Source organism: Paenibacillus sp. SEL3 (assembly GCF_054602585.1).
Genome location: NZ_CM137725.1, coordinates 5,720,172 through 5,777,842 on the forward strand (window position 1 = coordinate 5,720,172; position 57,671 = coordinate 5,777,842).

The following is a 57,671-nucleotide window of genomic DNA, read 5'->3' on the forward strand; positions in this document are numbered from 1 at the left end:
TGTTACAACGACGTGAGCAGATGCCTTTTGAACCAGGCATTCCGGTCATCGATTTGAGTGATGAACAACGATGGAGTACCAAATCTGAATTTGACGCTCATACGGATGGAACACTTCCGATTACAACAGGGGGATCTTCCTCGGATCTTGCGTATGTGATCTACACCTCTGGTACGACAGGCAAGCCGAAGGGCGTGATGATTGAGCACCGTAATGTCGTGCGCCTAGTGAAAAACAAAAGCTATGCCACGCTTGATGAAAATACACGTATGCTGCAATTGGGCGCAGTTGTGTTCGATGCCTCCACATTTGAAATCTGGGGAACGCTGCTGAACGGGGGACAACTGTATGTGGTAAGTCATGACACTATTCTGGATGCCTCCAAGCTCAAACAGGCAATTGACAAGTATCGTGTTAACACGATGTTCATGACCACGGCTTTATTCAATCAATATTCGCAGCAAGAAATCGGAGTGTTTGCGTCCTTGAAGGAGTTGCTCGTGGGTGGTGATGTGTTGTCTGTACCGCACGTCAATCGTGTGTTGAAGGAGTACTCGCAGCTTCGCCTAGCCAATATTTATGGGCCGACTGAGAACACCACCTTTTCCACCATCTATGACATTACAGAACCGCAAACCCAGGCTATTCCCATTGGACGTCCAATTGATCACTCGACCGCTTATGTGGTCAATCGTTCGTTGAAGCTGCAACCTATCGGGGCCTGGGGGGAACTGATCGTCGGTGGTGATGGTGTTGGGCGTGGATATCTGAATCGGCCCGAGCTTACGGCGGAAAAATTTATTGAAAGTCCATTCCGGTCTGGAGAATATTGCTATCGTACAGGGGACTTAGTGCGTTGGCGTGCTGATGGTGTACTGGAGTACAAGGGAAGAATGGATGAACAGGTCAAAATTCGCGGCTACCGCATTGAACTGGGTGAAATTGAAACCCGTTTGTCCACGATTCCAGGTGTGAAGGAATCAGTTGTTACCGTGCGGCAGGACGATCACGGACAAAAACAGCTATGTGCCTATTTTGTAACAGATAGCGAACTGAGCGCCAGCGACTTACGTAACATTTTGTCGCAGGATCTGCCTGGCTATATGGTGCCGTCCTACTTTGTGCAGCTCTCCAGACTGCCTTTGACGCTGAATGGCAAAGTAGACCGCAGGGCACTGCCCGCACCTGAGCACAATCTCGATACAGGTATGGACTATGTGGCACCCGAGACGGATGTCCAACAGGCACTGGCTACAGCTTGGGGAGCCATTCTTGGTATCCCGAAAGTCGGAATACAGGATAACTTTTTCCATTTGGGTGGTGACTCCATCAAGGCCATTCAAGTATCGTCCCGCTTATTTCAGGCTGGATACAAGCTGGAAATGAAGGACTTGTTCAAATACCCGACAATTGCAGGACTAAGCACATATATTCAGCCTGTTAACCGAATAGCCGAGCAGGGCGAGGTTACAGGAAATGTAGTGCTTACACCGATTCAGCGCTGGTTTTTTGAACAGCCAACGGGAGAACCACACTATTTTAACCAATCTGTCATGCTCTATCGTCAGGAAGGCTATGACGAACAGGCACTACGGCGGGCGCTCCATCAGATTACATCGCACCATGATGCACTGCGTATGGTTTTTAGTTTGTCGGAGAACGGATGTACAGCATGGAACCGCAGTGTAGAGGAAGGCGAACCGTACCATCTAGAGTGCTTTGATTATAATGACAGCGATGTAAACCAGCAAGATTTGGCGAAGATAATTGAAGCGAAGTGCAATGAAATTCAATCTGGTATTTCTCTAAGTGAAGGTCCGCTGATGAGACTGGGGCTGTTCCGTTGCCCGGATGGAGATCATCTGCTGGTCGTGATTCATCATTTGGCGGTGGACGGGGTATCTTGGCGCATTTTATTCGAGGATTTGGCGACTGCCTATGATCAAGCTTCCAAGGGTGAACAGGTGATTCAGCTGCCTCATAAAACAGATTCGTTCCAAACATGGGCCGAGCAGCTGCACGCTTATGCCAACAGCCCAGCTATGGAACGTGAGCAAGCGTATTGGGGGAAACTTGCACAAGCGGAACGGACTCCTTTGCCGCAGGATTACGGGTATAATGAGCACGAAAAGCCATTGATTGGCGATAGTGAATCGGTTACTGCTTTGTGGACACACGCAGAGACAGAGCAGCTGCTCAAACAGGCCAATCGTGCCTACCGTACAGAAATTAATGACCTGTTGCTAACGGCGGTAGGAATGGCATTGCAAGCATGGAGTGGAAATGATCGGTTCCTGATTAATCTGGAGGGACATGGACGTGAAGCCATTTTACCAGAGGTGGACATTACCCGGACGATAGGGTGGTTTACAAGCCAATATCCTGTTTTGCTCGATATGCCTGAAGAACTGGCACTTTCGCAACGGATTAAGCGGGTGAAGGAAGGACTGCGCGGCATCCCGCAAAAAGGGATTGGCTACGGTGTACTGAAATACTTAGCCGATCATCAGACACAGGCACCGGAGGCATCTCCAGCCCTATTTACGACAGACCCCGAAATCAGCTTTAACTATTTGGGACAGTTCGATCAGGATATGAAAGGGAACGACTTGCAATCATCCTCATATGAGGGTGGGATGCCGCTGAGCCCGACCATGGCTCGAACGTATACGCTGGATTTTGGTGGCATCATTTCGGGAGGTCAACTGGGTCTGACGATTAGCTATAGCCGTACCAGCTATAGACCGGAGACGATCGAGCGATTGGCGAAATTACTGGAATCGAGCCTGCGCGAAATTTTGGTGCATTGCATCCATAAAGAACACCCGGAGCTTACCCCAAGTGATATTTCCTATAAAGGAATGAGTGTGGAGGGCTTGGACAGCCTCTTATCTGAAATGGGTGCTGCAGGTGAGATCGACAATGTATATGCACTGACCCCGATGCAGAAAGGGATGCTGTTTCACAGCCAGCTAGATAGTCAAGCAGCCGCGAATGACGCGTATTTTGAGCAGGTTTCTTATGATATGCGAGGTCAGATGGACATTCGGGCTTTTGCAGAAAGCCTGAATATTCTGGTTCGGCGACATGAGGCGCTGCGTACACATTTTTATTTTGGCAGAGATACGGAACCGTTGCAGGTGGTGTATCGAAATCAGGATTGCGGCTTTCAATATGAAGATTTACACCATCTGGAGAAGGATGAAATAGATACCCGGGTGAAAAATTTCAAGCTACAAGATAAAGCACGAGGCTTTGATCTGCGTAGGGATGTTCTGCTGCGTGTAGCGATTTTACGTACCGGAGAAGACAGCTATCATTTTGTATGGAGCTTCCATCATATCGTCATGGACGGCTGGTGTCTGTCCCTTATAAATAAAGAAGTGTTTGAAAGCTATGCAGCACTTCAGGAGGGCAGAGTACCAGAGCTAGCACCCGCAGTGCCGTACAGCCGCTTTATTGGATGGCTCGAAGCACAGGATCGCAAGGCGGCAACCGACTACTGGAGCAGCTATTTATCCGGATATGAGCAGCAAACAGCATTACCAGCTGTAAAATCCGGTCGCAAGAGTGGAGGCAACACGGCTAGTGATTGGGTGACGGTTTTGGAACGTGAGTTGACCCTCCGGGTGGAGGAGACGGCTAAGCGATATCAAGTGACCATGAATACGTTATTACAAACCGTCTGGGGGATTGTGCTGCAAAAATATAACAACCACAGTGACGTCGTATTTGGCAGTGTCGTCTCAGGCCGTCCATCGGATATTATCGGGGTAGAGGATATTATCGGCTTGTTCATTAATACCATTCCTGTTCGCATCCTTAGTGAGGCAGGGGAATCTTTTGCAGAAGTTATGAAGAAAACGCAGGAGCAGGCTCTGGCTTCTCATGCGTATGATACGTATCCACTGTTTGAGATTCAGGCATTGACCGATCAGAAACAGGATTTAATTAACCATATTATGGTATTTGAAAATTATCCGGTAGATGAGCAGGTCGAAGAACTGGGAAGTGACGGGCAGGAACTATTCCCGATTTCCAACGTGGTGGCTGCAGAGCAGACTAACTATGATCTGAGCTTAGTCGTTATGCCAGGAGAATGCATCAAGATTCGTTTTATGTATAATGCGTTAAGTTATGATCAAACAGGCATTAAGCGTCTGCATGGACATTTTGTGAATCTGTTGGAGCAAGTTTTGCTTAACCCGAATGTTTGCATAGAAGAGCTGGAACTGGTTACAGCGGCGGAAAAACAACAAATTACAGGAGAGTTTAATAACACTGCCTCTGCATATCCAAGCAATCACACGATCCAAAAATTGTTTGAGGAGCAGGCAGAGCGTACGCCGGATCATATTGCCGTCGCTTTGGGTCATCAATCATTGACCTACCGGGAGCTCAATGAGACAGCCAACCGATTAGCGCATACGCTGTGTGATGCAGGGGTGAAACCCGATGAACCTGTTGGCATTTTGACGGAGCGCTCGCTGGATATGATTACGGGAACACTCGCTATTTTGAAGGCTGGTGGCGCGTATGTGCCGGTAGATCCACAATATCCGGAGGACCGTATCCGTTATATGCTGGAGGACTCGGGAGCCAAACTGCTGCTGGCTCAACAAGATTTGCTGGATCGTTGCTATTTTGACGGACAGATTGTTAATCTGAATGAGGATACGTCCTACAGTGCAGATGCTTCCAATCTGGGTATAGATGGAGCGGGTAATCATGCTGCTTATGTTATTTATACCTCAGGCTCAACAGGTAAGCCTAAGGGTGTCGTTGTTGAGCATCAAAGTGTCGTGCGCCTTGTCCGCAATACCGATTATGTGCCATTTGATGAATCGACTCGAATGCTGCAGACTTGCGCGTTTGTATTTGATGTATCTACGTTTGAAATTTGGGGCGCGCTGCTGAACGGCGGTCAGCTTGTTCTTGTGCATAAGGATGATCTATTGGACGCGGCCAAGCTTAAAGAGACGATACGGGATCATAGCATCACCATGATGTGGCTGACCACACCGTTATTTAATCAGCTTTCACAGCAGGATAGTAAACTTTTCGGCGATGTGAAGTATTTGCTGGTTGGTGGTGATGTTTTGTCTGCACCCCATATTAACCGGGTTCTGCGTGATAATCCGGACATGAACATCATTAACGGCTATGGACCAACGGAAAATACAACCTTTTCGACGACGTATCACATTACGGAAGAACAGCTGGATTCTGTGCCGATCGGACGTCCCATCTGCAATTCGACGGCGTATGTTGTGGATTCGTCATTTAACCTGCAACCGGTCGGAGCCTGGGGTGAGCTGGTTGTCGGCGGAGACGGAGTTGCACGTGGTTATTTAAATCGTTCTGAGCTGACGGCTGAGAGATTTCTTGCTAACCCGTGGGTGGACGGAGATCGCCTGTACTGTACAGGAGATCTTGTTCGCTGGCGTGAAGACGGCATATTGGAATACGCCGGACGGATTGATCAACAGGTTAAAATTCGCGGTTACCGGATTGAGCTGGGCGAAGTGGAGGCGCGGCTGGCAAGTGTACCGTCCGTGCGGGATAGCGTCGTTATCGCTTTGCGGGATGGAACGGGTCAACAGCAATTATGTGCTTACTTCACTGCCGATGAACAGCTGACCGTCCGTGAGATTCGAGCTGCGATGTCGGCCAGTCTGCCGAGCTATATGATTCCATCCGCATTTGTACAACTGGATCGGCTTCCGCTGACGACAAACGGCAAAATCGATCGCAAAGCTTTACCTGTGCCGGACAAAGGGCTGCACACGGGTATAGAATATGTCGCCCCGCGAACCGATGTGGAGCAGTTGCTGGCATCCATTTGGCAGGAAGTGCTTGAAATTCCACAAGTGGGTATCCATGATGACTTTTTCACGTTGGGTGGACATTCCTTGAAAGTACTGGAGCTTATACGCAAAGTTCACCTTGCCACAGACATTGAGCTCCCCATCCGAAGTGTTATGGACTTCCCGACTATAGAAGAGCAGGCGCTCACATTATTGAAAGCGGATCTGGAATACAAGGCCGATAGTCCAATCATACGGTTGAATGAACACGGTCCGATCTCCATCTTCTGCTTTCCTCCTATGCTTGGATACGGGCTGTCGTTCGCGGAGCTGGCCAAACAATTGGATCAGGACGCAGTCGTGTATGGATTGGAGTTCGTGGATGATGCTGCGGATGAGCAGGCCATGCTGGCACGTTACGTTGATTTGATCGTCAGCACGCAAGCGCAAGGTCCGTATGTGCTGCTTGGTTATTCCATAGGTGGTAATCTGGCGCATAAGGTTGCTGACACACTGGAACGTCAAGGTCATACCGTATCCGATATTTTTATGCTCGATTCGGTCAAAAGGGCGGAAGCCCTGCCCTTCACAGCTGAAGAAACAGAGCATGAAATTCATGACATGCTGGAACAGGTTCCCGACTCCTACCGTGAGCTGTTGAATGAAACGTACCAACGTAAAATGATCGCTTACGCGGTGTATGGCAATCAGCTTGTGAATACAGAGAGCGTTCAGGCGAATATTCACGGCTTTGTCGCCGTTGGATCGGAAACGGTGAGGGGTACAGGAGATAATCGACTTTTATGGAAAGACGCTACACAAGGTAGCTATGAAGAGCATAGCTTGATTGGTAATCATTATGAACTACTGGAACCCGGATTTATCGAGAAAAATGTAAAAAGTATCCGTGCCGCAATACAAAAGATAACTCGGAACACGGACAAAGACATGACACAAGATTTAGCACATCATAAATCTTGAAAATCTACGGTTGATGATTTTAAGAACTGAATCACTAATTTTTTAATCTGTAACACATGAATCCTGATCGACAGGTAAGATGCCTTCTGCTTACACGACTCGATCAGGATTCGCTTTATTATGTGCACTCCCGCGATGGGAAGTGCGATGATTCCATAGCGCCATGCTGATGGCTTCCATACGGAGTATAAATATCTGCTCGCTATGCAATCACCGCACGGTTCAAATCATTAAATCAACTTCATACGTAAGGATGGTACTTCAATATGAAGAATAAAGGCATTTGCTACCTATCCGCATTTTTAGCAGCGTTGTTTCTCTGGAACCTGCTCATTGCTCCGGCATGGGCAATAGACAGCATAACACCTAATTCATTGGAAAAAAAAGTGGACGATATCATGGTTACAAAATTGGAAAAATTGCATATTCCGGGGGCTGCGGTCGTCGTGACTCAGGGAAACCAAATTCTTTTTAGTAAAGGCTACGGATATGCAGATCTGGAGCGGAAAATGGCATTCGATCCAGCAAAGACCATTGTTCGTGTCGGCTCTCTAACCAAATCATTTAGTGCAAGCGCCACGATGCAGCTGGTTGAGCAAAACAAGCTTGATTTGAATGAAGACGTGAATAACTATCTCCACAGCTATAAAGCTACGCAATACCAGAATCAGCCTTTCAATTTGCATCAGCTTTTGACACATACCTCAGGATTGGATGAAGCGCTGTACGACATTAACAGCTCGACTCGGGCAGGCGTTTTACCCACAGAACAGTATCTCAGCACGTATTTTCAAAATCAGCCACCTATCCGCAAACCTGGAATTCAGTATGAATACAGTAATGTCGCCTTCGGTCTGATCGGTAATATCGTGGAGCAAGTAAGCGGTCAGGGACTGAATGATTACCTTCGTACACATCTGTTCCAGCCGATGAATATGCCCAGCGCGACACTGGAATTGCCGTTAAATCATCCTGCACAGGCCCAGTCGTATCAGTGGAAGGATGGAGCGTATTTGAAACAGCCTTTGTCGTATATCAATCTACCCGGAGCAGGAGCGTTGAACGTCACACCCAACGAGTTTTCCCATTACCTGATCACTCATTTAAACCAAGGCAAGTATGAGGGCAAAGTGGTGCTCCAGCCACATACGGTAAAAGTGATGCATGCGCAGCAATTTGCAGTCGATGCACGCCTGGATGGCGTGGGCTACGGATTTTTTCGTGGTCATTTGGAGACAGGAGTACCTATGCTGTGGGCTACCGGGGAAATTGATGATTTTATTTCCGAAATGGTACTGATTCCGTCACAAAAGATCGGTATTTTTGTGATCATTAATTCAGCTGACACGGACACTCTGCTTCATGGAAAAGTCATCGATGCGATAGCCCAAATGCTGCCCGCAAATCCGCAGGCTGCTTCTCAGTCACTGGCTCGTTCTACCACGCAAGTGAAGCTTTCGCCAGAGATTGAGGGCGTATATCAGGTGGATTCTAATCCTGTTCATGGGTGGGGAAAATGGATTCGGATACTGGGAAACATTACATACACCGTGCGAATTCAAGATGATCATACGTTAATTGTTAAAGGAAAATACCCAAATGAGAATGAAGCAACAGACAAAGTTTTTCAAGCAGCAGGCGATGGATTGTTTGTGGAAAAGGGGGGCCAGCTTAAAATTTTGCTGTATCAGGAAAACGGTACGTGGATGATGGTTGCCCCGGATAGTAAAACCATGAAGCAAACGACACTTTGGCACCGCACCTGGACTCTACTTGTCAGCTATGCAGCCGCCTCCTTATTTTTCATCACAACCTTGCTGATTTGGATCGTAAGATATGTGATCAAAGCTATCCGTAAAACGAATAATCACATTTCGTCCAACCTTGCATTCATTGCGTCACTAAACACGATTTTTCTCGGAGTGCAGGTCGTCTATGGTAACAATCAGATCGTGTATGGCTATTCCGCGTGGTATATCTGGGGAATTTGCACACTGCCACTCATTTCAGCACTCATTGCCGTGTGGGTATTGATCGTGAATGGCGCAAAGCTGATTACAGGGGAAAGAAGAACCCGGGCTGCCGGGAAAATCCTATTTGCGGTGCTCACATTGCTGCATACAGTGTATCTCTTTTATTGGAATTTCCTTCCTATCCATTATTCCTAAAGATTTACAAAACAATGCATATTCGAACATAAATGAATGCTAAAATTTGTATCTGATGCCCCCCAGAAGGGCTTTAAACCAACAAACAGGAGGGAAAGAATGGGAATCTTTCGTCGTTTTACATCCCGTAGCTTCAAATATGCAACTGCTATGGTTTTCACTTTATCGTTGTATGCTGGTGTTGCGGGCAGCATGCAACCGGTACGGGCAGAAGGTCCGGCGGACCCAGCCCCCTTCATTGCAGCGAAAGTGGTCAATGAGAACGCTGGTAAAAAAGTGCTGTTTGATAATACTCATGGACAGACAGCTGGCGCAGCAGATTGGGTGATTGATGGTGGATTTTCAGACTTCGGCCAAGCCCTCGCGAGCAATGGCTATGATGTACACGAGCTTCGCCAATCTACGCCCATTACTTACAATGATCTAAAGAATTATGATGTATTTGTTACAGCAGAGCCGAATATTCCTTTTAAACAGAGCGAACAGGCTGCAATGGAGCAGTATGTAAAAGCAGGCAATAGTATTTTTTTCATTGGAGATCATTATAACGCGGACCGCAACAAGAATCGCTGGGACGGATCGGAGAGCATTAATGGCTATCGTCGTGGTGCATGGGAAGACCCTGCGAAGGGAATGAGTGCGGAAGAAAAAAGCTCGGCAGCAATGCAGGGCGTAGTCAGCTCAGATTGGCTGGGCAGCCAGTTTGGTGTGCGCTTTCGCTACAATGCATTAGGCGATATCACGGCCAATCAGATTGTCGAGCCAGCGCAGGCGTTCGGCATTACAGCTGGAGTGAGCAATGTGGCAATGCATGCAGGATCAACACTCGCGATTATCGACCCAGCGAAAGCCAAGGGGATCATATATCTTCCTAAAACCAATCAGGCTTGGGGCAACGCGGTAGATCAGGGCGTGTATAACGGAGGCGGCATTCCGGAAGGACCTTATGCAGCTGTATCGAAAGTAGGACTAGGCAAAGCTGCTTTCATTGGGGACTCGTCTCCTGTCGAAGATGCAACTCCAAAATATTTGCGCGAAGAGACAGGAACCAAGAAGACAACGTATGACGGCTTTAAGGAGCAGGATGACGCCGAGTTACTGGTCAATATCGTAGACTGGTTGTCCAAGAAGGAGGAGTATACCAGCCTGACGGAAGTGAAAAGCTTACAGCTGGACCAGCCGACGGCATTACTGCCTTTTGAAGAGCCACAGGCTTCCACGGAACCACAAGCCGAGCCTTGGTCCGCTCCCGCAGCTGGCTACAAATGGTGGGATCAGCGAACGTTCAAAGCGGGGTCCTATGGCGGATCTACAGCCAGTGCGCAACCAGTGTACAGCATCGTTCGTCAAGAGCAGCTGCCCAATGCACAGCCATTTCAAATTCGGGTTACTGCCGACCAACTGGCTCCCAATAGTACGATTAGCGGATTCAGCACAGGTATTTATGTAGCGGGCGGCAATCAAGTAGCCCAGATTCAAAATCCGGATGGAAGCTGGCCAACCTCTTACGGCTATAGCGGAACATTTAGCCTGGAGTCCAACGGCAAAGGGCATGCCTATAAGGACTTGACGGTGCGGATCAAGCCGGGAACCAGTGGTTCAGCTAATCTTAGACTGAGGCAAAACGGCAGCAATCTGCTGACTCAATCCGTTGTGTTGGCTGATGTCCCGGCCCAGCCGTTGCCTGAGGAAGGCAATACGGTTCCAGCTCGTATCAGTGTCGCAGAAGCACGGAGTCTCCCGGCTGGCAAAGTCGTGACCTTAGAAGGTGTTGTGACGACGGAACCAGGTGCATTCGGTGGTCAAGCCTTTTACATGCAGGATGAAAGTGGCGGTATTTATGTATATCAGAACCAAAGCGGCTTTCACCAAGGGGATCGAGTAAAGCTTACAGCAAGCTTGGCACTGTTTAATAGTGAGCTAGAGTTAACCGATCCAGTGGCAATTGAAAAAACGGGAGAAGGACAACTTCCGGAAGCTGTACAAGTCACCCAACTCAGTGATGCGAACCAAGGACAGTTGGTTGAGCTTCCTACGGCAATGATTCGTAATGTGATAGACGCGACTCCCGTAGGTTCGTTTGAATTTGATGCAGTATCAGGTGAAGTAAGTCACCATGTGCGTGTCGATGCACGTACAGGCTTAACACGGACAACTTTTCCATATCAAGAAGGACAGCACGTGAAGCTAAAAGGAATTTCGGCGATTTTCAAAGGGAATTATCAGTTGAAACCGCGTGGACTGGATGATTTTTCAGCTCAGGCAGGTGCAGAGTTGCAAGAAGTAGAGCTTTCACTGGATCAAACGACCCTCAACGTTGGGGATACGGCAGTGACACATCTCAAGGGTACGCTGACTGATGGCAGCGAAGCAGATTTAAACCGCGCTTCTGTTCAGTATGTCAGCAGTCATGAATCCGTTTCGCTGGATACGTATGGAGAACTTAAGGCCCTAAAAGAGGGGAGCGCGGAGATTACAGCCAGTGTTACCTTGGATGGTAAAACGGTCGTATCCAATCCTGTAACTGTTAGAGTCGAAAAGACTGCTGTAGGTGAAGTGCCGGGTAAACCTGTGCTGTCGCATGATAACGGACAGGACACCGGGCTGAAGGATGGCAATTACAATATTACCATGAATCTGTGGTGGGCTACGAATGGTGATGAACTCAAGTTGTATGAAAATGACAAGCTGATTGGCACCCAATCGTTGCAAGCCGCTTCCCCTGGAGCACAGCATGCAGTCATTCCTGTTACAGGTAAGACCAACGGTACCTACACGTATACTGTAGAATTGATTAACGCTTCTGGTAAAACGACCAGCGACCCATTAACTGTCGAAGTGACCGATGCTTCCCCTGGCATTCCAGTGCTGTCTCATGACAATTGGGACGGTGACGGCACCTATACCCTTACAATGAACATGTGGTGGGGTACGAATGCGACAAAATACAACTTATATGAAAATGGAGAACTGATCGACGCCCAGGATATTCCAAGCCAAAGCCCGCAGGCCCAAAGTGCAGTCACCAGCATCCAAAATCAAAAGCCGGGTACATATGAGTACCGGGCCGAGTTAGTCAATGCTTCAGGAGAAGTTTCTAGTCAAACGATAAGTGTAGAAGTAAAGGGCCATTAAGTAGAAATGATGGGCCGTTAAAAAGTAAGAGCATCTATTGACCTCGTGAGAGTCTATAGATGCTTTTTTATTTTTTACGAAGCGGGAATTATCATTTTAGGATTGGGTTGGCGAAGCGGAAAGTCCCTCTATATCTGAGGAGCCATAGAAGAACATGGCAACTAGAATCACAATAATGACAACCTCTGCAAAATATTCTCCATCAAACTCACTCACCACATAAGTCTCCTTTCGCCACTTGTTAATTATTTATTTTCTGTGAAAAGGCTTGTATTACCTGGTCCAGTGTCATATTGCCGTTATCATTTAAAAATTTCACCATATTATCGACATTGGATGGAGTGGATGCTAGTGTCTTGTATTTTCCTGTGAGTCCTAAAAACAATGTTGCTTGTCTGTATAAAGTCACGGAATCGACGTTTAGTTTTCCTGTTAGTAGGAGGGCTGCCACGAGGACCTCCACATTTTTCCCTTGAAGCGCGGAAAAGATAGCCGAATTACTGTTTAATCCATTTTTCTTTTGACCGTTGGGGGGAGATTTGGATTTGTGATTCCCGTTCCCATTGCCATTACCATTCTTTCCTAAGGAAGCCATTGAATCTTCCTCCCGCCATATACTGCTCCTGTCTGGTTTCCTGAAATTTGGGACAAGGGCAGCGGCACTGCATGTGCTCATCAATATACGTTATGATCATACGATATGCGAATAAGAGAGCATTGGTTACTATAAGAATCACGTTGGCTGAGGTTAGTTGGCTACTATTATCCAGTAATTTATTTCGCATGTTGGTCCGATTTAGAGTAAACTACAATAAAGCAAGCCAAATGAGCATTTGCATACATCCCAAGAGCGTTTCCAATCAGCAATGATTAGACCGAAACGGTTTAGTTCGTTTATTGTATTTTTGAGCGTTGAATTGGAATTAAGCAAAATGCTGAAATAGGAGTTGTAGATAAAATATGTCGAATGAAGAAGTATTGTTAACTAAAGAGGGATTGGCCAAGCTGGAGGATGAACTTAAGGAACTGAAGACCGTAAAACGCAAGGAGCTAGCCGAACGCCTTAAGTTGGCTATCAGCTACGGTGATTTGAAAGAAAATAGTGAGTATCACTCAGCCAAGGACGATCAAGCGTTTATGGAAACCCGCATTCTCATATTGGAGAAGATGCTGACCAAAGCCCGGGTCGTGGACGAGAGTAATTTAGACCTTAGAACCGTTAGTATCGGATCGACTGTCATTCTGAATGACATCGAATTTTCGGAGAAGATGGAATACAAAATTGTAAGTCCTGCTGAGGCGGATGTTCTTGATAACAAAATTTCCTATGAGAGTCCTTTAGGCAAGGCACTTTTGGGAAAAGAAGTGGGCAGTATCATTCATGTGGATGCACCCATGGCTGTAATTAAATATGAGCTGCTTGAAATTAAGCTCACATAGTTCATTCCCGATTCCCTTATATGAGGGGGCCGGGATTTTTTTATTTCTCGCTGCTTACATACCGTCCATGTGGAGCACAGTTGCACTCCACATACACTGGACAGGATTTTCTTTACTCCGCTAAGCGTACTAAGTTAGTCCGTCATTAGGAAGCCTGCTTGCTCCAATGCAGCGCAGGCATCATTAATTTTATCTTCATCCGAGGCATTCAAGGTGTGCAGGTGGATGCCTCCCGTCAGCTGGGACAAATAAGTGGCCTGGGTGGAGCTGATTTTACGGATAAAATCGTCCACTTCCTTGCGAGTTCCAACCCGTATCGGAGCAGTCAGATCCCCGTATACCGGATGCTCAACAATAACATCCTGCACACTTACACCGTAGTCCACAATCAGCTTTAGTTCCTCTTCTGTCTGTTCAGGTCGATGTTTACACACAATAATACGTGAGGCTAAGGGAGTTGCCTGACTCGCAGGCTCCATATAAATGTATCCTTGACTCGTTGCAAGGATAGGCTCTTGGCTTGCCTTTAACAGGGAAATATCCTGTACAATTACTTGTCGGGAGACGGAGGATCTGCGCGCCAGTTCGCTCCCGGTCAGTGGTGATTCGCTCTTGAGCCACAACAGTAGCTGTTCGCGGCGATCCGTACCTGACCGTTTTAAAGATTCAGTCAACGGGATAAGCTCCTTTCTTTTCGATGCGTCAGGTCTGTCAAAATATCTACCAATACATTCAATTCCTCGATGGTGGTCGTTCTTCCGAAAGAAACACGGATAAATTGTAACGCTTCACGACCGGATGCTCCAAGCGCCTGTAAGGCAGGCGAAGGATCGTGGTGTCCGGCAGCACATGCGCTTCCAGTTGATATACAGACACCGCTGCGATTACATTCCAGCATAACATATTGTCCCTCGTAACCGTGAAAAAAACATCCTACTATATGATGAAGCACAGCTTTATTCTCGCTTTCCTGTACGACCCAACGTAACGGAATGGATCTTTCCTGAATTTTCGTAATAAAGTGTCTTCTCAGGGTAACATATTGCTCCTGATGCGACTCCATCTGTTCGGTCATCATTTCTGCCGCCGCGACAAAGGCTGCAATCCCGGGAACATTAACCGTTCCAGGACGAAATCCGTTTTCATGTAGTGTATCAGGGTACACGGGACGCCACGGGGTTCCGGGTTTGAGATATGCAGCACCGACACCTTTGGGGCCATACACTTTATGGCTCGATACAGAGAGTGCATCTACTCCCATGGCTTCTACATCTACGAGAATATTCCCAAATGTCTGTACCGCATCACTGTGCAGCAAAATACCCCGTTCGCGTAGCAGGGGAGATAAGGCAGCAAGGTCCTGAACTAGTCCCGTTTCCGAATTGGCGTGTTGTACGGAGACAAGTCCGGTGTTTTCTCTCAGGTGAGGTAAAAGAGCTTCGCGAGACATTCGTCCTTCCCGATCCGGTTGCACAATGGTCAGTTCATAGCCCTGACGTTCCAGCAAAGTAGCAAGATTGTACATCGAGTGATGCTCCAAAGCGCTCATGATCCAATGCTTTTTATGCTGCGGCAACCCGTTCAGGATCGATTGCACAATCAACATATTGGATTCTGTTCCCCCTGTTGTAAAATAGATGCCTTCCTTTTGCCCGCCAATCATATTTGCTATTCGTTGCCTGCTGTAATCTAGCGTGTAGGCTGCTTGACCGCCCGCATCATGGAGGCTGCTGGCATTTCCGAACATTTCCTTATTTAATACGTTATACATATTTAAAGCTTCGCCACACATAGGTGTGGAAGCGGCATAGTCCAGATAAATCACTCCAAATCCTCCCTGCTTAAAAATAATTCCATTCAAAAACTCTTGAGATTATTGTAGGCATGTGTAAATATAAGTGTCAAGACACTTGTAAACATGTATGTACACAAAGCGGTTATGTGTCCGTGAGAGCGGGAACGATCAGCCGCATCGATATGGAGGGATTCTAATGTCTATGCTTGACGTTTTACAAGGAAATCGAGGGCTTATGCCAGAGCATTATAAGACACTGACGGTTGCTGAAATGGAGCAGCGAGTGGCCGAACTGAAACAAAAATGGGGATCCAAGCTGCTCATACCGGGCCACCACTATCAGAAGGACGAGGTTATTCAGTTTGCTGATATAACAGGAGATTCTCTACAGCTTGCTCAAATGGCTGCACAAAATCAGGAAGCGGAGTTCATTGTATTTTGTGGGGTCCATTTTATGGCGGAGACAGCGGATATGCTGACTACCGATCGACAGACTGTTGTCCTGCCGGATATGCGTGCAGGTTGCTCGATGGCAGATATGGCGAATGTGGAACAGACAGAACGAGCATGGAAGCATTTACAGGAGTTGGTAGGAGATACGATCATTCCGTTAACATATGTAAATTCCACAGCAGAGATCAAAGCCTTTGTAGGACGGCATGGTGGGGCTACCGTGACTTCTTCGAATGCTAAGCAAGTGCTGGAGTGGGCGCTGAAGCAAAAGGAACGTATTTTGTTTTTGCCGGATCAGCATTTAGGTCGCAATACAGCTTACGATCTTGGAATTCCGCTAAATGAAATGGCCGTGTGGAATCCGCTGGCAGATCAGCTTGAGACTGAACAGGACCCAGCAACCGTAAAAATTATTTTATGGAAAGGGCATTGCTCTGTTCATGAAAAGTTTACAGTAGATCATATTCGCAACGTTCGCGAGCGTGATAAGAACGTCCGGGTCATCGTTCACCCCGAATGCTCTTATGAAGTCGTACAGCTCGCAGATTGCGCGGGCTCCACAAAATTCATCATCGATACCATCCGTGCGGCAGAGCCAGGGACCCAATGGGCTGTTGGCACAGAAATGAATCTCGTGCAACGAATCAAGCAGCAGTACCCTGAACAGCAGATTGAATCGCTCAATCCCGATATGTGTCCCTGCCTAACCATGAACCGGATCGATCTTCCCCATTTGCTGTGGGCAATGGAACAGTTTGACCGGGGTGAGCCTGTGGGTGTGATTCGTGTGGATGCTCAGATCAGACAGGATGCTGTACTAGCATTGAATCGTATGCTTGCTATCCGTTAAGTTTTACCGTAATATAGAGCGTTCTTCCACCGGATTTGAGCATTAGACCGAAGGAGCAGAAATAATTATTTCAGTTGCTTGTGATCCAACCCGTATCTCTAATTAAAGATTAGTCGCTTGTCCGGTTTCATGCTATAATTGTAGCAACAAACCGAAGGAGGTGAATCCCTTGTTTGAGCTTCAAGACCTACTCCCTTATTTATTTACAATTGGCTTGCTGTGCACAGTGACTTATACGTATCTCGCTCATTTGCACGGCAATGTACCCGAATGCTGGGTCGAAGGTGGGCCCGTGAGGTCTCATGCCTCTCCGCAGATGCCGATGTCTGCCCGTGGACAGGACATGCCTGTCCGGCTGGCCCGACATATCCGGCGTAAAGAAGCGCCGGATGAAGATGCATCCGATTGTTCTCCCTCGTTGAACGATGGCACAGCCAATCAACGAGGAGGAACATATGAAACGATTCAAGGGATTCACCTTTTGGGGTAAAAAAGAACGGATATTTGGATTAATGGTAGCGTTGGCGGTGGTCATGCTACTGTCTGGTTGTGGTGCGAATGCTGCGGAGATAAATGCACAGACACCCGGATTTTTTAATCATTACGTGGTGTTCCCGCTTTCTTGGCTTATTCAGCAATTGGCGCAATGGTTTGGTGGAAGCTTTGGGCTGGCGATTATGACATTGACATTCATTGTCCGTCTGGCCTTACTGCCTCTTATGATGCGTCAAACGCGTGCCCAGCAGGGTATGAAGCGCAAGATGAGCGCTATGCAGCCCGACTTGGACCGAATTAAGAAGAAGTATGAAAACAAGAAAGATACCACCAGCCAGCAGAGTATGCAGCAGGAAATGATGTCGCTTTACAAAGAACATCAATTCAATCCGCTTAATATCGGTTGTCTGCCTATTCTCATTCAGCTCCCGATCTTGAGCGGTATGTATACAGCAATCCGCTTAACCCCGGAGCTCGCATCTCACTCTTTCCTATGGTTCCGGCTCGGACAGCCGGACTGGATTTTGTCAATCGTCGTCGCAATTGTATACTTGGCACAGGCCAAGCTTTCTCAGTTTCAGATGACGCCTGACCAGCGCAAGCAATTTGCGATCATGGGCTATCTTTCACCGATTATGATGGCGGTCTTTTCCTTCAATGCCCCTGCTGCCATGCCATTATATTGGACAGTAAGCGGCACCTTCTTGCTGCTTCAGTCGCTGTGGTTCCGCAGACGCTATCCAATAGAGGAAGCAGAGAGTAAGGTTAAACTTGGAGAAGTCACACCAACCTAATTAGTAGATGATGCTTGTTTAACTTGGGAATTACGTTTGTAGTATGCCACGTGTAATCATAGGATGTCATTCGAGCCGTTTATAAGGCTTGAATGGCGTCCTTTTTTGTTGCTGCTTTTTTCGCTACAGTCCGCTTGCGATTTTGTAGTCAATATGAATTTCTTATATTATAAAATGATTCTGAAAGTGATATTTTTTGAAAACGGGTTTCATTATGTGGAGGATGCAACTAATTCTTTTAATGAAATGATAAGGGAAAAGTGGGCAAAGTAAGACCTATATCTAAGCTAATGCTGCACTTTGTTTTATCACGCAATGAATATTATGGAGGAACTACAGAAAATGAAGCAAACATCAACAAAGCTGCCCATTTCCTTGGCTCTGCTCACATGTATAGTATGTGCATTCGGTTTTGGCTTAATCGCATTATGGGTGAGTGACCATCAAGTTCGGCATTTTGACCAGGAAATTATTTCGGTTATTGGACAACTGGAGTCGCCCGCCATGACCCGTGTAATGAAATTTTTCACCATGATCGGCAGCGGAATTCCAGTTGTGATCATTGTTTTAATGGCCATGTTCGTGCTCTATAGAGTATTGGGACACCGCAGAGAACTGCTTTTTTTGGCGGCTGGTGTATTGGGATCGGTAATGCTGAATACGATACTGAAAGTACTTTTTCAGCGTGCGAGACCGGAGATTCACCGTATTATTGAAGAGAATGGATACAGCTTTCCAAGCGGACATTCCATGACAGCTTTCAGCATGTATGCGGCGCTGACATTTTTAGTGTGGAAGCATGTTCCTTCTAGGCTGGGGCGTATCCTTCTTATTGTACTCAGCAGCCTGCTGATTGTAGCAATCGGGACGAGCCGCATTTATTTGGGCGTACATTATCCGAGCGACGTTGTGGGTGGCTATTTTATGAGTGGCTGCTGGATGGCAGCTTGTATTTGGTTTTATCAGCGGTACGAAGAACGACGAATGCTGTCACTTCGCTCTAAATCGACAGCATAACGGGTTGCATAAATAATGAAGTTTCTAAAAAAAGCAGACGCTTTAGCGTCTGCTTTTCATTTGGACAGAGGAAGTGTGTTCAGTCATCTTGGTTCTGGCCTGTTCACCAGGCTTGAGCCCCAGCTTCTGCTCCCATTTTTCATAAAATATAATAGCCGCCTGCATAAAGATGCCAGGTAGCTTCCGACTTCGAATGAATTGATGAACGCCGATGGCACAACCTGCACCAATAAGCGCACCTGCCAAAATATCCGAGGGATAATGCACTCCGGTCCATACGCGGGATACTGCGATGAGTACAGCTAAAATAACCCAGAGAACACGAAATTTTTGATGATGAAGCCATAAAATGGCAGCCAGAGAAAACGCTCCAAGTGCATGGTTACTCGGGAATGAAGCATTGGGATCATGATGAATAAGCTGAATGACTGAATGTCCGACAAAAGGCCGATCTCTGTAAAACAAATGTCCAAGACCCCAACTAATTACAAAGCCGATACAAACCGTTATAACGGCTTCTAAAACCATCATTCGATGCGGCATTTTAAAGGTGAACCAGTAAATCAGCAAAGCCACTCCGAATAAATACGGTGCATATTGCGCCAAGAAACGCATGGTTCCATTCAAAAAGGCGAGGGAATTAGCGAGTTCATTGATCCAGTGAAATAAAGCATAGTCTACATTAATTAACATGAATAAATTACTCCTTAACATCAAAAAATTGAATAACAAAGTTATATTATAGAGCGACTACACGGATAAAAGCTTAAAATCAAATAAAAAATGAATGTCATTTCCGTTACTCATTTGCTTTTTCTATAGAAATAGGTGGTTTTGCGATGGAAAAGTCGGTGCTGGTCATTGATGATGAAGAGAAGATATCCAGATTGCTTCAGTTGGAGTTATCCCATGAAGGATATGCAGTTGAAATCGCACAAACGGGCAGAGAAGGATTGGAAAAAGCTCTAGCACGTACATGGGATATCATCATTCTGGATGTCATGCTGCCGGAAATGAACGGGGTCGAGGTGCTGAAGCAGATTCGAAAAGTGAACAATCATACACCAGTAATTATGGTCACTGCACGTAACACGACTCCTGATAAGGTTTCAGGTCTGGATGAAGGTGCCAATGATTACATTACGAAGCCTTTTGAGATTGAGGAGTTATTAGCGCGGATGCGGGCCAGTATGAGGCATCAAATGGAGCCAACAGCTACCGCTTCACAAAAAGAGGACAAGTTGTCGTCCAGGCTCCAAGTGGATAGCTTGGTGTTGGAACGCAAGACTAGGTCAGTGGTGCGGGAAGGAAACCGAATCGAACTGACGCCCAAAGAATATGATCTGCTTCTCTATCTGATGGAGCACAAAAATCAGGTATTGCAGCGGGATGAATTGATTCAGAACGTGTGGGGGTTTGATTTTGTTGGTGATACGAATGTCGTAGATGTGTATATCCGGTATGTTCGCAAAAAAATTGATCATGGATACAAAAAGAAATTAATTAAAACCGTACGTGGTGTGGGGTACTGCATCAGGGAGGAAGAACATTGAAGCTGCGGACCAAAATCACCCTGCTCAGTTCTATTTTAGTGATGATAATACTCCTGTTTGTGGATGTCACGGTTCATTTGTTGTTCGTCAAAATCGCTACGCGAAATGAAAGAGAAGTGCTGCAAAATAAGTGGACTGAAATCATTGCCGAAACCGGACACACCATGATTCTGAAGAATGCATGGAGTCCAAAACTGAAAGATGAGCTTTCCGGAGATACTATTCTGAGGGTGTTTGATCAGCAATCCCGACCTCTGTATGAAGTAAGTCGCCAGTCACGCTTTAAGCTGGGCGATATTCGTTTTAACACTTCTCAAAGCTCTCAATTGACTGATGTACAGGGTCATAAAATTCTGGTAATCCATCTCCCCGTGCTTTCTCCGGAGGGCAATCAAAAGGGAACGCTGGAGATCGTGGAAAAATGGGATGCACTCGAAACCAATCTCGATATTTTAAATACGATTCTCATCACTTCGACTGTAGGAGCAATGATGCTAAGTTTGGTAGGGAGCACGATTTTGGCGAATGCCATATTGCTGCCGATTTCCAGTAGTATTCAAACGATGCAGGAAATTGAGAGAAGCTTAAAATTTAAAAAAATCCCCGCTGGCAGTCATAATCAAGATGAATTGTCCCAAATGACCGCTACTTTTAACCGAATGATGGAGAGATTAGAAGAAAGCTTTCAAAGCCAGCAGCAGTTTGTTTCAGATGCCTCACATGAGCTGAATACCACACTTATGATTATTGAGGGCTATGCCAACATGCTGCGGCGGTGGGGCACGCGTGATGAGGACATTCGTAAGGAATCCATTGAATCGATCTATGAAGAAACTCAGCGAATGCGTACGATGACACAGCAGTTGCTGACTCTTGCCTCCTCACAGCAGAAAGACCCTGAGCCGCATGAGCGGATAGAAATGATCGGTTGTTGTCAACAGGTAGTAGCGCATCTCAAGCCTGTACATGATCGTCAAATTTCTATTTTAACCGAAGAGAAAGAAATTTGGCTGGATGCCAACCTGACAAAAATGAAGCAATTGCTAGTGATCCTACTGGATAATGCATTAAAATACAGCTCGGATGAGATTGAAATAGGGTTATCTAAAGATGAAAAGGATGTCTATATCCGGGTTAAGGATTATGGGATCGGAATACCTGAGGGCGAGATCAAGCGGGTCTTCGAACGATTTTATCGGGTAGATAGCTCCAGGCATCGTAAAACTGGAGGGACCGGGCTGGGGTTGCCGATTGCCAAGGCAATTACAGATGCTCATCAGGGTACGATACGTATGGAGAGCGTAGAAGGAGAAGGAACGGTAGTCATCGTCACGCTGCCCCAAAGACAAAAGGAAAGGCTGTCCCTCCAGTAGAAATATCTACTCGCGGAACAGCCCTTTTTATTGTTATTTGTAAGTTAAGCATTCGGTGGATGGGAATCAACTAAAATTTATCCTAGAGGACACGACGTGCTGTTGTGTAATTGCGGCTCCACCAGCCCGAATTTAGATCTGTAACCGTTACGCCGCCTTTACCATACGTATGCAGAATTTTGCCGTTCCCCATGTAAATGGCTACATGATGAATTGGCGCATAGAAAAAGACCAAATCGCCTTTTTTCAGCTGACTACGCGGTACGAAAGTGCCAACAGTTGATTGCTGTCTGGACGAACGTGGAAGCTTGATGCCATTTTGTGCAAATACATATTGAGTGAACGAAGAGCAGTCAAAAGATCTTGTATTGCCTGCTGGGGCTCCATGCTCATAACGCACACCCATAAACTGGGAACCTTTAGAAATAATCTGATCAGCTTTACTTGCCGAAGCGGCATGAGTGGTGGCTGGCCCAACGACGAAGCTCCCTGCGCTCAATGCCAAAGTCATAGTAAAGCAAATACCCATCCACAATTTTTTTGAAGTACGTTTCATATATAAATTCCTCCGTTATTCGTATTGTGTTGATGTCCTGAAATGACAATAACACAAATAAAATGTCCGGAATTTACCACTCATGGTTACAAACCTGTTACCCCAACGCTTTGTCCTCATTTATTAGAAAACGATGAGAATTTTCTCCTTAATTTTAGCTTGACAAATTGTATAGACTCCCCTTATAGATAGGCTCGTATGGCAAAAAACGACTTGCAGACGATTGGCACAAGCAATCACGCAAAATATACATACCTATATACTACAATTTATAACTTGTACGGGAGTATGCTCTGATTCCCGTTGACATCGTAAGGATCACACCGTATTTCCGGTCAGGAAGGGGAATTCGTATGGCTTCAAGGCAGAATAAAGCACTCAAAAAACGGCGTCTAACCATTGTTCAGGTCATTTCCAACTATCCCGATGCACAGCCGGTACCCTCTAACAAAGGCGGAACGGAAAAGGTCGTGCATGAATTAACTGAGGAATTGGTGAGACGAGGGCATCATGTATCGCTGTTTGCCGCCCGTGGGAGCAGGAGCAGTGCGCGGTTGATTACCTATCCCAAGGGTTTGAAACAAAGTCAGATCCCCCAATATGTACTCCGGCATATGCCTTCCAACACACATATCATTCATGATCATACTTTTCGTTCTTCTGTGGGACGTAGGAAGCTGCCTTGTCCATCAGTATGCACCGTTCATCTTCCAGTGAAGAGACACGGTAAAAACCCGGTATATGTCAGTAAACGAGCGCGTCAGCTGATGGGCAGGGGCAAAGGTTTTTATATCTATAATGGTATCAACACCCATGAATACGAGTTCAGCAGTGAGAAGCGTGGCTACTTGCTGTTTATGGGCAGAATCATACGAGATAAAGGTGTATTGCAGGCCATTCAGGTTGCAGAACGAACAGGAAAAAAACTGCTTATTGCAGGTCCTATCAAAGCTCCAGAATTTTTCCGTAAAGAGATTCAGAAACGAATTCAGCGTAATCCGAATATACGCTATGTAGGTGCAGTTGGAGGTGCTCAGAAACAGAAGCTGCTGAAACATGCAGAGTGTCTGCTGTTTCCGACACTGTGGGAAGAGCCATTTGGACTCGTAATGGTCGAGGCCATGGCTTGTGGAACACCGGTGCTGGCATTAAAAAATGGCTCCGTTCCCGAGGTACTCTTGGGCTTTCCACAGTTGATTTGCAAATCAGTTAGCCAAATGGCACGAAAGGCACAGCAAAAAAATTATCCGTCACCAGCGCAGCTTCGTTCATATGTCAACCAAAGATTTACCAACAAACAGATGACCAGTAACTACTTAAGACTATACCGTGAAATCATCCGTCGGCGAGAACAGAAGAGAGGACAACGGCAGCCTATACGGAGGTGAAGGGGATGCAGGTCAAACGATATATGCTCGGAAATGGCTCTTGGGCAACTCCTTTTTATATAGTCACAGGGGGGCAGAAAGGTCCGTGTGTGATGGTGGTCGCGGGGATACATGGTAAGGAAATAGCAAGCATACGAGCTGCTGAGAAATTGGTGAAGCTTTTGAATCAGCAAAAGCTTCGAATTAGCCAGGGTAAGCTTATAATTGTACCGATTGTAAATCAAGAGGCTTACCGCAAACGGATTAGAGGAATACCTGATCTTAATCGAACCTTTCCGCGCAAAAAAAAGCAGCTAGCAACACAACCACTTTCCGCTGCTCTATTCAAATTAACACAAAAGCATCAACCTGAATGGTACCTCGACTTGCATGAGGCTAACGGATTGTCACAAAAGGATGCCAAGGTGCTTGGTCAAACGCTGATCTCCAACAAGGGTAATCCGGTGGTTCCTACGGTTCGTCGGATTATTAAGCGAATGAATCGCTCCATCCAGGTGAGCGACCGACATTTCAACATTCGGCTGCATGAGCTTCCAGGTTCCTCCCGCACCGCTGTAGCCCGTATTTTAGGTGCACGCGCGGTTACCGTGGAAACGGGTTGGAGCCTGCCTAAGAAAGTACGCATACACTATCAGTTGGAGATCGTTCAGAATTTTTTAAAAGAAGCCGGAATAGTCAAAGGTAACTGCATCACAAAATAAAATCGCTTCTGGAGCAAGGGCTTTTTCACCTTGCTCAGAAGCGATTTTTTATGTGCGACCTGCGACCTTCGTTCAGAATCCGTAGCGTGCATTATATCTGAGGATTTTGCAAAAATCCAATAAGCGACTTCCAATGAACAATATATAGATCGAAATGGTCTAGTTCGTCTATATATTGCACTTTGGAGCGACTGGAATCAAATTTTGCAAAATCCTGATCTATGTGTTGTCAGGACTCGGATTTATAGAAGGCGTTCACCAAGCTGTTTCCCAGACGTACCTCAATTAGCTCCAGTGGTGTATCCAGATCGGCACGGATTGTGTGATGCGTATCGACCGGAATGCTAAATACAGAACCGCTTGCCGCAGCAAAACGTTCTCCGTTCAGCATGACCTCTCCCCGGCCGGACACGATCGTCCATACTTTAAGTCCACTGCCGTGAATACGGCCATTCAAACGTTGATCTGGCAGTACCGTCAGCCGTATGGCCAGTATATCGCTCAGACTCCGATGATCAAATTCGTCCAGCACTCGGTAACTGCCCCAAGAGGTTTCACCATGCATGGGGTGAAGTTGAAGTTTACCTAGCTGCTCCTTGATTACGTGGGCATGGCTCTTGGACGCAATGAGAATGCCATCGGGACTCGCGGCAGCAATAATATCTTCCACACCAATGACATGAAGTGGATAGGGCAGCTCATTAACGATATGCGTGCCGTGAGTCTGCCCACTAATCTGTCCACGCCCGATTACTTGACTGTTTAGCTGCTCTGTTAGAGCCTGCCAGTTGCCGATGTCGTGCCACTCGCCATCGTAGGGCAGGACGATGGCATGTTCGGCACGCTCTGCAATCTCTTCGTCGAAACTGCGAACGGGGAGGCTATCATACATCGCGCATAATGCTTTATCGTTCAGCGGCAGATCACTTCGCTCCATACAGGACAACATATACCGTAATGTAAAAGCGTAAACACCACAGTTCCAGAGCGCGCCCTGATGAATAAGCTGTTGTGCTCCGGGGAGATCCGGCTTTTCTGTGAAGCGAGCAACTTGCGCATAGGAAGTTTTCCCTTCCCGTATCATTTGCAGACCCGGAACGACGTAGCCGTATTGGTCGGAGGGATGAGTGGGCCTTGTCCCAAGCATAGCCAGATCGGCTCCGCTCTCAAACAATATGCCGGAGAGCGCTGCTATGCTATGGAAGAAATCCTCTCCTGCAAACATGTCCGCTGGGGCAATGCAGAGAACTTCATCCAGCCCTGTGCCTCTGGTGTGAAAATAAGCAGCTGCCAGTGCAGCAGCGGTGAAGGTTCCCCGTTTGGCAGGCTCGCCCAGAACGGGCAGACGACCTTCTGTATGGCGAAAGGCTAGATTTACCTGACTCCGATGAGCCAGAAGCAGGGCAGAGGAATCCAGCCCGGTTAAGGTAAGCTGACGGTACACCCGACTGAGCATAGATTCCTTATGCCCGTCAGGAGCGGACAACAACCGGAGAAACAGCTTCGACCGGATTTCGTTGGATAGTGGCCATAGCCGTTTTCCGGCACCACCGCATAATAATACGATGCGCACGGACGTTTCCTCCTTCAATGCAGATCTATTTTGGACTGCATCATTTTGCAGGATTTTAAAAACTATTTTAGCGATGATTCAATCTTTGTTTTTGGAGTAAGCTGGTACACCTTGCGTTGATGAAAAGATAAGGAGCGATAGCTCTTAGCCAAGACATCCAATTGTTTTTGCGACAGGGAAGAAGCCCGACGATGAAGCGCTTTATTCAATGACTTGCGCAAAATCATCCGAGAGGGCTGATTACTGTATAAATAGTTGGCATACGTTTCATATTCGGAAAACCCAAACTGTTTTGTCCGGTCTATACTGTGGATAATTGCGTTGTACCAAGGTTTTCCATGACGGGCCTCGATAACTTGCTTGAGCTGGGTAAGCCGCGCTTTTTCAAAAAGCATATAATGAGTAACAAAGGACTTTGGTGAGGGAGCTTTAACGCCCATCAGCTTGTGATGGGTGCGAAAATACTCAGGCTGGCTCCAGCTGCGGTAGTAAAAAATCGTTTTTCCGTCTTTACGGAACGTATGTGGACGAATCAAAACCGTGTCCGCGTCAATGACGAGGAAAAAAGAGGCTTTACTGATTTTGTCGCCATTCATTTTGAGCAATTGTTGATACAGCCAGCCTGAACGGTCCCAGCGCGTTGTTCCGTAATGGATATGTTTTTTGGTAATGGGCAGCACCGTTTTTTCGTCTATAAATGTACATTTCTTGTTTACGCACAGACGGCGAATCCCGGTGCTTTGCGGTGAAACGATATAAATATTTCCAATTCGGTGCTGCACGTGACGGCGCAGACTGTCAATTACCAGCGGTAGTGTGGCAATATCTTTATCAATTGCGGGAATCAGAACATCGATCGTAAGGGAACCCTTCCGTGGACCATCCGATTGCGCTGACATGTTATTCACTCCCTATATGTGCAAATATACGCTCCCAGCGTCTCCCAATATCGTATGCTTGGACAGGCGCTTTCGACCGGGCAAGGTCAAACGTCCATTTCTATGCAGGACAGGGCTGATGAAGCTTCGAATGGGGAGTTAGCGCATACGATAGATTGATCTTTTTTAACAGGAGCGTTCTACCTGAGAGTAGAGAGGAGAGGGGCAAGTGAATTCTTCACAGGCGCAGGCGTTGCGCAGCAAATGGCATAAAACCCAATTGTTGCTCCAGCATGGCAGCATCAAGCCTTATGTACCTGAAACTCGGAAATATAACAAAGCAAATTTGAAGTCAATGCTGGAGAAGTACGGTATGGTCTATGTAAAACCCGAGCGAGGTACCTTTGGTAAAGGTGTAATGAGAGTAGATCAGGAGGCTGGCCAGCGTTTCGCCTATCAATTTGAGGAAACGCGTCAGGAATTCAAACATTTGGATGCACTATATAACAGCCTATCGAAACATACGGGGAAGAAAAGTTATCTTATTCAAAAGGGAATTCATTTACTACGCCATCAAATGCGTTATTTTGATATTCGGGTCATGGTGCAGCGTAATGAAAAAGGGCTATGGGAATCTACCGGAATTATTGGACGTCTGGGTCATCCCCGTAAAATCGTGACTAACTATCATAGTGGTGGTAAGCCGATGGCCTTGGAGCAGTTACTAAAATCCCATTTATCGCAAAGCAAACAGGCGGAGCTGGTCAAGAAACTAAATGAACTGGGTCTTACCATCGCCAAACAACTGCAAAAAACATATCCGAAATTCCGGCAAATTGGTGTGGATATTGGACTGGATCATCGCTTTACCCCATGGATTATTGAGGTGAATACGAAGCCGGACCCATATATTTTTAACCAATTATCAGATAAGTCCATGTACCGTAAAGTATTAGGCTATTGGCGACTGGCTAATGAAAGAAGGAAGGTCAGGGTCCCAAGCGAAGATACAAATAAAGATAAGAACAAAGATAAGAAAAAAGATAAGAATGTAATTAAGGATTCTAAAAAAGAAAAAGTATCTTGATTAGTGGATTGCTTCATTGCCAGCCCACTCCTATATGAACAATGGAGTGGGTTATTTAAAATTGAACAACCTGTGACCCTGTGCTATGCTTACATGAAAGAGAAGCTAGACGTACTAATGATGATCTTTACTATGCGTATAAACATCTGATGATACGACGAATAGAAAGGATGTACAGCCATGAATTCTGTCATTGAACTTAACAATGTAAGCTGGAAGAGAGATAACCGCACCATACTAGATCAAATCAATTGGCAGGTAGCTGAGGGAGAGCACTGGGCTGTACTCGGCTTGAATGGGTCAGGTAAAACAACGATGCTCAATATGATTAACGGTTACATATGGCCAACCACAGGTAGTGTTGGTGTATTGGGCCATACCTTTGGGGATGTGGATCTGAGGGAGCTGCGCAAATCTATTGGTTGGGTCAGTTCCTCTTTACAGGAAAGAATTAATGGGAGTCAGCGTACGCAGGATGTTGTTATTAGTGGCAAATTTGCCTCCATTGGACTTTATGATCAGACGACGGATACAGATTATGAACAGGCCGTTCAGCTTATGACGCAACTGGGGTGTGCTCATCTCGTGGATCGGTTGTATCAGGGATGCTCACAGGGAGAAAAGCAGAAAGTGCTTATCGCCCGCGCATTAATGGCCTCGCCCAAGCTACTGATTTTGGACGAGGCGTGTAATGGTTTGGACTTTTTTTCCCGGGAAGCATTGCTGGATAGCATTCGCCAGTTATCGGAGTCGCCGGCTTCGCCGAATTTACTGTATGTTACACATCATATCGAAGAAATTCTACCGATGTACACGCATACGATTTTAATCCGCCGGGGCACGGTATTTGCCAAAGGTAAAACGACTGATATTCTAAGCAGTGAAACGCTTAGTGCTTTTTTTGAAACGCCTGTGCAAGTAGAATGGAGACAGAATCGCGCATGGCTCTCTATGGTGTAGAGAGTCTTTTTTTTCTCGCTAGCCTGCCACCAACATAATCAGAATAGGCAATATCAGGAATGAGGCAAGCGTGCTCCACAGGATGCAGGTGGAAACCAGTTTTGGCGATGCATTAAATTTTTCTGCTAAAATGACAGCATTTACAGCAACCGGCATTGAGGCCAGAATGAAGAGAACGGAGAACAAAAGACCTGAAATTTCCAGTATCAGCATAGCAAGACAAGCCGCAAGCGGGGAGAGTAGAAGCCGAATTGTTAGTCCGGCGTAGCTGGCTTTTTTAATAGACGACTCCAACTTAAATATTTTTACATAAGCCATCTGGGTACCCAGAATCGCCAGCACGACCGGAGAATAGGCAGCAGCAATCATCGAGACGCCTGATTGAATCCCTGAGGGAAGATGCCAGTCCAGTAGCCGCAGTCCCATGGCGAGTAGAGCTGCATAGATCGCAGGAAGTGAAAACACCGACTTAACAGCACTTTGAACAGAAAATTCAGAGCGGGCTGCAAAATAAACGCCAATGGTATTGACCATAATTATCTGGATGACGACATACACGGAGGCTTTATCCAGACCGAGCTGTCCAAAGGCAAGTAAAATTAGGGGCAGGCCATAATTTGCACTATTGGTGAGTGTGGAGATTAAGGTAAGTCCAGCCGTTTCCGGAGTGCTCAGTCTAAAGATTTTCCCTGCTAATTGTGCAATTCCCCACAACAGCAGCAGGTTTAATATTGAAAAAGCGGCAGTCTGCGCCACATCATGCCAGGTAAGCTGTGCTTTGAGTAGCGTGTCCAGAATCATTGCGGGGCTTAAAAAATATAAATACAAAGTCGAGAGCGGTTTCGTTTCCAGCTTCATGAATTTTCCAAGTAAAAATCCGGCGATCACCGGAATGGACAGCGGAACGATAACCGATAATAGAGTTGAAAGTACGATTTGAATCATGAATTCCACCCATCCTTTCTGTAATGACATTTTCCATTATAAGACGCTACTTTCGAGCCCGTCCAAGATGAAAATACAATCAAGGCCATAGGTATATACTATGAAGCCTACGACACTTATTGCGAAAATAACAAAAGGGATACCCACAGCCATGATGAACGGCTAATAGGGCATCCCTTTTGTTATAATGAACCAATAATACTGCTGGTTTATGCAGTAGCCATGGTTTCCGCTTTGGTTTGGCAATCGTCAGAGCAATAGTGCTGATGCTGTTCTTCGCAATCCGGACATGCAATATGCTGGAGATTGCACACTGGGCAGTTGATATAATGATCGCTCGGCGTTTCACAATGGAAGCACTTGCCGACAATGACGTCCTCATCCGTATGGTTGATCGGAATCGAGATTCGTTCGTCAAATACGTAACATTTACCGTCAAACAAACGTCCTTGTACTTCCGGGTCCTTGCTATAAGTCACAATGCCGCCATCCAGCTGGCCTACATCGTTAAATCCTTCTTTGATCAGAAGACCCGATAACTTTTCGCAACGGATACCTCCGGTGCAGTACGTCAGAATTTTCTTGTCCTTGAACTGAGTCATATTGTCGCGAATCCATTGTGGAAATTCACGGAACGATTCGACTTCGGGGCGAATCGCCCCGCGGAAATGACCGATGTCATATTCATAGTCATTACGTCCGTCCAGAACAACTACATCTTCTTCTTGAAGCTGCTCATAAAACTCCTTTGGTGACAGACGCTTACCGCTAATTTCATTAGGGTCCAGCTCATCTTCATGACGCAGCGTAACAAGCTCCTGACGATGGCGTACAAATATTTTCTTGAACGCATGACCGTCAGACTCATCTATTTTAATAACGATATCGTGGAATTTCGGATTGGCGCGCAAATCACGCATATATTGCTCCGTTTGCTCTACTGTACCAGACAGTGTTCCGTTGATTCCTTCCGCAGCAATCAAGATTCTTCCCTTGACGCCCAGCTCCTTGCAGTAAGCCAGATGCTCTGCCGTAAAGGTGGCAGGATCTTCAATGTTGACATATTTGTAAAACAACAAAATTCGATAAGTATGTTCACACATGTAAAATCACCCTCTGATTCAAGTCAAAGTTTTTTAAAAGCAATTTTAAATGTACCACATTCTTTTAGTTAGTCAACTTAAATGTATAAAAAGTGGAAATGAAAAAGGAGACGAGCGACAAAAGTAAGGGTTTACATTATAATAGTTACGTACTGATGAGGGGATTTTTGGTAGCAGGATGAGATCTACTGGATGAAAGGATGAATGAAATGAAGCATCATTTGACAGCGCATACACCACCTATGGGGTGGAATAGCTGGGATTGCTACGGTGCAGCAGTACGGGAAGAGGAAGTACGGGGAAATGCTCAATATATGGCGGAGCATCTGAAGGAATATGGTTGGGAATATGTCGTGGTAGATATTCAGTGGTATGAGTCAGGAGCAGTATCTTCACAGTATCGCCCGTTTGTCCCATTGGCAATGGATTCATTTTCACGTCTTATTCCAGCGGTGAATCGGTTTCCTTCGGCAGCAGATGGACGAGGCTTCCAAGCTCTTGCGGAATATGTACACGGTCTGGGATTGAAATTTGGTATACATATTATGAGAGGCATCTCCCGCCAGGCGGTGCATCAGGATACCCCGATTTTGGGAACCACAGCCACGGCGAGACAAATTGCGCATCCCAACTCTATTTGTCCCTGGAACACAGATATGTATGGGGTAGATGCATCCAAGGAAGGCGCACAGGAGTACTATAATTCGTTGTTTGATCTGTATGCGGAATGGGGTGTGGATTTTGTCAAAGTAGATGACATTGCTGCATCACGTCTCTATGGTATTCATTTGGCGGAAATTGAATTGATTAGGCGGGCTATCGCCCAATGCGGACGTCCGATGGTGTTGAGTCTATCGCCTGGTCCTGCACCGCTGGAGTATGCATCTGATTTAATCGCAAACGCGAATATGTGGCGTATGACTGATGACTTCTGGGATGTATGGCCTTTACTGTATGGTATGTTTGAGCGCTGCGAGAAATGGGCAGAACATGTAGGTCCAGGTCACTGGCCGGATTGCGACATGCTGCCACTGGGTCATCTGGGTATTCGTTCGGTAGATTCGGTAGATTCCGGCAGCCATGACAGATGGACACGCTTTACTAAGGATGAGCAGCTAACGATGATGACCTTGTGGAGCATTTTCCGGTCTCCCCTGATGTTCGGGGGCGAACTGCGGGATAATGATGCATGGACTCTTTCTTTGCTGACTAATGAAGAAGTGTTAAATGCTCATCGCAACGGTTTGAATGCACGGCAGGTGTATAGAAAGGATGAACATATCGTTTGGACTTCACATAACGGGAAAGGGCATGTATATGCAGCTTTGTTTAATGCTGGGGATGAATCTTCAAAGGTGCGTGTATCCTTAAAAGACCTTGGTATTGAAGGTCAGGCAAATGCCAGAGATTTATGGAACCATGTAGATTTAGGTGTTTTAGCACAAGAGCTGTCCACAGATTTACCTCCTCACGGAGCAGCTCTATTTATTTTGAAATAGAGGATTTTGCAATAATCCTGAATAACATAATGTAAGGAAGAACTATGCTGTAGTTCCAACCCAATCACCCTATCGTAAAAGTGAAAGATATCTTTACAATAGGGTGTTTTTTTGCATGTGTAGCTTTAGGATATTTTAACGAACTCGACATTATTCTTGGGAATATGACATTTGGAACGTGTTAATTTTATATAGTGCCTATTTCTGTACAAATTTAAATCATTTTAACGAATAGACTCGAGAAAGGAGTCAAATGATGAAATTAAAAAAAATCCACCAAAATGAACAGGACGAGCCTTGGCCCTCTAGCAAACCAATACTATGTATCGGGGGGGCCAATTTGGATCGTAAAATCATGATTAAAGGTACATTTCAGCTTCATACCTCCAATCCGAGCAGTACAAGACTGCAATCTTGCGGTGGGGTAGCACGAAATGTAGCCGAAAATTTAGGGAGGTTGAGCCAGCGGGTCAGCCTGCTGACCGCAGTTGGGGACGATGCGGAAGGTGAATTTATTATCGAACAGTCCAGCCGTTACATGCACGTGGTTCCTCTGCAAGTCCAAGGTGAACCGTCAACTGGGGTTTATACTGCCTTGCTGAACGAGCGTGGTGAACTGATTGTAGCGACAGCAGAAATGGAGATTTATGATCAGATTCGTCCTTCAGTAATTTTTGAAAATGCTCCTTTAATTGCCTCATCCCGACTCGTTCTGCTGGACACTAATTTCTCTATGAACGTAATTGCAGCCACCATACATGTCTGTCATGAGCATCGGATTCCGATTGTCGTTTCTTCGGTATCGGCCTCGAAGATGAGAAAGCTTCCCCGAAATTTGCATGGAGTGGAGTGGCTGGTATGTAAACCGGTGGAGGCTGAAGCCTATTTGGAGCTAGAACTTACAGATGATCAGCATATGTTGGATGCCACCCGAATTTTTCACAAACTTGGAGTTCAGAATGTCATTTTTATCTGCGGTGCTGATCGTGTTTTGTACGCCTCTCAGGATGGAACTCATGGCCAAATTCCCATTCATCCCGTTCAAGAGGTCATTGATGTCACAGGCGCAGATGATGCTTTTATTGCCGGGATGATATATGGAATTACCCAAGGTTATCCTATGGAGCAAGTGTGCCAATTTGGAATTAGCTGTGTCGACTTGACCCTGCAAACGGATCGGACGGTCTCAGAGACTCTTTCTATGAATAAACTTCATTCTAGGTTTCAGGAGCTGTATGGCACACATACGCAAAATTTTGTGTTTTTCAAGGGCGTGTATTTTAAAAAGAATGATACATAATTAATCAAGAGAACTCTAACCTACAACAGCGCATATTTGGAGCTTCACGTATGTAATGGCCTCAATTATTGAATTTGTAAAAGGAGCATGTTGTATGATGGACAGACTGATCTATTCTATGCGGCCCTTACAGGCAGAGCAGGGTAACGAGTTTCTTGCTGTGTAGCAGAAGATTATCTCCTTGACTAGAAATTACATTTCGTGTAAAGTGGTGAAAATTGTAATATATAGGAATAGTGTAGACCAAGGATCAAAGGTTCAATACTCGCTATACAGAGAAGAAACTCATGGGCTGAAAGGTTTCTCGCCGCGAATGAACGTTTCCCTGCCTTGCGAGCTGTAGCGGTTTGTATGATAAACCGTTACCGGCTAGACGCCGTTATCTAATGAAGGACCGTTCCGTGTATGGCTACGGTCAAATGAAGGGTGGTACCACGACACATTCGTCCCTGACGGATGTGTCTTTTTGCGTACATTTTATCGTCCAACAAGGAGGAAGCTACACATGCGCCAAAGCCAATTATTACTGACAACCTTGCGTGAAGCACCCGCAGAAGCTGAAGTGATCAGTCATCAGCTTATGCTGCGGGGAGGATTTATCCGCCAACTGGCGGCTGGAATGTACACCTATATGCCCCTGGGCAGACGGGTGCTCAGAAAAGTAGAGCAAATCGTACGGGATGAAATGGATCGCGTAGGGGCTGGGGAGCTGCTGATGCCTGTATTGCAGCCAACGGAGCTGTGGCAAGAATCAGGAAGATACGATGTTTATGGTCCTGAGTTGATGCGTTTGCAAGATCGGCATGGTCGGGAGTTTGCTTTGGGGCCTACACATGAAGAGGTCATTACGTCTTTAATACGAAATGAAGTGAATTCTTATCGCAAATTGCCTGTAACGTTGTATCAAATTCAAACCAAATTTCGGGATGAACGACGTCCGCGATTTGGCCTGCTTCGCAGTAGAGAATTTTTGATGAAGGATGCCTATTCGTTTGATGCACATTGGGAAGGACTAGATCATACCTATTCGACCATGTTCCAGGCATATCATCGCATTTTCACTCGCTGTGGTCTAAACTTTCGTGCAGTAGAAGCAGATGCGGGTGCCATTGGTGGCGAAGGTGAAACCCATGAATTTATGGCTCTAGCTGATATTGGAGAGGACACCATTGTAGCATGTACCTGCTGTGAATATGCAGCTAATCTTGAAAAAGCCGTGGCGCGATCGACGGGAAAAATAGAAATATCTCCTGTCTCATATAAAAATGAACAAGTCAGCCCTCCTTCTTTTGATACAGCTAAAATGGAAAAATTCCATACTCCAGGCCTGTGTACAATAGATCAACTGGTTGAATCGCTTCACATAGAGCCCAAAGAAATCATCAAAACACTGATTTATATGGCTGACGATCAACCTATTGCTGTAGTTGTTAGGGGGGATCATGAGGTTAACGAAGTGAAAATTAAACATATTTTAGGTAGTGAAAAATTCGAAATAGCAAGTACAAACATCGTGTCAAAGGCGACTGGAACCCCCTCGGGGTTCATAGGCCCATGCGGATTGACAATCCCTGTGTGGGTGGATTACGCCGTTGTCCAAATGTCCAGCGGTATCGCAGGCGCGAACGAGCTGGATTACCATTATCGACATGTGAACCCAAGGCGCGATATAGATCTTCGGCATGTGGCTGACTTGCGCAATGTCATAGAAGGGGATAGATGTCCTCGATGTGACGAAGGGGGATTGAAACTTCATCGTGGAATTGAGATCGGACACGTATTTAAATTGGGCACCAAATATAGTGAGAAGCTGGGTGCGACCTTTCTGGATGCGTCTGGAGCTGAGCAAGCGATGATTATGGGCTGCTATGGCATTGGCTTATCCCGGATCCTTTCTGCCATTGTAGAGCAAAATCACGATCAGAACGGAATGATATGGCCTTATGCACTAGCCCCGTTTCAAGTTCATATTATTCCGATTTCTGTGAAAGACAGGCTTCAGATGCAAATAGCCGAGAAATTACACAACCAGCTGCAGGATCGCGGTGTGGAGGTGCTGCTGGATGATCGGGAGGAACGGCCTGGGGTTAAATTCAAAGACTCCGATTTAGTAGGTATTCCCGTGCGCATCATCGTAGGTAAAGATGCCGAACACGGGAAAGTAGAGTTAGTGGAACGAAAAAGCTGTAACAAAGAGACGATTCGTATTGAAGATGTAGAGAGACGAATATTGGAACTACACTAAGCATCTATATCCCGTAGAATATGGCCTTCTCCGAGTGTAATCTCATGAAAGTCCGCCATCTGACGTGCCTGAAACCGGATTGGCTTGTCCCGACCTATCATAATGATATTTTGAACGTCGGCAGCGCCTTCCGAGGGGAGCGAGAAAGTTGAGACATAGGCAAATTCTTCACGCAACGTTGTATGAATGGCATTGATCAAATGGTCGTGTTCACTTTTGCCCATTAAATTCATGATCAGGGAGCCTTCGGAATCCAGCTTTTCTTTGGCCATCTTGAAAAATTCCCAGGATACTAAATGCAAGGGCGTACCCAGCTCCGTGAAGGCGTCCAAAATAACATAGTCATAAGCATCCGGCGCTTCCTTCTCCAGAAGGCGTCGTCCATCGCCAACAGTCACATTATCCTGATCGTATCCAAAGAATGTTCGGCTGAACTCTACAACTTGTGCATCCAGCTCGGCAATCTTAAAACGTTTATCTGTAAAATGACCCGCTATTGTACCTATACCGTGCCCGATAACAAATACATCTTCAAATGATGGATCGTTCAGCTCCATAAGATGGATAATTGCTCTCGGATATTCGAACAAAATGCGTTGTGGATGATTCAAGTCCACCGCGCCTTGGACGGCTGTATTTGAAAACTGCATCACCCGAAATAATCCCTTTTCACCATACAGCTCGGTGGTTTCGTATACTGTGATTTCATGATTATGGCTCAACTTTTTGTACAAGACATCCAAGTGAATGATCTCCTTCAAGTCAGACTTCCTCTTCATCTTAGACATGGATAGGGAGATTGTCCATAGATGAGGAGAAATGAAAGTACACATTTTCAAGCATCCCTAATTAGGTAGAATTGTTTATTTTTCCATAACAGAGTTGTTTAAACTTGTTCGTATGTCCTTTAGGAGATATAATATACAAGGATATAATGAAGTTCGTTGTGTATATTCATACAGGAAGAGAGCGGGATATTATGGGACGTAAGTGGAATAACATTAAAGAAAAGAAGGCATCCAAGGATGCTAATACGAGTCGTATATATGCTAAATTTGGCGTGGAAATTTATGTGGCAGCCAAACAAGGCGAACCTGATCCTGAATCCAATCGGGTACTAAGAGTAGTTCTAGAACGTGCAAAAACGTACAATGTACCCAAAGCAATCATTGACCGTGCTATTGAAAAAGCAAAAGGTGCTGGCGATGAAAACTACGTAGAGCTTCGTTATGAAGGTTTCGGACCGAACGGTTCCATGGTCATTGTAGATGCGCTGACCAATAACGTTAACCGTACAGCATCGGATGTGCGTTCTGCTTTTACTAAAAATGGTGGTAGCCTGGGTGTGAGCGGATCTGTAGCCTACATGTTTGATTCAACAGCAGTTATTGGTCTGGTGGGTAAAACCGCAGATGAAGTGCTGGAGCTACTGATGGAGGCAGATGTAGAGGTACGTGACATCATTGAAGAAGATGAAGCCGTCATCGTATATGCAGAGCCTGATCAATTCCATGCTGTGCAGGAAGCTTTCAAACAAGCAGGAGTAACTGAGTTTACCGTTGCGGAGCTCACCATGCTTGCCCAAAATGATATTTCTCTTCCAGAAGATGCACAGGTTCAATTCGATAAACTGATTGATGCATTAGAAGATTTGGAGGATGTTCAGCAGGTTTACCACAATGTAGACTCTGAGGAATAGTCTTTGTTAATTAGTTTGTAAAAACACCGTATTTAGATACGGTCAGATTGTCGAGAAACCCCGTCATTTTGAGACGTGGGTTTCTTTTTTACATCATAATGCTCTGGTCTCTGGAGAAGCAGGGGGGGTTACCCCTGTTTCTCCAGGCGATCTAGGTGGATCGCCATCTTCTTCATGTTCTGCACGGCTGCCGTCATAAGGGCTTGTTCCCTGACGTTTGGAAGACCGCGCAAACGGCAATAGCGAAACCCATGGAGCTCTTTGGCATCCGCGAAGCTTCGCTCAATCGTCTCTTTTCGTTTGCGGTACAGCTTTTTACCAGATGGGCTCAGCCGGTTGCTCCGTACCCACTCTTTGCTGTCTTCCCAGACATGCCGAGTCACCACTTTGCGGTGGTTTCGAGACTGGGTACACTGACTTAGCAGTGGGCAATGCTGGCACTGAGCTGGGTCAGAGGCATACTGCCGGTATCCCTTACGGTCCGTCGTTCGGTAGGGCAGTTCCTGTTGGGCTGGGCATCTATACGCATTGCGTTTGGCATCGTATTCAAACTTCCATTTCGGAAACAGTCCTTGTCTGGGATGGAATCTTCGGTGAGCAATCACGGCAAAAATCTTTCGGTTCTGCAAACCTCGGCAAATCGGCGTTGTTAAATAACCTGAATCTAGTGCAACAGCTTCTACTTGAAAACCAAAACGTTCTCTTTGGCGATCCAAACGGGACAAATAGGGGACAGAATCATGTACATTCCCTGGTGTCACATGCACGTCCGTAATCAGATTGTACTTCATATCCACCGTGCGGTGGTCCAGATAGAAGAAGCCTTCGGGCTTGCCATCACGGATCATATAGCCGCTGTCCGGGTCTGTTTTGCTCACTTTAATTTCTTTTTCTTCGTTCACTTCCTCTCGGGATTTTAAGGCTTTTTTCCGTGGTTTCTCCGGTCATCCTTCACCGCTTCGTTCAGCTCGTCCATATAGTCTTTAGTATTCTGCAACACTTGTTCTTTGGTGTACTGGTGCCTGTTAGCATTGGCTTTGACGTGTGTGGAATCGGTGACGAGAACACGCCCACCCACCATTCGGTGAGAGATCGCCTGCAGCACAATTTCATCGAAGATATCTTGAAAGATCGTGGTGTCTTTAAAGCGAGTGCGACGATTCCAGCTAATCGTCGTATGGTCCGGAACTTTATCCGTTAAGCCCAACCCCAGAAACCAACGATAAGCTAGGTTCGTCTGAATTTCTCGCTCGAGTTGCCGTTCTGAGCGAATGCCATAGAAATAACCGAGAAAGATCATTTTAAACAATACGGTAGGATCAATGGCAGGACGCCCGTTGTCTGCACAATACAGTGGTCGAACTTTATCATCGATAAACGAAAAATCGATATACTTATCTACTTTGCGGAGCAAGTGATCTTGAGGAACCAGATCTTCGATGGAAACAAATTCGTAGGATTGTTGTTTTTCGCGGTTGGAGCGTAGCATATCAACACCATCCGTTCTACAATAGTTACCTATATTATACAACATTAACGCGGTGTCGTCTTAAACAAAATTAACATAAAATAGGCTGTCGGGACTTTCTCGACAGCCTGACCGTATTTAGATACGGTGTTTTTTTGTATAGTAATCATCGGACCTCTTATGGTTATTTTTAGGGTCATAAGAATAACTGGGATATTTGACAACGGGCCATTTTACCTTTCGTAAATTTGAGATCACATCAGTACCTACATGTAAATTACTCTGAATCAGTTCTGTAGGCGTAAGGGCCATCCATTGATTCAAGGAAACATCTGCAAAACGGTCACTTTTAAACATTTCAAGAAACCAAAGTGTGCTGGAGCCTGTATTTTGAATGTAATGACCGTAAGCAAAAGGCACATATCCAACATCTCCGGCTCTAAAATCAAACGTACGGGCTGCACCATTACCGCCAAAGACAGTCATCCGTCCTTGCCCGGCAAGATAGTATTGCCATTCGTCATTATTAGGATGCCAGTGCATTTCTCGCATGGCGCCGGGCTCAATCTCAACAAGAGCAGCTGCAATGGTTTTGGAAATCGGAAAATTGGAGGAGTCGACGATTCGTACGCTTCCGCCCGGCGTTTTGATTGGGGGCTGGGCTAGTAATTCATGCTTGAAGGACTGAGGTATCGTACCATAGGGAGAGGAAACCGCTTGGCTTTGAAGAGAACCGGGAACGGAATCCTGATAGATATATACTTGGTCTTGAGGAATTGCTGCAAAATCAGCCTCTGGTACACCAAAATTTGCAGAAAGTACGTCTTTGGGAGTATGTGCGAACCAATCGGAGATGGATAGGGTGTTCAGATCGGAGAAACTACCATCATCAAAAACCAGCAAAAATTCGCACCCATCCTCAAGTCCCTGTATAGAGTGCGGAATGCCAGGAGGGAAATACCAGAGATCTCCGGGACCCACATCAGCAATAAAATTACGTCCATTTTGGTCTACTGCCGTAATGCGAGCACTTCCCAACAGCATATATGACCATTCCGCTTGCTGATGCCAGTGAAGCTCACGTACACCACCCGGTGTCAAACTCATATTCACCCCGGCAAGGGTTGTAGCAATAGGTAATTCCCTTACCGTTACTTCTCTTGACCACCCACCATGATTAAGCTGCATATGGGCATCAGAAAAAGAAAATCTCATATTTGGAATGAGACCATTGTCCGTTACGGGGGGAACCAGCATATCGGGATTCTGTAGATCCCTCATCACATCACGTGGACCCTTGTCGATGCCCCCAGTACCATCACTTCTGATGGGTTGGGGGATTTTTGCATTTTTAGGGCAATCATTATGCATTATTAAATCTTCCTCTCCAGGTTGAAGCTTGATGAAGTATGGGATAAGAAAATACGCATAAAGATTTTATGATCATGTAGTGAGTTTTATGCTGTATGCGTTAGATCTGTAAACTGAGCCTGAATGATTTGAGCTAAATCGTGCGGACTTAACTCCAGTTGGGTCCCAATTTTCCCACCGCTTACAACGATGGCTTCCAGTTCCAATGCAGGCTGGTCGATAAAAGTGGGGTAGAGCTTTTTCATTCCTATGGGGGAGCAGCCACCGCGAATATATCCCGTAAACTTTTGCAAATCCTTAACTGGAAGCATTTCAATTTTTTTCTCTCCTGCGGATTTGGCTGCTTTTTTGAGATCAAGCTCTTTATGTACAGGAATTACAAAAACAAACAGATTTTGTTTGCTGTGTGCAACCAAAGTTTTGAAAACTATCTCCGGGGTTCTATCGATTTTCTCAGCCACATTCATACCGTCTATTTTTCCATCTTGATGATCATAACTCAAAATATTGTATTGTATATGTTGCCTGTCCAATATGCGCATGGCGTTTGTTTTGCTGGCACTCATCTTATTTCTTCCTTTCTTTAGAGTTTTTCCAAGTGATCCACATAATCCTTTGCATCCTTAAGGGAAAGATCCTTAGCCGTTCTCAGTTCTTTTATGGCTTGAATCTTTTTTCCTTCCCTAATGAGCAGGAGCAACCTTTCATTGATATCTTCTGAAGCTCCTGCATCTAGAAGATGTGGAGGAGTGGAAGGGATGGTGCCTGACAGCGATGTTCCTTGTATTCCTGAACGATTTTCAAGACGCTCCACGTCGGATTTCAAGTCATTAAGCCGAGATTGAAGGCTGTAGACCTTAATTAAAAGTATGACGGAGAGGAGCAATGCGATGATTGCTATATACTCAATAGCTGACAACAGAATTCCCCCCTATTTAAGTGACTTTCAACGCAGAAATGCTGCACTAAAAATTTATTTCTTATTTATAGTATAGCATGATGATAGAGGAGAAGAGGAAAAGGCTCATTCCTCTTGAAGCGGTAACACGGTTTCGTCTTTGTTTATATCCAATTTAGATAATCGGCGTTGAAAACTTTCTTTCCAATTCGATTCAATCATGTCCGCGGCGGCTGCGAAATTTTTAGCTATAAGCTCACTGATTATTTTTTGGTGTTCTGCAACTGATGACTCTGCACCCAAAAAACCGTCAAAGTATGTCACCTCATAACGGCGCAGCTTTTTTTTCAATCCATCCAGCACATAAATCAATTCTTCATTTGCCGACAGATCAATAATAACCTGGTGGAATTGAGCATCATATTGTTGCGCAAGTATTGCATTTTCTTCCTTTAGCGCACGTTTGAGCTCTCCATTTAATAATTCTAATTCGTTAATGTGCTTAGATTGAATATTTTCTTGAGCAAACGAGACAGCAAGCTTCTCAAGTGACCCGATGATGGGGTAGAGCCGATAGGCCTGTTTAATATCAACAGGTGCTACCTGCGTCCAGCTATTGGCTTTAGTCTGAACCATTCCTTCTTCTTCCAATCTTAAAATAGCTTCACGGATAGGTGTACGGCTGGCTCCTAGAACCTCCGCTAATTCTTGATCCTTTAACTTATCTCCAGGCTTTAAAACACCACTAATAATCCATTCTTGTAGCTGTAGGTATACTTGCTCACGTATAGATGAACGCTTAACTTTGGTTGCATGTTTGGATAGCAATGATTAGACCTCTTTCGAATTTTATTTGAATGTAATATATCACATACAATTCATGAGTATCAATGATTGCAGCCCGATTTCATACATATTTCATATCGCAAACCAAGTTGACAGTATATAGTCTGATGGGTAACATGTAATATATCACATGCGATATTTTACTGATAAAGCTAAGACATTTAGTATTTTAAGAATAGAAGGAGACATGTATGCAGGATATGACAGCTTTAAAATACATGGCAAATGAGAAGGCACGTAAAGTAGAATTCAAGAAAATATCTGTGGAATTTATGGATAGGAATATGGCTCAAAAGGTTAGAAACTTCCATAAAAGCTTTCCTGAATATGAAGTCACTCCACTGCATAACTTGAAAAAGTTGTCATGCAAGCTGAATGTAGGGAGCATATGGATAAAAGATGAATCCTACAGATTCGGATTGGGTGCTTTTAAAGTATTAGGTGGGTCCTTTGCTGTCGGCAAGTATCTGGCAGATAGACTGAATATGGATATTTCAGAGCTTTCTTTTGAAAAGTTGAAAACCGAAGAGATCAAGGGACTATTGGGCGATATTACTTTTGTAACAGCTACAGATGGAAATCATGGTAGAGGGATTGCTTGGGCGGCTAGCCAGCTAGGACAGAAATCAGTCGTGTTTATGCCTAAAGGATCTTCTGAAGTTAGATTAAATCATATTAGAAATGAAGGGGCAGAAGCCTCTATTACGGAACTAAACTATGACGACACTGTTAGGTTGGCCAGCACCTATGCTACTGAGCATCGTGGGGTCTTGCTACAAGATAGTGCATGGGAAGGCTATGAAGAAATTCCAACTTGGATTATGCAAGGCTATGGGACGTTGATAGATGAGGCATTGGAACAGATCCGAGTGGCTGGTGATGATTATCCGACGCATGTATTTTTACAGGCAGGTGTTGGTTCATTTGCAGCAAGTATACTGGGATATTTGATATCTCATTTTGGTGAAAAAAGACCGACAACGGTTATTGTTGAGCCTAATGAAGCTGCGTGCATCTATAAATCAGCGGCGGAAAATGACGGAAAACCTCATGCTGTAACAGGTTTTATGCCCACGATTATGGCTGGACTTGCTTGCGGGGAACCTAGCACCGTGGCTTGGGAACTATTGAGAGATTATGCGGATATGTATATCACCTGTTCGGATTTTGTATCGGCAAAGGCAATGAGGATGCTTGGAAATCCATTACCTGGTGATCCCCAAATTATATCTGGTGAGTCTGGTGCTGTTGGCTTAGGTGTTTTGAGCTTATTGCGGAAGCAAGAAAATTTAATTGAAGCTGCAGCTCAGCTTCAATTAAATGAAGACTCCAGAATACTCATCATAAGCACGGAAGGGGATACAGATCCCGAGGCATACAGACAAATTGTATGGGAAGGCAAGTATCCATCTTTTTCATGAGAATGAGCAAAACTTTTAGAATGAAAAGGGGAATGCAAAATGGTATTTAAAAGTTCCAACCTATGCATTGATGAAGCACGTTTACTGGATCGGATTCAATCGCTTGGCCAAAGGGGACGTGACCCTGAACAAAAGCTCACCAGACTGGCAGCTTCTGCTGCAGACAAGAGTGGTCGTGACACCTTGGTAGCCTGGATGAAGGAGGCTGGTTTGGAGGTTGTGGTCGACCGTATTGGAAACATCTTCGGCATATGGAAAGGAGCAAATGATCCTCAATTAGCTCCGGTGCTGATTGGGTCGCATATTGACACAGTGATCAATGCCGGTGTGTACGATGGTTGTTATGGTGTGCTTTCCGGTCTTGAGGTCATTCGGACATTGCAGGTTTCTGGCTTTGTTCCTGCTCGCTCTATTGTAGTGGGTGCTTTTACGAACGAGGAAGGGGTTCGTTATGCCCCTGATATGATGGGCTCGCTGGTATATGCAGGTGGACTCCCGCTTGAGGACGCATTGGCCTCTGTTGGAACAGACGGCACTATATTGGGAGAAGAGTTGGTACGCATCGGGTATGAAGGAACAGAGGAGCCGGGTTTTATGCTGCCACATGCTTATGTGGAGCTTCATATTGAGCAGGGCCCGGTACTGGAAAGTGTCGGTGTTCCGATTGGTGCAGTTGAGAACCTTCAAGGAATATCCTGGCAGCGCGTTATTATTGAGGGGGTTGCCAATCATGCCGGGACTACACCGATGTCGATGCGCAGAGATGCGGGACAGGCAGCAGCCAGTGTCATCACATTTTTAAGGGACCGGGTGACAAGGTCGCAGACACCTACGGTGGCTACGGTTGGTTGTCTTAGCATGGAGCCTAACGCGATTAATGTTATTCCTTCACGCGCCACGTTTACTGTTGATTTGCGTGATCCTGATGAGCAGAGATTGCAGGCTGAAGAAGCGGCGCTGACCGAGTATCTTAGAGAACTTGCAGCTTCCGAAGGGGTAACGATCACGACCGAGCGAATGGCCCGTTTTGAGCCGGTTGCTTTCGATGCCAACATTGTGGAGTTGATAGAGGCTGCTGCCATGCAGCGTGAGCTGCGCTCCAAGCGAATGACATCCGGCGCTGGTCATGACGCTCAAATGATGGCTCGCATTTGTCCGGCAGCTATGATCTTTGTCCCAAGTATTGGCGGCATTAGTCATAATCCGCGCGAATACACGCCGCGACCGGATCTGGTAGCCGGAGCCAATGTACTATTAGACGTTATTAAACATCTTGCTGGAGATGTTTAATACGAGCTATTTAATCAGTTTAAAACAAATAAATCAAACGGGGTACCCATGGTTCAGAATCTGCGGTACTCCGTTTTTTCTTATCCAAATGAGTACAAATTGACTTTTTACAGGCAGAGCGTTATATTACAACTTATTATAAACCTTTTAATAAATACTGGAAAAGGAGTGTATTCAAATACAACCAGTCTCCAATAACACCATTCGGGTTAAACAAATTAATGTAGAGTTAGTTAAAAACACACTGAAATCCAAGGAATATGCAACCAAGTCATCGATAGCCAGTATCACAGGTCTTAGTGTGGCAACCTGCGGAAATATTCTGAATGAGCTTCTTCAAACCGGGGAAGTATTAGAGACGGAATTGGAAGAGTCGAACGGCGGACGTCCGGCTAGACGTTACAAATATAACGCTGATTATTCTTATATTATCTGTTTAAATGTGAAAACGGAAGGCGGTATACATTCTCTTACTTATGCTGTTGCTAATTTGCTTGGTGATATCATCATCGAGAATACTTCCATTGTGCCTCATATTGATTATGAGGTCATAGAAACCAAAATTGGAGAGCTGATTAATAACTATGGAAACGTCAAAGCCATTGGAATTGGCATCCCCGGGGTTGTTCATCAAGGAATTATCGATGTTTGTGATCTCGACCTGCTCATAGGAGTCCCTGTAGGTCCACAGCTTCAAGATAAATACGGATTAGAAGTTACCATTGAAAATGATATGCATTTAACAGTCTACGGATTTTATAACATGCAGAATTATGATGAGGATAAAACCTTTGCTATTGTTACGTTTCCAAAAGACAATTTCCCCGGAGCGGGTTTTATTGTCGATGGACATTTGTTAAAAGGAAATACCAAATTTGCGGGGGAAGTTTCCTTCTTACCTTTTGATTTAACAAGAGAGGAACAGCTTAAACAGTTAAATAGCACAGAGGGATTTGTTCCTCTGGCGATCCAAACGATAACTTCCATTATTGCGATTATAGACCCTGTATCTATCGCTTTGACTGGAGAGTTATCCAAGCCGAATCTGTTGGACGATATTTATAACGGCTGTCTAAAAGATGTACCCAAAGAACATATGCCCGAAATTTTTGTGAAAAACGATACTCATGATGAATACATGTTTGGGTTGATTTCAGTGACCCTTGAAAGTCTGACGTACAATTTGCAATTGGTGGAGAAAAGGAAATAGGGCATCGTTCAATAAAGCATGAGAGGATGAGATTAATGAATCAAAAATCGATTGCATGGACTACAGGGACATGGACTAATCATCCTGTATCATCCATAGAAGAAGACCAGTTCCTTAAAGTTGAAACCAGAGAAGGAAGCGACTACTGGGAAAAAACTTTGTATGGGTTTGAACGCAGTAGCGGACATTCCCTGCTTACAGACTGGGAAGAAGGCTCTGCCATCGAAGTCACGTTTCAATTAGGCTCATTTACGGAGCTTTACGATCAGGCCGGTATAATGCTGTATCAAGGACAACAAAAGTGGATTAAAGCCGGAATCGAATTAAATGACGGAATTCCTCAACTGGCAGTCGTAGTCACAGATGGCTATTCCGATTGGTCATTAGCTCCTGTACCCGATTGGGTAGGGAAAAATGTCACGATCCGTGCTTCACAACTACAGGACGCGGTTATCATTAGAGCCCGAACCGAAAATCAAAGCTGGCGCACTGTACGTGTAGCACGTTTTCCTTATGAAACGGGACAACAGGCAGGTCCTTTTGCCTGCGCGCCGACTCGAGCCGGCTTTCAGGTTATCTTTACACGCTGGGTAAGTACTGAACCAGATAGAGATATTCATGTAGATCCGCCATTTGAAGAATAGTCATTTTACTCAATAATAGAAGAGTTATAAATATGGGAGTAATTATTGGAGATAATACTGTGATAAGTTCTGGATGTTTTTAAAATAAAACTTGACATGAAACGCGTTACAAACCTTAAGATTCAATTAGAAGTACTTTATAACACATTTGCATAAGGGTAACGTGTTTCTATCCTAGTTAATAAAAAACATCAGCAAAGGCGGAGAAAATATGAGTACACAGTTTCCAAAAGATTTCCTGTGGGGCGGAGCAGTTGCTGCTAATCAGCTCGAAGGCGCTTATCAAGAAGATGGAAAAGGCTGGTCCATTCAGGATGTAACTCCTCGTGGTGGTTGGGGGCCCGTTACGGATGTACCCACAGAAGATAACATGAAATTGATCGGTATTGATTTTTATCATCATTATAAAGAAGATATCAAACTCTTCGCGGAAATGGGTTTCAAAGTATTCCGTACTTCTATCGCATGGTCACGTATTTTCCCTAAAGGTGACGAACTGGAGCCTAACGAAAAAGGCTTGCAATTTTATGATGATTTGTTTGATGAACTTCACAAATATGGAATTGAGCCACTCGTTACACTATCTCACTATGAAACACCTTTACATTTGTCCAGAGAATACGATGGTTGGGTAAACCGTAAGCTTGTTGATTTTTATGAGCGCTATGCTACAACTGTATTTAATCGCTACAAAGATAAAGTTAAATACTGGTTGACTTTCAATGAAATCAACTCCATTCTTGAAGCACCATTCATGAGTGGAGGAATTAGCACACCAAAAGATCAACTTAGTGAGCAAGATCTTTATCAAGCTATTCACCATGAGCTTGTAGCGAGTGCAAGAGCGGTAAAAATCGGTCATCAGATCAACCCTGTTTTCAAAATTGGCTGTATGGTGCTGAGTATGCCTACTTATCCGCTGACACCAAATCCAGACGATGTCATTGCTGCGATGGAATTTGATCACAGAAACATGGCATTTGCCGATATTCACGCAAGAGGTCAATACCCAGGTTACATGAAACGTTTCTTTAAAGAAAACGGAATTACTATTCACTTTGAACCAAGTGATGCCGAAGATTTGAAACATACCGTTGATTTTATCTCGTTCAGCTATTATATGAGTACTTGTGAGACAGCTGACGAAGCTAAAAAAGTCAAAGGTGAAGGTAATATCCTTGGTGGTGTCATCAATCCGCATCTTGAGGCAAGTGAGTGGGGCTGGCAAATTGATCCGCAAGGTTTACGTTATGTCCTGAACACGTTCTATGATCGCTTCCAAAAACCACTATTCATCGTTGAAAATGGTCTGGGCGCCGTTGATGAACTGATTACAAATGAAAAAGGCGAAAAAACGGTTGAAGATGACTACCGGATCAACTACCTGAATGATCATTTGGTTCAAGTTGGAGAAGCTATTGAGGACGGAGTAGAGGTTTTGGGCTATACGTCTTGGGGATGTATTGACCTTGTCAGCGCATCGACCGCTCAGCTTAAGAAACGTTATGGCTACATTTACGTAGATCGTCACGATGATGGCAGCGGTACACTTGAAAGATATCCGAAGAAATCGTTCCATTGGTATAAAGAAGTTATTGCTACGAATGGTGAAAGCTTGAAACGTTAATTTATAAATAATCCAGTGATTAATTATATATAAATGAAGGCTTATAGATAGCGACCGCTTTTTTTCTTTTACGAAGCGGTTGCTAATTTTTTAGGGGTGTTAGAATTGGACAAAAATTAATTACTAATATATATTAAGACTTATTAAAACGATAATAATAACTATACAGAAAATAGAGTCCAGTATAAATTAATGATTTTTAATGATGAGGGCTACAGAAGGAGGAAAATAATGAAGATTGAGCATGTAGCGATCTGGGTGAGAGACTTAGAAAAGATGAAGAGTTTTTACGAGCAATACTTTGATGGGAAATCTAATGATAAATATTATAATGCGACAAAAGGGTTTGAGTCCTATTTTATCACTTTTGAGGATGGAGCAAGGTTAGAAGTTATGCGCAAAACGGGAGTAGATCATTCTCCACAGATCAATATTACGGGCTGGGCTCATGTGGCATTTTCCGTTGGAAGTAAAGCACTGGTGAATGAAAAGACAGAGCAGCTCATGCTTGCAGGATATGAAGTAGTGGGTCAGCCAAGATTGACAGGTGACGGCTATTATGAAAGCGTAATTAAAGATCCAGAAGGTAATTTAGTGGAAATTTCAATGTGAGTAGCTTTTCAGTTCTGAAGAGTGAGCATGTGGAATCCTACAATGAAGCTTTAAAAGAAATCTGACTTCTGTATCTAAATAAGCGAAGCGAGGATGGATCGGTGGTAATGTGCCTTCTGGTGTGATTGCGGTTGAAAACCCTTGCAAGGTCACCCGTAAAATCACCGAAGATGATAAGTACAAATATAAAAGGAATAACAATAAACTACAGCTCACTCGGAGCTGTAGTTTATTGTCTTAAAAAGAGTATGACCAAACGAAAGAACATTTTTGCACAGATTTGTTTAGGGAATAATGCAATAATGTGCTTAAGTGGAATATTTTCAGCCTATTCAGAAAGGAAAGAATAATTATGAAATTGATGTTTATATCAGATATTCACGGCTCACTGCATTGGTTGCAATTGGCACTGGAAAAGTTCAGGGAGGAGAAAGCCGATCGTCTTGTCCTGCTCGGAGATTATATGTACCACGGACCACGTAATCCGTTACCAGAAGGGTATAATCCGGCAGAAGTCGCCGCACTGCTGAATAAGCACAAGTCCCATATTGCGGTTTCTGTGCGCGGAAATTGCGATGCAGAGGTGGATCAGATGCTGCTGGAGTTTCCTATGATGGGTGATTATGCTTTGCTATACCATGAAGGACGGAGAATCTATGTCACGCACGGACATGGCTTTAGTATCGAAAATTTACCACCACTAGAAGCGGGAGATGTGTTTATCCAGGGACATACTCATATTCCGGTAGCGGATGTGGAAAATGGGATCTTTATACTGAACCCCGGTTCGATCTCGCTGCCAAAAGAAAACTATCCATCCTCTTACGGTGTGTTGGAGGGGGCACAATTCACTGTGAAGGATTTTGATGGGAATACAGTGAAAGCAATCACATTTTCAAAGTAATTTACTCCAATGTGAATGTAAATTATTGAAAGTTTTCCGCTTCGATTGAGACAAAGATCATATTATTGTATGATAGGAGCGGAGTCTACATTATGAAAAAGAAAGAGAGCTTCAATACATGCAAATTAAGGATTCACATTATAAGATGCCGCCTGAATGGGCGCCACATGAACGCACGTATATTTCTTGGCCTGTAAAATCTTCAATGGTTTACCCGGATATGCATGCTGATGTATGCAAGGGCTATGCCGGAATTGTACGCGCCATGGCGGAATTTGAACCAGTTACTGTGGTCGTAAATCCGGAAGATTTGGAGAGCGTTAAGGCGCTTGAACTTGGGGAACGGGTAGAACTGCTGTCGATTGAGCACAGCGATGCGTGGCTGCGTGATAACGGCCCTACTTTTCTCACAGACGAGCATGGTCAGTTGGCAGGTGTTAACTGGAAGTTTAACGCCTGGGGTGGCAAATACGCCCCATGGGACCTGGATGACCAGGTTGCACCGCAAATTTTGGACAAACTTAGAGTTCCACGGTTTGATGCACCGGTTGTGATGGAAGGCGGCTCACTGCACGTAGATGGCGAAGGTACACTGATTACAACCGAAGAGTGTTTGCTCAATTCCAACCGAAATCCGGAATTAAGCAGAGAAGAAATTGAACGGCATGTATGTGAGTATACAGGTGCCGAGAAGATAATATGGCTAAAACGTGGTCTTAGTGGCGACGAAACAGACGGTCATGTGGACAATATTGCTTGTTTTGCAGCTCCTGGCAAGGTCATTATGCAAGTGTGTGATGATCCTGAGGATGAAAATTACGAAATCACGCAGGAAAACCTGCGCATTCTGGAGCAAGCAACGGATGCCAAAGGCCGTAAGCTGGAAGTGATTCGAATCGGTCAGCCGCCGCGTGTGGATTATGAAGACAGCCGATTGACACTGAGTTATATTAACTTCTATTTTGTGAATGGCGGTATTATTTTGCCAGTGTTCGGCGGCACTGCCGCTGAGAGTGATCTTGCAGCTGAGCAAGTGCTGGCAAATGTATTCCCAGATCGCACCATTCGTACTGTAGACGGTATGGCGGTCATCCGTGAAGGCGGTAACGTGCACTGTACGACCCAGCAGATGCCTGCTGTAAAGCGTTGAACGATACAACATCTAAAAGGAGGACTAAAGTGAGAAAAGTAAAAGTTGCAGCAACTCAAATGAGCTGTTCTACCAATATCGAAGAAAATATTAGTAAAGCAGAGAAGTTAGTACGTGAAGCGGCTGCGCAGGGCGCACAAATTATTTTGCTACAGGAGTTGTTCGAGACTCCATATTTCTGCCAGAAGGAAAAGTCTGATTATTATTCATATGCCACTGAGCTGGAGCACAACAAAGCGGTTAACCATTTTAGGAAAATCGCCAAAGAATTACAGGTTGTGCTGCCAATCAGCTTCTATGAAAAGAAAAACTACGCGCGCTACAACAGTCTTGCCGTCATTGACGCAGACGGTGAAGTGTTAGGTAAATACCGCAAAAGCCACATCCCGGACGGTCCTGGGTATGAGGAAAAATTTTATTTTAATCCGGGCGATACCGGTTTTAAAGTATGGAATACACGTTATGCCAAAATTGGGGTAGGCGTGTGCTGGGACCAATGGTATCCTGAGGCGGCCCGCTGTATGGCGCTCATGGGCGCAGAACTTTTGTTCTATCCGACAGCTATTGGCTCGGAACCGCAGGATTCTGCCATTGATTCCAAGGATCACTGGCAGACTTGCATGCTGGGTCATGCGGCTTCCAACCTGATTCCAGTCATAGCTTCCAATCGGATCGGAACTGAAACGGACGAAGACTCCAGTATTACATTCTACGGTTCATCCTTTATTGCCGGACATCAAGGTAACAAGATCGCAGAAGCGGGTCGTACCGATGAAGAAGTGCTTACTGCTGAATTTGACCTGGATGAGCTGGAAGTAGGACGGATTGAATGGGGCATTTTCCGTGACCGTCGTCCTGAACTGTACAATATGATTGCCACCTATGATGGTGATTTAAAAGTATAATCTTGATACGGATAGACAAGTCTCCCTTGACGTCAAGCCGGGGTGTTTCCTTTCATTGGACTCACCCGGCTTTTCGGGCAGGGGATTTTTGGTTTCTGAATGGAGCACTTCTAGTGATGGATAGGAGGAAAGAAAACAGCAATGAGACATAAGGGGATAGACCAATCACTCGCACAGTTCTCAACTTCGACAGAAGAGGATCAAGAGTGGGAATACTCGAATGAAAGAGATATGGCTATTCTGGGCTTGTGGGACGAATACACACTATCTGCTCAGCGTTTATGTGAACGAATGGCTACCGAAACCCACCAATTCAGACCTTCTGAGTTCGACCCGTTCCCAACTCAGTTTGAATGGCTGGAACAGAAAGAAACAGACTTGATTATTGATGGAATATGGTCAGCTGATTTGCATGGTGATCATTGTCTGTTTATGAATATTGGGGAGCATCACCCAGAACGGCATACATCTATTGAGGCTTATATTTACGATACCCAGGTCATCGACGAAGGATTTTTCCTTAAATATCTGAATACCTCTCCTAAAGCCTCAGCCTACGCACCTTTATTCGAAGTAAATGGATATACCACAATGTGTGGACTGCTGGACAGATACGTTAGGGAAGGGATTTTGGTACGTGTACCCAACGGTTTTAAAAGAACAGCTCGGTAGATGGATACCAGAATATAAGCATGATTTTTCCACACCAAAGGGACATTCCTCACAGGATTGTTCCTTTTTTATTTTATTTATAACTCCAGTTAATCTATAGATTGAAACTATGATTTAGTACATAAAATAGCATTAGAATTTATGGATTAGATGATATAAAATCAAGTCATAAGGAATGATCGTACTCAATAACATCTCGATATTCCCAAAAGTGAAATAAATCACATATGAGAATGCTTTAATGGAAGCTTGAACATGAAATTTGTACACTCGCAAGGAGGAAGAACAATGAACCACTATCCTGCTATCTTTGAACCTCTAACCATACGACGCATGACCTTGAAAAATCGGATTGTTATGCCCCCAATGGGAACTAACTTTGCTGCCATGGACGGAAGCTTTGTTCAGGATCATATTGACTATTACGTGCAACGGGCCAAAGGTGGTACCGGCTTGATAACAGTAGAAAATGTTTGTCTGGATTTCCCAATGGGTACAAACGGAACAACCCAGCTGCGTATGGATAACGATCAGTTTATTCCCGGACTGTTTAGATTAACAGAAGCCCTACACTCTTATGGAGCTTGTGTTTCTGTACAAATTAACCATGCGGGTGCTTCAGCTTATGCGGGACGACTGAACGGAATTCAGCCTGTATCTTCTTCCAATATTCCTTCTAAAAAGGGCGGAGCGATTCCAAGACCTTTGCAAAAAGAAGAAATTTACGCCATTGTGCGCAAATACGGAGAAGCAGCGGGAAGAGCGCAACGAGCAGGATTTGACTGTGTTGAAATTCATGCGGGACACTCCTACTTGCTGAGTCAGTTTCTTTCGCCGATGTATAATAAACGCACGGATGAATTTGGCGGCAGTGCAGAAAACCGTACCCGTTTTGCCAGATTAGTCATTGATGAAATTCGTTCAGTGGTAGGCCCATTCTTCCCTATTTGCTTACGTTTTAGCGCGGAAGAGTTCACAGAAGGTGGGAACACACTGGAAGATACACTCGAGTTATTGGAGTATCTTAATGATGAGGTAGATATTTTGAATGTTTCTGCTGCTCTGAATGATTCCATCCAGTTCCAGATTGACGGGATGAACCTGCCAGATGGTTGGCGCTCATATATGGCCAAAGCGGTAAAAGAAAAATTCGGGAAGGTAACGATGACCTCAGGTAATATTCGGAGCCCACAGGCTGCGCAGGATATTTTGGTGAGAGGTGACGCGGATCTTCTGGCAATGGGTAGAGGCTTGATTGCAGAACCGAACTGGGTGCTTAAAGTGCAAAACGGCTACGAACATTTGCTTAGAAAATGTATCTCTTGCAACATTGGTTGTGCCGATCATCGTATCTCCAAAAGTAAACCGATTTGCTGTACGGTAAATCCGGATCTGTTCAAGGAAGCTGAATACCGGAAACAACGTGTTAAAAACAATGTTCAGGTTGTTGTGATCGGTGGGGGTACCGCTGGGATGGAAGCAGCATGTACGGCAGCCGAAGTAGGCTGCAAAGTAACCCTCTTTGAGGAGAAACCAGAGTTGGGCGGTTTGGCCCGTGATATTGCCCGCTTGCCAGACAAAACACGCATCAATGATTTCCCTGATTATCTGATTCAACGCACCAAACAGTTAACCAATCTGAACATTGTAACAGGGAGCCGAGCCGATTTGGCGATGATTAGTGCCCTGAATCCTGATATTATTGTCAATGCGACGGGGGCCATACCACTTCTTCCGCCTATTGCAGGTTTGCATGAGCAACTGGGCAAACCGGGGACAAAAGTGTTCTCCATCTTTGATCTTTTGCACAACATGGAGAAATTCCAGGAGTTTGAAGGTAAACGCATTGCTGTAGTTGGTGGCGGGGCTGTGGGACTGGATGTCGTCGAATATTACGCAGAGCGTGGAGCACAAGAGGTTTCCATTATTGAGATGATGCCGCTACTCGGTAAAGATCTGGATATGATTACCCGAATCTCCATGATGAAAATGGTAGAGGAGCGGGAAGTGAACGTCCATACGGAAACAGCTTTGACAGAAGTGTGTAGCGACCGTTTCAAAGTAAAGCATGGAGAACAGGAGTTTGAGATTCCTTTTGATCTTGGATTCGTATGCTTGGGTATGCGTTCATACAGTCCGCTGATGGACAGCTTGCTCGAATATGGTAAAAAACATCAAGTAGAAGTTATTAATATTGGGGATAGTAAACAAGCTCGTCGTATTATTGATGGTACACGTGAAGGTCGCAATATTCTCAAAACCATTCAACGGGTAGACGAATTTAAACATGAGTTTTCGTATTCTTACTGATTTTATAATATAAGTGATGGGTGTTCACGATGGCAACTCAGTGAATATTGAGGTTGAAGAGACAGCTTGTCTTTTCAGCCTTTTTTATTTGAGTTTTTTCTGGAAGAAGATTGATTCCTCTGTCATTTCAAAGGTAAACTATGGAAAGCATATAGTAAGTTAGTAAGTAAGGCTATTTTAACGTGGGGGGATGAGCGTGAATCAACTCTTTAGTGAAATACCGGGTGCCAGCAAGTGGAGCAACGTGGAAGAGATTCATAGAGGCTGGTCCAGTGACAAAAAATATTATATTCGAACCACTGATGGTAGAGACTTGCTGCTAAGAATGGCGGATATGGTTCATTATGATAAAAAGAAACGCGAGTTTGAAGCTGTAAAAAAGCTGAATCACGTGGAGAATCTGTTCATGTCCCGGCCGCTTGAATTTGGGTTTTGTAATGAGGGTCAATCTGTATATTCCTTGTTCACCTGGATCGAAGGGAAAGATGCTGAAGAGATGATCCCCACGTTAGCTGCAGCACAACAGTATCAACTTGGAGTTCAAGCGGGAGATGCATTGAAAAAAATGCATGAGATTCATGCAGAGCCAGATCGAGCCCCATGGGCTGAGCATTATAATGGCAAAATCAACAGGTATATTACAAACTATAAGTCATGCGGTATTTTCTTAAAGGGAGCAGATCAAGCCATAAGCTTTATTGAGCAAAACCGTCATCTATTAGAAAATCGTCCTCAAACATTTCAGCATGGGGATTATCATGTGGGCAATATGGTGGTTACCCCATCTGGTGAACTGGGTATCATCGATTTTAATAGAATGGACTATGGTGATCCTTGGGAAGAATTCAATAGAATTACCTGGTGTGCAGCATTAAGTCCTTTATTCGCTTCGGGCCGAATCCACGGTTATTTTAATAACAATGTACCTGATTTATTTTTTAGATTAATGGCTCTGTATATTGCAAGCAATCAGCTTTCATCGATCCACTGGGCCATTCCATTTGGCAAAGAAGAGGTAGACGATATGGTGCAACGAGCTGAAGAGGTATTGGAGGCATATGATGACTTTCAATCCTATATACCGAAATGGTACCTGCCCAGTTACCGCGACTTGTAAATATGAAGACCGCTGCTCCTGGGAGTGACGGTCTATTTTTAGCATTCTATTATCGTCACTTTTAGCTTAACGGTAGAACCTTTGGCAGAAACGGAGGAGGCCTTTACGCTGTTACCTTCACTAATGGATTGACCTGCCACCTGGACAGCAATGGCCTAATCGTGCCTACGTGATCGTTGTATACCAAGGTTGCGTGTTGAAACGTAACGATAAACGTTGATGTTGCTGAAGCTGCGAGCGCGTACGTTCCATTGAACATCAGGGATACCACTACCCATAGAATAGCCGATGCTTTCGTCCATATGACTTGAATTTATTTAGTAGAGAGAGGGAAGGGAAAATCTGATGAAAAAAATATATAGCGAACAAGAACTCATAGATATGACGATTAAACTGCTTGAACAAACTTCAATATATGAAGAGCAGTATGAGCAATATGTAAGACGACCTTTCTGTACGGATTTTTATGATGATCTGAGTCCGTATGTGCAAGTGAGCAAGCGGGGTTATACGCTCCAAATGTATGAAAGAGGCATACAGATGCTGAACAAGCTTACGAAAGAGGAAGAGGATGTGATTTATTGGATCATCGAAGATACAATTCACATCATTGCCCATCTGAATCTGCTTCGCAAATATAAAGTGGATAACATAAATACTCATTTAAAATATACAAAGGAGATCATGAAGGAGCTGACAACTTCAATGAACAAAGCATTTTATGAAATTGGAGGAATCTATCAGGAATGGCATGAAGCGAATAGAAGAGCCACACTGGAGAACCCATTAAAGTAAAACAAAACAAGAAACAGTTGACAATCAGTGAGGTAAAATTTACAATTTTATATTAGTGATAATGATTATCAATATCATTATTATTAATTTTAAGTATGCTTTGCACTTACTATATTTCAAAGGAGATTTACAACATGCATCGTATGATGAACAAGAAGTTTCACATGATTTTATGTGCACTATTCGTAGTGATTTTCGTTATTTCAGGTTGTGGGAATGCTGGCAGCTCCTCTGATTCATCTGCTAAATCCGCGTCGTCCACGAAGGAAGAGGTAAGCAGTGATTCTGATACACGTACAGTCTCTACGGTAAAAGGAGATGTGAAGGTGCCCGCTAATCCTCAACGGGTAGTCGTGAACTGGTATGTTGGCGATGTATTTACACTAGGGATTAAGCCGGCCGCAGTCATGGGGTGGAAACAAGAAACGATGCCTTTTTACGATAAGTTTAACGACGTCCCCAATATTGAAAAGTGGGAAACTGAGGAAATTATGAAGTATGATCCTGATCTCATCATTACATATGATACAAAGGATTATGATAAGCTGTCTAAAATTGCGCCTGTTCTTGTGATACCTGAGGATAAAATGACCTCCCTAGAACGTTTGAAATTTCTTGGTCAGGCCACAGGACATG

General features: G+C 44.9%; 47 protein-coding genes (2 of these 47 cut by a window edge). 32 read left to right on the forward strand and 15 right to left on the reverse strand.

Features of this window, described 5'->3' with window-relative positions; all coding sequences use genetic code 11:
* The 3 genes from ACYCS5_RS26265 to ACYCS5_RS26275 form a co-directional block, all read left to right on the forward strand.
* Positions 1 to 6,788: the 3' portion of an amino acid adenylation domain-containing protein gene (locus ACYCS5_RS26265; RefSeq protein WP_459760340.1), read on the forward strand. Its footprint begins 4,432 nt before the window's first position; 6,788 of the gene's 11,220 nt are visible here — the last part of the coding sequence; the start codon falls outside the window, past its left edge; the stop codon is at positions 6,786 to 6,788.
* Between the two features lie 266 nt (positions 6,789 to 7,054).
* Positions 7,055 to 8,956, forward strand: coding sequence for a serine hydrolase domain-containing protein (locus ACYCS5_RS26270; RefSeq protein WP_459760341.1), 1,902 nt, complete (start codon positions 7,055 to 7,057; stop codon positions 8,954 to 8,956).
* 99 nt (positions 8,957 to 9,055) lie between these two features.
* Positions 9,056 to 12,091 carry an endonuclease gene (locus ACYCS5_RS26275; protein ID WP_459760342.1) on the forward strand — a complete coding sequence of 1,012 codons (3,036 nt, stop codon included), beginning with the start codon at positions 9,056 to 9,058 and terminating at the stop codon, positions 12,089 to 12,091.
* Positions 12,092 to 12,332: 241 nt separating this feature from the next.
* Here the strand turns inward: ACYCS5_RS26275 and ACYCS5_RS26280 are convergent, their stop codons facing one another.
* Positions 12,333 to 12,686 (reverse strand): hypothetical protein, encoded by a 354-nt coding sequence (locus ACYCS5_RS26280; protein ID WP_459760343.1) that lies wholly within the window; start codon positions 12,684 to 12,686, stop codon positions 12,333 to 12,335.
* A gap of 365 nt (positions 12,687 to 13,051) precedes the next feature.
* On the opposite strand from ACYCS5_RS26280, the gene greA reads away from it, so the two are divergent.
* Positions 13,052 to 13,531, forward strand: coding sequence for a transcription elongation factor GreA (gene greA / locus ACYCS5_RS26285; protein ID WP_013310174.1), 480 nt, complete (start codon positions 13,052 to 13,054; stop codon positions 13,529 to 13,531).
* Between the two features lie 134 nt (positions 13,532 to 13,665).
* On the opposite strand, the gene ACYCS5_RS26290 is transcribed toward greA, so the two are convergent.
* Complete coding sequence (locus tag ACYCS5_RS26290; protein ID WP_039274627.1) at positions 13,666 to 14,205, reverse strand: transcription repressor NadR; 540 nt, start codon at positions 14,203 to 14,205, stop codon at positions 13,666 to 13,668.
* Complete coding sequence (locus ACYCS5_RS26295) at positions 14,202 to 15,356, reverse strand: IscS subfamily cysteine desulfurase (RefSeq protein ID WP_459760344.1); 1,155 nt, start codon at positions 15,354 to 15,356, stop codon at positions 14,202 to 14,204. The genes ACYCS5_RS26290 and ACYCS5_RS26295 overlap by 4 nt, the downstream gene beginning before the upstream one ends.
* Positions 15,357 to 15,522: 166 nt before the next feature.
* Between ACYCS5_RS26295 and nadA the strand changes: the two genes are divergently transcribed.
* The 4 genes from nadA (at position 15,523) to ACYCS5_RS26315 (ending at position 18,935) form a co-directional block, all read left to right on the forward strand.
* Positions 15,523 to 16,629, forward strand: coding sequence for a quinolinate synthase NadA (gene nadA / locus ACYCS5_RS26300; protein ID WP_459760345.1), 1,107 nt, complete (start codon positions 15,523 to 15,525; stop codon positions 16,627 to 16,629).
* A 160-nt stretch (positions 16,630 to 16,789) separates the two neighbouring features.
* Entirely contained in the window at positions 16,790 to 17,119 is a 330-nt protein-coding gene (locus ACYCS5_RS26305) for a hypothetical protein (protein ID WP_223830783.1), read from the forward strand.
* Entirely contained in the window at positions 17,085 to 17,918 is an 834-nt protein-coding gene (yidC, locus tag ACYCS5_RS26310) for a membrane protein insertase YidC (protein WP_069011673.1), read from the forward strand. The genes ACYCS5_RS26305 and yidC overlap by 35 nt, the downstream gene beginning before the upstream one ends.
* A gap of 342 nt (positions 17,919 to 18,260) precedes the next feature.
* Positions 18,261 to 18,935: a phosphatase PAP2 family protein gene (locus ACYCS5_RS26315; RefSeq protein ID WP_029514854.1), complete on the forward strand. Its 675-nt coding sequence runs from the start codon at positions 18,261 to 18,263 to the stop codon at positions 18,933 to 18,935.
* Between the two features lie 42 nt (positions 18,936 to 18,977).
* Here ACYCS5_RS26315 and ACYCS5_RS26320 read toward each other — a convergent pair whose 3' ends face one another.
* A complete protein-coding gene (locus ACYCS5_RS26320) occupies positions 18,978 to 19,628 on the reverse strand; it encodes an undecaprenyl-diphosphatase (protein WP_029514856.1) in 651 nt (216 codons plus the stop codon).
* Positions 19,629 to 19,774: 146 nt separating this feature from the next.
* On the opposite strand from ACYCS5_RS26320, the gene ACYCS5_RS26325 reads away from it, so the two are divergent.
* Positions 19,775 to 20,488, forward strand: coding sequence for a response regulator transcription factor (locus tag ACYCS5_RS26325; protein ID WP_069011671.1), 714 nt, complete (start codon positions 19,775 to 19,777; stop codon positions 20,486 to 20,488).
* A complete protein-coding gene (locus ACYCS5_RS26330) occupies positions 20,485 to 21,861 on the forward strand; it encodes a sensor histidine kinase (RefSeq protein ID WP_459760346.1) in 1,377 nt (458 codons plus the stop codon). The genes ACYCS5_RS26325 and ACYCS5_RS26330 overlap by 4 nt, the downstream gene beginning before the upstream one ends.
* A gap of 82 nt (positions 21,862 to 21,943) precedes the next feature.
* On the opposite strand, the gene ACYCS5_RS26335 is transcribed toward ACYCS5_RS26330, so the two are convergent.
* On the reverse strand, positions 21,944 to 22,417 hold the full coding sequence (locus ACYCS5_RS26335) for a C40 family peptidase (RefSeq protein ID WP_029514862.1): 474 nt from the start codon (positions 22,415 to 22,417) through the stop codon (positions 21,944 to 21,946).
* A gap of 353 nt (positions 22,418 to 22,770) precedes the next feature.
* On the opposite strand from ACYCS5_RS26335, the gene ACYCS5_RS26340 reads away from it, so the two are divergent.
* Both ACYCS5_RS26340 and ACYCS5_RS26345 read left to right on the forward strand, forming a co-directional pair.
* The gene (locus ACYCS5_RS26340) at positions 22,771 to 23,805 is read left to right on the forward strand and encodes a glycosyltransferase family 4 protein (RefSeq protein WP_459760347.1); all 1,035 of its coding nucleotides are present in this window, start codon (positions 22,771 to 22,773) and stop codon (positions 23,803 to 23,805) included.
* Positions 23,806 to 23,810: 5 nt separating this feature from the next.
* Entirely contained in the window at positions 23,811 to 24,506 is a 696-nt protein-coding gene (locus ACYCS5_RS26345) for a succinylglutamate desuccinylase/aspartoacylase family protein (protein ID WP_459760348.1), read from the forward strand.
* A gap of 229 nt (positions 24,507 to 24,735) precedes the next feature.
* Here the strand turns inward: ACYCS5_RS26345 and ACYCS5_RS26350 are convergent, their stop codons facing one another.
* Together ACYCS5_RS26350 and ACYCS5_RS26355 are read right to left on the reverse strand one after the other, a co-directional pair.
* On the reverse strand, positions 24,736 to 26,079 hold the full coding sequence (locus tag ACYCS5_RS26350) for a sugar phosphate nucleotidyltransferase (protein WP_459760349.1): 1,344 nt from the start codon (positions 26,077 to 26,079) through the stop codon (positions 24,736 to 24,738).
* Between the two features lie 62 nt (positions 26,080 to 26,141).
* Positions 26,142 to 26,978, reverse strand: a complete 837-nt coding sequence (locus ACYCS5_RS26355) for a DUF6492 family protein (RefSeq protein ID WP_029514869.1) — start codon at positions 26,976 to 26,978, stop codon at positions 26,142 to 26,144.
* 208 nt (positions 26,979 to 27,186) lie between these two features.
* Between ACYCS5_RS26355 and ACYCS5_RS26360 the strand changes: the two genes are divergently transcribed.
* Both ACYCS5_RS26360 and ACYCS5_RS26365 read left to right on the forward strand, forming a co-directional pair.
* Positions 27,187 to 28,044, forward strand: a complete 858-nt coding sequence (locus ACYCS5_RS26360) for a YheC/YheD family protein (protein ID WP_459760350.1) — start codon at positions 27,187 to 27,189, stop codon at positions 28,042 to 28,044.
* A 180-nt stretch (positions 28,045 to 28,224) separates the two neighbouring features.
* A complete protein-coding gene (locus ACYCS5_RS26365) occupies positions 28,225 to 29,004 on the forward strand; it encodes an ABC transporter ATP-binding protein (protein ID WP_029514871.1) in 780 nt (259 codons plus the stop codon).
* Between the two features lie 18 nt (positions 29,005 to 29,022).
* Here ACYCS5_RS26365 and ACYCS5_RS26370 read toward each other — a convergent pair whose 3' ends face one another.
* Positions 29,023 to 29,949 (reverse strand): AEC family transporter, encoded by a 927-nt coding sequence (locus ACYCS5_RS26370; RefSeq protein WP_459760351.1) that lies wholly within the window; start codon positions 29,947 to 29,949, stop codon positions 29,023 to 29,025.
* Positions 29,950 to 30,158: 209 nt separating this feature from the next.
* Complete coding sequence (gene trhO / locus ACYCS5_RS26375) at positions 30,159 to 31,052, reverse strand: oxygen-dependent tRNA uridine(34) hydroxylase TrhO (protein WP_459760352.1); 894 nt, start codon at positions 31,050 to 31,052, stop codon at positions 30,159 to 30,161.
* Between the two features lie 209 nt (positions 31,053 to 31,261).
* Here trhO and ACYCS5_RS26380 point away from each other — a divergent pair, with 209 nt between their 5' ends.
* The 3 genes from ACYCS5_RS26380 (at position 31,262) to ACYCS5_RS26390 (ending at position 36,096) form a co-directional block, all read left to right on the forward strand.
* Positions 31,262 to 32,551 (forward strand): glycoside hydrolase family 27 protein, encoded by a 1,290-nt coding sequence (locus tag ACYCS5_RS26380; RefSeq protein ID WP_340932115.1) that lies wholly within the window; start codon positions 31,262 to 31,264, stop codon positions 32,549 to 32,551.
* Positions 32,552 to 32,807: 256 nt separating this feature from the next.
* Positions 32,808 to 33,851, forward strand: coding sequence for a carbohydrate kinase family protein (locus ACYCS5_RS26385; RefSeq protein ID WP_029514878.1), 1,044 nt, complete (start codon positions 32,808 to 32,810; stop codon positions 33,849 to 33,851).
* A 505-nt stretch (positions 33,852 to 34,356) separates the two neighbouring features.
* Positions 34,357 to 36,096: a proline--tRNA ligase gene (locus tag ACYCS5_RS26390; protein ID WP_459760353.1), complete on the forward strand. Its 1,740-nt coding sequence runs from the start codon at positions 34,357 to 34,359 to the stop codon at positions 36,094 to 36,096.
* Here the strand turns inward: ACYCS5_RS26390 and ACYCS5_RS26395 are convergent.
* A complete protein-coding gene (locus ACYCS5_RS26395; RefSeq protein ID WP_080658550.1) occupies positions 36,093 to 36,857 on the reverse strand; it encodes a spermidine synthase in 765 nt (254 codons plus the stop codon). The two genes, ACYCS5_RS26390 and ACYCS5_RS26395, sit on opposite strands and share 4 nt — an antisense overlap.
* 218 nt (positions 36,858 to 37,075) lie before the next feature.
* On the opposite strand from ACYCS5_RS26395, the gene ACYCS5_RS26400 reads away from it, so the two are divergent.
* On the forward strand, positions 37,076 to 37,795 hold the full coding sequence (locus ACYCS5_RS26400; RefSeq protein ID WP_013310214.1) for a YebC/PmpR family DNA-binding transcriptional regulator: 720 nt from the start codon (positions 37,076 to 37,078) through the stop codon (positions 37,793 to 37,795).
* Positions 37,796 to 37,923: 128 nt separating this feature from the next.
* On the opposite strand, the gene ACYCS5_RS26405 is transcribed toward ACYCS5_RS26400, so the two are convergent.
* From ACYCS5_RS26405 to ACYCS5_RS26425, 5 genes are all read right to left on the reverse strand, one after another.
* Positions 37,924 to 39,284 (reverse strand): IS1182 family transposase gene (locus tag ACYCS5_RS26405; RefSeq protein WP_241113430.1). Its coding sequence is split into 2 segments (ribosomal slippage): positions 37,924 to 38,717 and positions 38,717 to 39,284, totalling 1,362 coding nucleotides; the frame shifts between segments, so codons are not numbered across the junction.
* 117 nt (positions 39,285 to 39,401) lie between these two features.
* Complete coding sequence (locus ACYCS5_RS26410; RefSeq protein ID WP_029515119.1) at positions 39,402 to 40,634, reverse strand: oxalate decarboxylase family bicupin; 1,233 nt, start codon at positions 40,632 to 40,634, stop codon at positions 39,402 to 39,404.
* Between the two features lie 86 nt (positions 40,635 to 40,720).
* Positions 40,721 to 41,200 (reverse strand): Cys-tRNA(Pro) deacylase, encoded by a 480-nt coding sequence (gene ybaK / locus ACYCS5_RS26415; protein ID WP_459760354.1) that lies wholly within the window; start codon positions 41,198 to 41,200, stop codon positions 40,721 to 40,723.
* Between the two features lie 17 nt (positions 41,201 to 41,217).
* Entirely contained in the window at positions 41,218 to 41,553 is a 336-nt protein-coding gene (locus ACYCS5_RS26420) for a ribosomal protein L7/L12 (RefSeq protein ID WP_029515116.1), read from the reverse strand.
* 105 nt (positions 41,554 to 41,658) lie between these two features.
* A complete protein-coding gene (locus tag ACYCS5_RS26425; protein WP_029515115.1) occupies positions 41,659 to 42,360 on the reverse strand; it encodes a GntR family transcriptional regulator in 702 nt (233 codons plus the stop codon).
* A 209-nt stretch (positions 42,361 to 42,569) separates the two neighbouring features.
* Between ACYCS5_RS26425 and dpaL the strand changes: the two genes are divergently transcribed.
* The 14 genes from dpaL to ACYCS5_RS26495 all read left to right on the forward strand — a co-directional run.
* On the forward strand, positions 42,570 to 43,799 hold the full coding sequence (gene dpaL / locus ACYCS5_RS26430; RefSeq protein ID WP_049816868.1) for a diaminopropionate ammonia-lyase: 1,230 nt from the start codon (positions 42,570 to 42,572) through the stop codon (positions 43,797 to 43,799).
* Positions 43,800 to 43,838: 39 nt separating this feature from the next.
* Positions 43,839 to 45,089: a Zn-dependent hydrolase gene (locus ACYCS5_RS26435; RefSeq protein ID WP_029515112.1), complete on the forward strand. Its 1,251-nt coding sequence runs from the start codon at positions 43,839 to 43,841 to the stop codon at positions 45,087 to 45,089.
* Positions 45,090 to 45,390: 301 nt separating this feature from the next.
* Positions 45,391 to 46,299: an ROK family protein gene (locus ACYCS5_RS26440; RefSeq protein WP_080658555.1), complete on the forward strand. Its 909-nt coding sequence runs from the start codon at positions 45,391 to 45,393 to the stop codon at positions 46,297 to 46,299.
* A gap of 35 nt (positions 46,300 to 46,334) precedes the next feature.
* Positions 46,335 to 46,943: a DUF1349 domain-containing protein gene (locus ACYCS5_RS26445; RefSeq protein ID WP_029515109.1), complete on the forward strand. Its 609-nt coding sequence runs from the start codon at positions 46,335 to 46,337 to the stop codon at positions 46,941 to 46,943.
* Between the two features lie 211 nt (positions 46,944 to 47,154).
* On the forward strand, positions 47,155 to 48,570 hold the full coding sequence (locus ACYCS5_RS26450) for a glycoside hydrolase family 1 protein (RefSeq protein WP_459760355.1): 1,416 nt from the start codon (positions 47,155 to 47,157) through the stop codon (positions 48,568 to 48,570).
* A 231-nt stretch (positions 48,571 to 48,801) separates the two neighbouring features.
* Positions 48,802 to 49,182, forward strand: a complete 381-nt coding sequence (locus ACYCS5_RS26455) for a VOC family protein (RefSeq protein WP_069011186.1) — start codon at positions 48,802 to 48,804, stop codon at positions 49,180 to 49,182.
* A gap of 352 nt (positions 49,183 to 49,534) precedes the next feature.
* Positions 49,535 to 50,086, forward strand: coding sequence for a phosphodiesterase (yfcE, locus tag ACYCS5_RS26460; RefSeq protein WP_459760356.1), 552 nt, complete (start codon positions 49,535 to 49,537; stop codon positions 50,084 to 50,086).
* 118 nt (positions 50,087 to 50,204) lie between these two features.
* Entirely contained in the window at positions 50,205 to 51,236 is a 1,032-nt protein-coding gene (locus tag ACYCS5_RS26465; RefSeq protein WP_342435097.1) for an agmatine deiminase family protein, read from the forward strand.
* 29 nt (positions 51,237 to 51,265) lie between these two features.
* Entirely contained in the window at positions 51,266 to 52,141 is an 876-nt protein-coding gene (gene aguB, locus ACYCS5_RS26470) for an N-carbamoylputrescine amidase (RefSeq protein WP_029515101.1), read from the forward strand.
* Positions 52,142 to 52,282: 141 nt separating this feature from the next.
* Positions 52,283 to 52,813 carry a hypothetical protein gene (locus tag ACYCS5_RS26475; protein WP_029515099.1) on the forward strand — a complete coding sequence of 177 codons (531 nt, stop codon included), beginning with the start codon at positions 52,283 to 52,285 and terminating at the stop codon, positions 52,811 to 52,813.
* 288 nt (positions 52,814 to 53,101) lie between these two features.
* Positions 53,102 to 55,123: an NAD(P)/FAD-dependent oxidoreductase gene (locus ACYCS5_RS26480; RefSeq protein WP_029515097.1), complete on the forward strand. Its 2,022-nt coding sequence runs from the start codon at positions 53,102 to 53,104 to the stop codon at positions 55,121 to 55,123.
* Positions 55,124 to 55,319: 196 nt separating this feature from the next.
* A complete protein-coding gene (locus tag ACYCS5_RS26485) occupies positions 55,320 to 56,240 on the forward strand; it encodes an aminoglycoside phosphotransferase family protein (protein ID WP_029515095.1) in 921 nt (306 codons plus the stop codon).
* Between the two features lie 345 nt (positions 56,241 to 56,585).
* On the forward strand, positions 56,586 to 57,035 hold the full coding sequence (locus ACYCS5_RS26490; RefSeq protein WP_029515094.1) for an Imm63 family immunity protein: 450 nt from the start codon (positions 56,586 to 56,588) through the stop codon (positions 57,033 to 57,035).
* Between the two features lie 134 nt (positions 57,036 to 57,169).
* A protein-coding gene (locus tag ACYCS5_RS26495; protein WP_029515092.1) for an ABC transporter substrate-binding protein crosses the window boundary here: on the forward strand, positions 57,170 to 57,671 show its 5' portion. Its footprint extends 482 nt past the window's final position; the window shows 502 of its 984 coding nt (coding positions 1-502); the start codon lies at positions 57,170 to 57,172; its stop codon lies off the right edge, out of view.

Coding starts and splice junctions, on each gene's coding strand:
- ACYCS5_RS26335 (WP_029514862.1), bottom strand. CDS start 22,417: ATGAAACGTACTTCAAAAAAATTGTGGATGGGTATTTGCTTTACTATG.
- ACYCS5_RS26400 (WP_013310214.1), top strand. CDS start 37,076: ATGGGACGTAAGTGGAATAACATTAAAGAAAAGAAGGCATCCAAGGAT.
- yidC (WP_069011673.1), top strand. CDS start 17,085: ATGAAACGATTCAAGGGATTCACCTTTTGGGGTAAAAAAGAACGGATA.
- ACYCS5_RS26345 (WP_459760348.1), top strand. CDS start 23,811: ATGCAGGTCAAACGATATATGCTCGGAAATGGCTCTTGGGCAACTCCT.
- ACYCS5_RS26475 (WP_029515099.1), top strand. CDS start 52,283: ATGAGACATAAGGGGATAGACCAATCACTCGCACAGTTCTCAACTTCG.
- yfcE (WP_459760356.1), top strand. CDS start 49,535: ATGAAATTGATGTTTATATCAGATATTCACGGCTCACTGCATTGGTTG.
- ACYCS5_RS26480 (WP_029515097.1), top strand. CDS start 53,102: ATGAACCACTATCCTGCTATCTTTGAACCTCTAACCATACGACGCATG.
- dpaL (WP_049816868.1), top strand. CDS start 42,570: ATGCAGGATATGACAGCTTTAAAATACATGGCAAATGAGAAGGCACGT.
- ACYCS5_RS26455 (WP_069011186.1), top strand. CDS start 48,802: ATGAAGATTGAGCATGTAGCGATCTGGGTGAGAGACTTAGAAAAGATG.
- ACYCS5_RS26355 (WP_029514869.1), bottom strand. CDS start 26,978: ATGTCAGCGCAATCGGATGGTCCACGGAAGGGTTCCCTTACGATCGAT.
- ACYCS5_RS26385 (WP_029514878.1), top strand. CDS start 32,808: ATGAAATTAAAAAAAATCCACCAAAATGAACAGGACGAGCCTTGGCCC.
- ACYCS5_RS26435 (WP_029515112.1), top strand. CDS start 43,839: ATGGTATTTAAAAGTTCCAACCTATGCATTGATGAAGCACGTTTACTG.
- ACYCS5_RS26490 (WP_029515094.1), top strand. CDS start 56,586: ATGAAAAAAATATATAGCGAACAAGAACTCATAGATATGACGATTAAA.
- ybaK (WP_459760354.1), bottom strand. CDS start 41,200: ATGAGTGCCAGCAAAACAAACGCCATGCGCATATTGGACAGGCAACAT.
- ACYCS5_RS26450 (WP_459760355.1), top strand. CDS start 47,155: ATGAGTACACAGTTTCCAAAAGATTTCCTGTGGGGCGGAGCAGTTGCT.
- greA (WP_013310174.1), top strand. CDS start 13,052: ATGTCGAATGAAGAAGTATTGTTAACTAAAGAGGGATTGGCCAAGCTG.
- ACYCS5_RS26410 (WP_029515119.1), bottom strand. CDS start 40,634: ATGCATAATGATTGCCCTAAAAATGCAAAAATCCCCCAACCCATCAGA.
- ACYCS5_RS26275 (WP_459760342.1), top strand. CDS start 9,056: ATGGGAATCTTTCGTCGTTTTACATCCCGTAGCTTCAAATATGCAACT.
- ACYCS5_RS26320 (WP_029514856.1), bottom strand. CDS start 19,628: ATGTTAATTAATGTAGACTATGCTTTATTTCACTGGATCAATGAACTC.
- ACYCS5_RS26445 (WP_029515109.1), top strand. CDS start 46,335: ATGAATCAAAAATCGATTGCATGGACTACAGGGACATGGACTAATCAT.
- ACYCS5_RS26380 (WP_340932115.1), top strand. CDS start 31,262: ATGAAGCATCATTTGACAGCGCATACACCACCTATGGGGTGGAATAGC.
- ACYCS5_RS26365 (WP_029514871.1), top strand. CDS start 28,225: ATGAATTCTGTCATTGAACTTAACAATGTAAGCTGGAAGAGAGATAAC.
- ACYCS5_RS26280 (WP_459760343.1), bottom strand. CDS start 12,686: ATGGCTTCCTTAGGAAAGAATGGTAATGGCAATGGGAACGGGAATCAC.
- ACYCS5_RS26340 (WP_459760347.1), top strand. CDS start 22,771: ATGGCTTCAAGGCAGAATAAAGCACTCAAAAAACGGCGTCTAACCATT.
- ACYCS5_RS26325 (WP_069011671.1), top strand. CDS start 19,775: ATGGAAAAGTCGGTGCTGGTCATTGATGATGAAGAGAAGATATCCAGA.
- trhO (WP_459760352.1), bottom strand. CDS start 31,052: ATGTGTGAACATACTTATCGAATTTTGTTGTTTTACAAATATGTCAAC.
- ACYCS5_RS26465 (WP_342435097.1), top strand. CDS start 50,205: ATGCAAATTAAGGATTCACATTATAAGATGCCGCCTGAATGGGCGCCA.
- ACYCS5_RS26390 (WP_459760353.1), top strand. CDS start 34,357: ATGCGCCAAAGCCAATTATTACTGACAACCTTGCGTGAAGCACCCGCA.
- ACYCS5_RS26370 (WP_459760351.1), bottom strand. CDS start 29,949: ATGATTCAAATCGTACTTTCAACTCTATTATCGGTTATCGTTCCGCTG.
- ACYCS5_RS26315 (WP_029514854.1), top strand. CDS start 18,261: ATGAAGCAAACATCAACAAAGCTGCCCATTTCCTTGGCTCTGCTCACA.
- nadA (WP_459760345.1), top strand. CDS start 15,523: ATGTCTATGCTTGACGTTTTACAAGGAAATCGAGGGCTTATGCCAGAG.
- ACYCS5_RS26270 (WP_459760341.1), top strand. CDS start 7,055: ATGAAGAATAAAGGCATTTGCTACCTATCCGCATTTTTAGCAGCGTTG.